Below are 57,671 nucleotides of genomic sequence, written 5' to 3'. Positions count from 1 at the left end.
CCGACACCGAGACCGTCGACGCCGTGTCGATCACCGACAACACCGACCAACGAGAGGCCTGACCGATGAAACGAGACATCCACCCCGACTACCATCCCGTCGTCGTCCGCGATGCGTCCACGGGTTCGCAGTTCCTCACCCGATCGACTGCCACGTCCGACGATCACGTCGAGTGGACCGACGGCAACACCTATCCGCGCATCACCGTCGACGTGACCAGCGAATCGCATCCGTTCTACACCGGCGTGGCACGCGTACGCGATGTGGCCGGCCGAGTAGAGAAGTTCAACCGGCGCTACCCGAGGTACGGTCGCTGACGCCGGCTGGAGAGGCGTCCTGTCGAAGCGTCGAAGCGGATCTGGTCACGAGGTGATCAGCGGGCCCACCCCGGACAAGAAGAAGATGAACATCGCCAGCAGGAACCACGCGGCGCCCTGCCAGATCTGCCACCGTCCACCGGAGCGCCAACTTCGATAGGTGCGCCACAACGCGGTCAGCGCACCGATCAGCACCACGATCGGCGCGAGCACGATCAGTGCGGTCTCGGCGGTGCCGTCGGTGGCACCGGCGACCGTCGCCACGATCAGTGCGATCACCAGTGTCGCGACACCGTGCACGATGGCCGAACGCACCTCGTTTCCGCGCGGTGCCGGTCCGGTCCGCCCGAAGTCGTTGGGTGTCGCACGGTTTTCGTCGGTCTTCGACGGTGCGCCCGGTGTCCCCCGCTCGCGGTGTAGTTGCTCATGGTTGGTCATCGCTCACCTCAACTCCACCCTACGCGGTCGATGAAACCTCCTGTGACCGGGACTTTCTGCCCTTTGCTCGAACGGCCGCGCAGGGGCAGGATGACAGAGGAGGACCTTGGTGGACACGAGTGAGGAGTGGACCGAAATGAGCGCGATTCTCGTCGGTGTGGACGGATCGGATGCCTCGGACGCCGCCGTCCGGTGGGCTGCGAAGGCGGCCGTGACCGAAGGCGTGGAACTGAAGCTGGTCGGTGTCTACGACATCAGCACCAGCAACTACGCACCGGGTCTGATCATCCCGCAAGACGTCGTCGACGCGATCCGACAGGACGCCACCGACGCGGTACACGCCGCCGCCGAGCTGGCCAAGCAGACGGCTCCAGAGGTGACCCTGCACACCTCGACCGCCGAAGGTGACGCCGCGCGTGTGCTGCTCGAGCTCGGGAAGGATGCCGGCACCATCGTGCTCGGTACTCGCGGATTGGGCTCGATCAAGGGCTTGTTCCTGGGGTCGGTCAGCGTCAGTGTCGCCGCACACTTCCACGGTCGCGTCGTCGTGGTTGCCGGTGCGGGCGGGGACGGGCCGGTTGTGGTGGGTGTCGACGATTCGCCGGTCAGCGATGTGGCGGTGGCCGAAGCCTTTCGGCAGGCCGCGCTGCGCAACACCAAGCTCGTGGCCGTGCACACCTGGACTCCCCTCGACGTGGACGCCCTGCACGGCTACGGCATCGAGCCCGCCGAGGTCACTCGGATGTCGGGCGAAGCGGTCGAGGCCGTCGCCGAACGCCTCGCCGGCTACTCGGCCGACCATCCCGACGTCGTCGTCGAACGGGTGGTGATTCCGGAGGAACCGGCCAAGGCCGTGCTCGATGCGGCCGGCGATGCGCAACTGATCGTGGTCGGGAGCAGAGGCCGCGGCGGCTTCACCGGGCTGCTGCTGGGCTCGACCAGCCAGAAGATCCTGCACCAGGCCGAGTGCCCGGTGATGGTCGTGCGGGAGTGATCTCACCTCTAGGGCGCCGCATACCGGACGCTCTCGGGTTCGGTGGGTGTCGACCTACCATGGTGGCGTGTCGCTGAAGAAGCTGGAGCTGTCGGTGGGAGAGCTGGCGCAGCGGGCCGGCATCGCGCCGTCGGCGGTGCGCTTCTACGAGGACCAGGGACTGATCTTCAGTCGACGGACCTCGGGAAACCAGCGCCGGTACCATCGTGCGATGCTGCGCCGCGTCGCCTTCATCCGTGCCTCGCAGACCGCCGGCATCCCGTTGGCCGTGATCGCCGATGTGCTCGGCGAACTCGGTGACCACGAGTCGCCGCCGAAGTCGATGTGGGAGGCCGCCTCCAAACGATGGATCGACGACATCAACAACCGCATCGCCCTGCTGGAGAACATGCGCGACATGATCGGCTCCTGCGTGGGATGCGGTTGTCTGTCGCTGGGGGAGTGCCATCTGCTCAACCCCGGCGACGAGATGAACAAACTCGGTCCCGGACCGCGGCGGCTGATACGTGACTGAGTGGTCCTGAGCGCCGACGATGATCGATGCCGCCGGGCATCGTGACGTCGCGGGTCGATAGTGTCGTGATCATCATGGCCCCAGATATCGACACGACAAGACCGGCATCGTGAGACAGATCCCCCGCGGAATCTGGGTTCTGCTGGCCGCCAACGTCGTCATCGCACTCGGATACGGCCTCATCGCGCCGGCACTGCCGGCATTCGCGCGCAGCTTCAACGTCAGCTTCACCGCGGCATCGGCGGTCGTCTCCGCATTCGCGGTCATGCGGTTGCTGTTCGCCCCCACCACCGGTCGCCTCGTCACCGTCTTCGGCGAGCGTCGGATCTATCTCATCGGACTGCTCATCGTCGCGGGTAGCACGTTCGCATGTGCTTTTGCGCAGGGCTATTGGCAACTGCTGCTGTTCCGCGCGGCCGGCGGGGTCGGTTCCACCATGTTCACGGTGTCGGCAATGGCGCTGCTGATCCGGATGGCGCCCGGCGAGATCCGTGGACGAGTATCAGGGTACTTCTCGGCCGGATTCCTGATCGGAAACATCACCGGTCCGCTGATCGGCAGCGCCCTGGTCAATTTCGGTCTACGGATGCCGTTCGTCGTGTATTCGATCGCCCTGATGATCGCGGCGGCGGTGGTGGCCACCCAGTTGCGTGACCAGGGTGGGCGACCCGACCCGTCGTCGGCTCCGAGCGCCGGCGTCATCGCATTTCGGACCGCACTGCGCAACAGCACCTACCGGGCCGTCCTCGCGTCGAACTTCGCGCAGGGATGGGCGTCGATGGGGGTTCGGGTCGCGGTGGTGCCGTTGTTCATCACCGACGGACTCGACGAGGGAGCCGCGATGGCCGGGGTGGCGCTGGCCGTCTATGCGGTCGGCAACGTCGCCGCCATCGTCGTGGCCGGACGACTGTCGGACACCTTCGGTCGGCGGCCGGTGATGCTGCCCGGCCTCGCCATCGCCACGATCGCCACCGGTGCGCTCGGCCTGTCGCCCAATCTGTTGGTGGCGCTGGGACTCTGTCTTGTCGCCGGCGTCGGCTCCGGCCTGTTCGCACCGACACATCAGGCGGCGCTGGCCGACGTGTTGGGCAATCGGCAGCAGGGCGGGTCGGCATTGGCGGCCTACGGTATGTCCTCGGATCTCGGCGCGGTGAGCGGACCCGTGGTGGCCGGTTTCGTCGCCGACCGCGCCGGATTCGGCCCGGCATTTCTGTTGACCGGTATCGTGACGGCGGTGGCGTTCGTCCTGTGGTCGTTCGCCGGCGAGACCGCCCCCGCGGTGGTGGGCAGCGGCCCACACCTGACCGAGGTGGAACGCGACCCGAACGATCCCTAATCCGGGTGAGATCGCCGGTGACGAACTACCGTTGAGCCATGAGTGCCATGGCAGCCGACTACTCGCTGGGATCGCGGTCCGAGGTCGGCAGGCTGCGTGCGGTGATGCTGCATCGTCCGGGCGACGAACTGCTCCGGCTCACCCCGCGTAACAACGATCAGTTGCTCTTCGACGGACTGCCCTGGGTGGCGCGGGCTCAGGAAGAACACGATGCCTTCGCCGACGTGCTGCGGGCCAACGGCGTCGACGTCCACCTGCTGGGTGACCTGCTGACCGAGACGATCGGACACAGTGGCGCCGCGCGCATTCAGGGCATCAGTTCGGCGGTCAGTCCGCGCCGTCTGGGGACACATCTCGCCGAGGACCTCGCTGCTCACCTACGGGGTCTGCCGGCGGCCGAACTCGCGCATGTGCTGACGGCCGGGATGACCTTCGACGAGTTGCCGGTGACCCCGGCGGCTGCGTCGTCGTCGTTGGTTCGACGGATGCACCACGGCCCCGAATTCGCGATCGAACCGTTGCCGAATCTGTTGTTCACCCGGGACAGCTCGTTCTGGATCGGTCCGCGTTTCGCGATCACCTCGCTGGCACTTCCTGCGCGGGTGCGGGAGACGTCGTTGACCGACATCATCTACGCCCATCATCCGCGGTTCCGGGGCGCGCGCCGCGCCTACGAGTCGCAGGTCGCGCCCGTCGAAGGTGGCGACGTGCTGTTGCTCGCACCAGGAGTGGTGGCGGTTGGGGTGGGGGAGCGAACCACCCCGGCCGGCGCGGAAGCGCTGGCCCGCAGTCTCTTCGACGACGAGTTGGCGCACACCGTGCTGGCGGTCCCGATCGAACAGGCCCGTGCGTTCATGCATCTCGACACGGTGTGCACCATGGTCGATGTCGACGCGGTGGTGATGTATCCGAACATCGCCGAGACGATGTCGGCGTTCACGATCCGATCGGTCGGCGACGTGGTGAGCGTGTCCGGGCCCCGACCCTTCGTGGACGCGGCGGCCGAGGCGATGGGAATCGAGAAGCTGCGGGTCATCGACACCGGGCTCGACCCGGTGACCGCCGAACGCGAACAATGGGATGACGGTAACAACACGCTGGCGCTGAGCCCGGGTGTCGTGGTGTCCTACAACAGGAACGTGGAAACCAACCGCCGCCTGCGGGATTCGGGGATCCAGGTGTTCGAGATCGAGGGCCGTGAGCTCGGGTCGGGCCGCGGTGGACCGCGGTGTATGTCGTGTCCGCTGGCCCGCGACGAGCTGGGCGGGACCTGACGATGGATCTGGGTGAGAGTCTCACGATCGATCCCGACGGTGGCCCGCCGTTCGAACAGGTGCGCAGCGGCATCATCGAACTCATCCGGCGCGGCGACCTCCTGGTGGGGCAACGCATCCCGACCGTCCGTCGGTTGGCGGCCGATCTCGATCTGGCGCCCAACACGGTGGCCAAGAGCTACCGCGAACTGGAGTCCGCCGGGGTCATCGAGACCCGTGGTCGGCACGGTTCGTTCATCAAGGCCGGACAGGACACCGCCCGCGACCGGGCCCAACAGGCGACCGTGGACCATGTCGCAGCCTTGCGGCAACTGGGTATCGACGACGACGCCATCGTGGCCCTGGTGCGTCAGGTCGTCAACGGGTGACCCAGTGGCCCCGTCGGTAAACAGCACCACTCAGCCCCAGCTGGGCAACCAGATCTGCTGTTGCCACTGCGCCGGCGAGATGGGACTGGCCGTGAGGATCGGCCACAGCCAGATGAAGTTGACCACCACCAGTGCCACGTAGACGGCGACGACGAGCACCGCCAGGGTGCGGCGTTCGGGGCGCCATCGGGCCGTTCGTCCTGCGGTGCGGAGCAGGTCGCCGCAGGCCAGTGCCAGCCCCATCGCCAGGAATGGTGCCATCACCGTTGCGTAGAAGAAGTACATCTGGCGGTCGAGGTCGGCGAACCACGGCAGTAGTCCGGCCAGGTAGCCGGTGAGTACCGCCGCATATCGCCAGTCGCGGCGCACGATCCATGACCACAACCCCCACAGCACCATCGGCAGGGCCAACCACCACATCGCGGGCGACCCGATCAGCATCTGCGCGCGGACGCACTCGCCTGCCCCGCACTGGTCGGGGCCGTTCTCGATGGCGTACAGCATCGGCCGCAAACTCATCGGCCAGGTCCACGGCTTGGATTCCCACGGGTGGTGGTTTCCCGCCGAGTTGGTGAGGCCGGCGTGGAACTGCAGGATGCCCGATTCGTAGAACCAGAACGAGCGCCACGCGCCCGGTACCCAGGAGAACGAGCCGCCGACCCCGATCTGATTGCCCACCTCGTATCGGTAGACCGCGGTCTCACTGTTGAACCAGGGTATGAAGGTGACAAAGTACAGGACGACGGGCAGCACTGCGAGACTCATCCCGGCCGGGAACAGATCGCGCCGCAGTACCCCGAGCCAGGGGCGTCGTACGTGATAGGCCTTGCGCGCTGCCACGTCGAAACCGACTGCGAGGAGTGCGAAGAACACCACGAAGTACGCGCCCGACCACTTGGTACCGCAGGCCAGGCCGAGCATGACCCCGGCGGTGAAGCGGTACCAGCGAAACCCCAGCCGGGGGCCGAACGCGCTGTCGGTGATCCGGCCCTCAACGTAAACCCGATGCATCCGGGCTCGGACCTGATCACGGTCGGCGATCAGCGCGGTGAACGCCGCCACCAGGAACGCCGCCTGGAAGATGTCGAGCATCCCCATCCGGGACTGGACGAACAGCACGCCGTCGCAGATGGCGAACACCCCGGCGATGGCGCCGACCAGCGTCGAGCGCGTCATACGGCGAACCGTGCAGTAGATCATCACCACGATGGCGATGCCGGCGACAGCCGGGGCGATCCGCCAGCCCACGGGCCCGTAGCCGAACATCGCCTCACCGGCCGCTAGCAACCATTTGCCCACCGGGGGATGGACGACGAGCCCATAGGCCGGGTTGTCCTCGATCCAGTTGCCGCCGGTCAGTACCTGCCAGGCCTGGGGGACATAGTGTTTCTCGTCGAAGACCGGTGTGCCCTGATCGGTCGGCCGGGCCAGCCCCCAGAGTCGGGTGATGGTGGCCACGGCCGCGATCACCACCCCGACCAGCAGACCGCGCCGGCGGTCGGGGGCCCCGAACACCGGGGTCGGGATCGACGGGCCGGGCGCGGTGCCCAGGTCCTCGGCCCGGCCGTGGTCGACAGGTGCGGGGAGGTCGCCGTCGGTCGGTGAGTCTCGGTCGAGGACGGCGGAGTCGGTCACCCGATCGATCGTAGTGGTCCCTCGTAAGCTGACTGATGATGAATGCAGGACGACACCCGGCCGGCGCACCGACACCACACCCATCCGACGACGATGAGGGCTGCCTGTTGTTGGCGGCGACTCCGATGGGGCAGGTCGAGGACGCCTCGCCGCGACTTCGCGCCGCGCTGGCGTCGGCCGACATCGTGGCCGCGGAGGACACCCGCCGGGCCCGGGCGCTGGCCAACGCGCTGGAGGTGTCGATCGGCGGCAAATTGGTGAGCTACTACGACCAGGTGGAGGCCTCCCGCACGCCCGGGCTGGTCGGCGCTGTCTCCGAGGGGGCGACAGTGCTGCTGATCACCGACGCGGGCATGCCCTCGGTGAGCGATCCCGGCTACCGCATCGTCGCCGCATGCGCGCAGGCCGGGCTTCGGGTCACCTGCCTACCGGGGCCGTCGGCGGTGACGACGGCGTTGGCAGTGTCGGCGCTGCCGTCGGAGCGCTTTTGCTTCGACGGTTTCGCGCCCCGACGCCCGGGTGCGCGGCTTGACTGGCTCGCCGGCCTCGCCGACCAGCCTCGCACGACCGTCTTCTTCGACTCACCCCATCGGCTCGCCGACACCCTGGCCGACGCGGTCGACGTGCTGGGACCCGATCGCCGCGCCGCGGTGTGCCGGGAATTGACCAAGACTTACGAGGAGATCCGCCGCGGCACACTGGCCGAACTCGCGCAGTGGGCATCCGACGGCGTGCGCGGGGAGATCACCGTGGTCGTCGAGGGAGCCATCGCGCGGGCGCCCGACGCCACCGAACTGGTCGACGAGGTCGAGCGCCTCGTGGCCGGCGGCATGCGCCTCAAGGATGCGTGTGCGCAGGTGACCCACGCCGGCGGTGCTTCCCGACGTGAGGTGTACCAGGCGGTGCTGGAGCGGCGTCGGCAGGAGCCCGATCGATGACGGCGCCCTGGTCGGGTTGGTCGGTCGCGACGTGCAGGGTGACCCCGGGTGCGAGTCGGTAAGGCCGGCTGGTGATGAGGGCTCCAACCGCACGGCGCAACCGGGACATCTCGGCGCGCACCGTCACCGTGTGGCCGGTGTCGCCGAATATCAGTCGGCTCAGTCGGGCCGAAGTGAGACCCGAATCAGCGGCCTCGGCCAGCAGGAGCAGGATCTGCGCGTGACGTCGGGTCAACACCGTGCGCCACTCGTCGCCGTCACCTTCGACGGTCAGCGACGGTTCCCCACGCAGGTCGAGTGAGGCCACGATCGGGTTCGCCGGACCGACGCGGCGCAACAGCCACCCGGTGCCGACCGGCTGGGCGATGCAGCTCCCGATGCCGGGGACGAATTGCGGCACGTCCTCCGACGGTGCCGCGACGGCCGCAGGGGAACTGCAGCCCCGGCTGTCGGCGACCCATCCATCGCGATCGACCAGCAGAGCGGGCCCGCGGATTCCGGCGAGGCTCGCTCCGGCGCTCCGGCGCAGTTCCGCGAGCGAACGGGCGTGGGCGGCGGCGATCTCGTGTTCACCCAGCGCAGCGAGACTGGTGGCGAAGGCGGTGGAGGACGGCTGAACTGCGGTCGCCGGCCCGGCCAAGCCGACGATGCCGGTCAAGACCCCGGTCCGGGGGTCGTGGACAGGGGCCGCGGCACAGTACAGCGACTGCAGCGCGTGGTTGTAGTGTTCGGTGCCGACCACCCGGATCGAGCGGTGTTCGGTCATCACCAACGAGACGGCGGTGGTGGCGGTGGACTGCTCGTCCCACCGGCTGCCCTCCACCAACTCCAGGGTGTCGGCGACGTCGAGCCAGCGTTGGGTTCCGCCGCGCCACAGCAACACTCCATCGGCGTCGAACACCCCCATCATCAGTTCGGAGTCGTCGGCGCTGTCGGCAAAGATCTGCTGCAGCCGTTCGACCCCGACAGCCAACGGATTGGCCGCCTGTCGGATCTCGACGTCGGAAGTCTCGAGATGGACCGGAGCATGCTGATCTGCCCGCGCGCCGGCCGCACTGACACGCCGCCAGGACGCTGCCACTCCGGTACGTTCGGTCGGCACCGGCAATTCGGCAGTGACCTCTATCGCTGATTCATCACCCCGACCGCGAGCCGACCCCGTACCTCCCGTACCGGGAAGTATGGAACCTCGCATTCTCACATGCTATCGCAGGGAGTTCGCTCGGCCGGATCGGCCACCGACCTCGCCGACGATGCTGGCAGCCTTGTCGAGGCACTCCTGCCATTCGTGGTGCGGGTCGGAATCGATGGTGATGCCACCGCCGACACCGAGAGCGGCCGATCCGTCGGGGGTCACCGTGACGGTCCGGATGGCGACATTGAGATCGAGCGCGTGGCCCGGCCCGGCCATTCCGACTGCGCCGCAATACACGCCACGCGCCTGTTGCTCCCAGTCGGCGATCAACTCCATTGCGCGCAACTTGGGCGTACCGGTGACCGACGCCGGTGGGAAGGTAGCCCGCAGCAACTCGGTGTTGCCCACCCCGGGATCGACCAGCGCCTCCACCCGCGAGACCAGATGCCACACCCCGGGCGCGGCGACCACCGACAGCAGATCGGCGACACGCACCGATCCGGTACGCGCGAGCCGGCCCAGGTCGTTGCGGACGAGGTCGACGATCATGACGTTCTCGGCGACGTCCTTGGCTGAGTCGGCCAGTGAGCTCGGGTCGGCAGAGGCTGCCCGAGTGCCCTTGATGGGTGCCGACGAGACGAGGTTGCCGGTCCGGCGCAGGAACGACTCGGGTGAAAAGCTTGCCACCGTCCCCCACGTTCCCTGCAGGAAAGCGGCTTTCGCGGGAAGAGTGGCGGCCGTGATGTCGCCGAAGAACTCGAGTGGTTCGCCGGTGAGGACGCCGGTGAAGTGGGTGCACACGCAGGCCTGGTAGACCTCACCGGCGCGGATCGCCTCGAGACAGGCATCGATGGCGGCCAGATGGGGTTCGCGTGCCGGTGGTTGCCACCGCGCCGACCAGGCCGCGGTGGCATTTTCTGGGTCGGCATTGGTCGGGCCGGAGTCCAGCGCGTTCGCGATCCACGACGCGCACGCCGCTCCGTCGACGTGCTGGTGGGTCCAGCGGCCCCCGCGCAACACCAGGATCTCGTCGGTCATCCCACCCACGGCCGGTGGCAGCGGCGACTCGGTGGCGCGTACCGGAAAGCCGAGATAGCCGAGCCAGAAACGGTCCGGGTCATCGGGCGGGGCGAATCCCGGTCGCAGTCGGATCGACGGTGCGATGACCGCGTCGGCATCCCACCAGTCGCCGACGAGCGCGGCCGGTGGTGGCATTCCGGCCGCGGCCGTATGTGCGTGCAGCGCACGCAGAACATCGAGCGCCGGGGTCGTCACGCCTCGTGACGCGGGAAGATCGGCGCCGGCTTGGGCAGAGCGGTACCGGCGACGAGATGGTCGTCGACCGCGCTGAACTGTCGTCCGTCGGCAGCAACCGCGAGCAGATCGAGCATGCGACCGGTGGAGGCGGGCATCACCGGCTGGGCCAGCAGGGCCACCACGCGAACCACCTCGGCGCAGACGTAGAGCACGGTCGCCGTGCGCTCGAGGTCGGTCTTCGCGAGCTTCCACGGCTCGTTGGCGGAGATGTAGCGGTTGGTCTCGGCCAGTACCGACCACAGCGCCTCGATGCCGAGGTGGATGGCCTGTGCGTCGAAGTGATCGCGGACCCGGGGGAGGAGTTGCGCGACCCGGTCCAGCAGCGCCGCATCCTCGTCGGTGCGGGGACCGGCCGCAGGCACTGCACCGTCGAAGTACTTGCCGATCATCGACAGCGTGCGTTGGGCGAGATTGCCGAACTCGTTGGCGAGATCGGCGTTGATCCGACTGATGATGGCCTCGGTGGAGTACGAACCGTCCTGCCCGTAGGAGAACTCACGCAGGAAGAAGTACCGGACCGGATCGAGGCCGAACTCGTCGATCAGCACATCCGGGTCGACGACGTTGCCGACCGACTTGCTCATCTTCTCCCCGCGATTGAACAGGAAGCCGTGGGCGAACACCCGTCGGGGCAGATCGATACCTGCGCTCATCAGGAATGCCGGCCAGTAGACGCAATGGAACCGGATGATGTCCTTGCCGATGACGTGCAGATCGGCGGGCCAGTACCGGTCGAATGCGGCCTCGTCGTCGGGGAATCCGACACCGGTCAGATAGTTGGTGAGCGCATCGACCCACACATACATCACGTGCTCGGGATGACCGGGGACCGGAACACCCCAGTCGAAAGTGGTGCGGGAGATGGACAGATCGGTGAGACCGCCCTTGATGAAACTCACGATCTCGTTGCGGCGGGCCTCGGGCCCGAGGAATTCCGGGTTGGTCGCGAACAGGTCGAGCAACTTGTCCTGATATGCCGAGAGCCGGAAGAAATAGGTCTGTTCCTCGGTCCAGGTCAGGACGTGCCCATTGTCGGTGGCGACCCGGCTGCCGTCCGTGGCGATCGTCGTGTCCGCGTCGCTGTAGAACAGTTCGTCGCGGACGTCGTACCAGCCCGAGTACGTGTCGAGATAGATGTCGCCCGCGTCGGTCATCCGCTGCCAGATGGCTTCCGATGCGCGTTTGTGGTCGGCGTCGCTGGTCCGGATGAAGCGGTCGAAGCTCGACCCGAGCCGCACCTGCAGGGCCTGGAACCGGTCTGAGTTGCGGTCGGCGAGCTCCGCGGTGGCGATGCCTTCGGCTGCCGCTGTCTGCTGCATCTTCTGGCCGTGCACGTCGGTGCCGGTGAGGAAGCGGACGTCATAGCCGTCGAGACGCTTGAATCGGGCGAGGGCGTCGGCCGAGATGTACTCGTAGGCGTGGCCGATGTGCGGGACGCCGTTCGGATAGGCGATGGCCGTGGTGATGTAGTACGGCCGGCCGGCGCCATATGAGGCGTGATCAGCGGATTCGGTGCGGGTCGAGTCGGTCATGGTGTCGCCAAGGATACTTGGTGGCCTGTCTCGCGCATCGCCCGTACCGCCATCGACGGATCCCGGTCGTCGCCTGCTCACTCGTTGCGACGGTACGGCTCGCAGCCCGGTGGGGCCTTCGGTGCGTCACGCTTGCGAAGTTCGGGTATCTCCTTGGTGACCGGATGTGCCTCGTGCAGGGAGAATTTCTCGCCGTGATGGGCGAGGTCGATCGAGGGGCCTGACAGCAGCCGATAGGTGGCACTGTCGCGATCCATCGCGACGACGATCTTCGAGTCGCCGACCGCCATCCGGAACGACAGGTAGGTGAGACGACTCGGCAACCGCGGCGCGAAGGTGATCTGGCCGCCGAAGTCACGCATCCCGCCGAACCCCGCAACGCAGTCGGTCCACGCGCCGGCCAGCGCTGCGATGTGCAACCCGCTCGATACGTTGTTGTGCAGATCGTGCAGGTCGGTGAACACCGACTCGCACATCAGGTCGTAGGACAGGTCGAGGTAGCCGACTTCGGCGGCGACCACCGCCTCACAGCACGCCGACAACGACGAGTCCCGCACGGTCAACGGATAGTAATAGTCGAAGTTGCGCAGCTTCTGTTCCGGGGTGAACGCCGCCCCGAACATGTACATGGCGAACACCAGGTCGGCCTGCTTGACAACCTGTTTGCGGTAGAGGTCGTAGTACGGGTAGTTCAACAGCAGCGGGTAACGCCCCACCGACGACTCGAAATCCCATGCGCCGAGCAGTGTGAATGATTCGCACTGTTGATGGACGCCGAGGGCGTCGTCGAACGGGATCGACATGTCGTCGGCACAGGACTCCCAGTGGGCGGCCTCGGCGTCGGTCACCCCGTATTCGCGCGCCAGGTCGGGTCGTCGGTGCACAGCGGCCACCGCATCCCGAAGATTCTGCTGCGCAGCCAGATTGGTGAACACATTGTTGTTGACCACCGCGGTGTACTCATCCGGGCCGGTCACGCCGTCGATACGAAACTTGCCGTTCACGTCGTGGTGTCCCAGACCCGCGAACAGCCGGGCGGTCTCCACGAGCAGTTCGACGCCGCACTCGGTCTCGAACTGCTCGTCGTCGGTGGCGCGCAGATACCGGGCCGTCGCGTTGGCGATGTCGGCGCTCACGTGCACGCCTGCCGTGCCCGCCGGCCAGTACCCCGAGCACTCGTCGCCGTTGATTGATCGCCATGGGAACATGGCACCACGTTGTCCCAGTTCGGCCGCGCGACTCTTGGCCTTGTCCATTGTGGAGTGCCGCCAACGCAGCTCCTCGCCGGCCGCGGCGGGCACCGTGTAGGTGAGCATCGGCAAAATGAAACTCTCGGTGTCCCAGAAGGTGTGGCCGTCGTAGCCGGGACCGGTCAGGCCCTTCGCCGGGATCGAACGGGACTGGCCGCGCGCACCGGCCTGCAGCACGTGGAACAGCGCGAAACGCACCGCCTGCTGCAGTTCGGGATCGCCGTCGAGTTCCACGTCGGCGTCGCGCCAGAAGTCCTCCAGATACTCGATCTGGTCGGCTTTGAGTGCCTCCCAACCGGTTTCCATCGCCATCGCCAGGGCGGCGTCGACCTGCGCGCGCAGGGCCGGTACCGACCTGCGCGCCGACCAGCCGTAACCCATGTACTTGGTCAGCGACAGCTTGGTGCCCTGCGGGACGTTCGCCGCCACGGTCAGGCGGGCCAGGTCGTCGTCTGCGCGGATGAAGGCGTCGGCGCGGTCGGGGAACTCGATCTCGTGATCCATTCCGGCCGCGATGTGCAGACCCGACTGCTTGGTGTGGTGAACCAGCATGCCCCAGTAGTTGCGGCACGCCGAGAGGTCGGACACCAGCGGGGCCTCGAGCGCGGCCGCGAGCCGGGGATCGTTGCCCGGCGCCGGCACCGGCTCGTTGGCGAGCAGGTCCGACTGCAGCACCAGCTTCATGTCCTCGTCGATCGGCTCCACCTCATAGTGGATGGCAGCGATGGTGCGCTTGGTGAAGGAGACGAGCCGTTCGGAGCGGATGCGGACCGTGCGGCCGGTCGGCGAGGTCCACAGGGTGTGCCTGCGCAGTGTGCCCGTGCGGAAATCCAGCGTTCGTTCGTGTTCGACGGTGCGGCCGTAGCGCAGATCCATCGGCTCGTCCTCCACGAGCAACCGGATGATCTTGCCATCGGTCACGTTCACCACGGTCTGCCCGGATTCCGGGTAGCCGTAGCCGCTTTCGGCATAGGGCAGTCCGCGCAGCTCGTAGAAACCGTTCAGATAGGTCCCCGGGTGGTCGATCGGCTCGCCCTCTTCGAACGTGCCTCGTAAACCGATGTGGCCGTTGGACAGTGCGAACAGCGTCTCGGTGCGACCCAGCATGTCGACGTCGACGCCACGCCAGCGCAGCTGCCACGGGTGGACGTCGAACCCGTGTTCCATGGCGCCCGGGCTCACGCGGAGACCAACTCGTCGAGATCGGTCACGACCCGGTCGGCACCTGCCGTGCGCATCGCTGCGGCTTGTCCGCCGCCGACCCGGTCGATCGCGACGACATAGCCGAACTTTCCGGCCACGGCCGCCTGCACACCGGAGATCGCATCCTCGAACACCACGGCCTCATCGGGGGTCACCCCCATGAGTTCGGCGCCGAGCAGGAAGGAATCGGGCGCCGGCTTACCGCGCAGTCCGCGCGACACGATGTCGAGGCCGTCCACCCTCACCTCCACGAACTTCGTCAGGTCGGCCGCATCCAACACAGCTGCTCCGTTCTTCGACGACGTCACCACGGCGATCCGCAGGCCGGCGGTCCGGGCTGCTTCGAGGTATCGCACCGACCCAGGGTAGGGATCGACACCGTTGGTCTCCAGGGTCGACACGAACATCGCGTTCTTGCCGTTCCCGATCGCGGCGACGGTGTCGTCATCGACGTCGTCGATCCCGCGCGACCGCAGGAATGCGCGCACACCGTCGTCGCGCGGTCGGCCGTCGACGTGGTCGAGGTAGTCCTGCTCGGTGAACGGTTCGAAGTTCTCGGGATCCCGTTCGGAGAGGAAGGCATCGAACGCCTGCTTCCATGCGTCGCGATGTAGGACGGCTGTGGACGTCAGCACACCGTCGAGATCGAACAGTGCGACCGAGGTGCTTTCTGGCAAACCCAACACCCCACGAACGCTACCTGTCCGAGCGGGTGCTGGCGCGCTGTGCGCGGGTATTCGGACTCAGCGCACGTGCGGCCGTGACTCAGGCGGAGGAGGCGGCGGTGTCGGAATCGATGTCGTCCCAGAAACCGATCGACTCCAACCGCTGCACCAATCGGTCGCGCGCGGCGGCGAATTGGGTGTGGATCTCCTCGCGAATCGCTCGGGTGTCGCCCGATCGCAAGTAGTCGATCAGGCGGCGATGACTGGCGACCGCCTCGTGCCCCCACTCGGTATCGCGGGCGTAGAGGTCGTAGGGGTTGTATTTGCTGGCCGAGAACACGAACCACGCGAGTTTCTTGCTGTTGGCGGCTAGGTTCACCTGACGATGGAATGCGTACTCCCGATTGAGTACCTGCGCGTCGTCACCGGTGTCCACCGCCAGCTCCAGCTGATCGACGATGGTCTGCATCTCGGCCAGATGCACCCCGAGTTCAGAGTTGTCGACGGCGTGGCAGGCCAACCGTGCGGAGAGTTCGGCCTGGATCCAGAAGATGTCGATGATGTCGCCGCGATTGAGCGGCTCGACGATGAATCCGCGATGTGGCGACGATCGGACCAGGCCCTCGCCGCGCAGGGTCACCAGCGCCTCGCGCACCGGCGTGACACTGCAGCCGAGCGTGGACGCGGTGTCATCGAGGCGGATGTACTCGCCGGGACGGAGGCTGCCGGTCATGATCCGGTTGCGCAGATGATCGGCCACCTCGTCGGTGAGCTGGGTGCGGCGTAGCGACACGCGACTCATGCCGTCTGCTGCCCGTCGCGGGAATCGTGATCCACGAACTTCTCTTTCACTCGTGATGCCGCCGTCGTGCATCGCCGTTGCGCCCGTCGTCGCCCGTCGACCACGGGTCCATCGACAACGGTACTTTTTCCGGCGCCCGAATGGGTGATCGAGTTCGGTGGGTCGTCGAGATCTGCTGGATCGATCGAGGACTGCCGGACATAGCGCCCTCTGCAGGGCCGCCCGGTGTCAGACCACCGACCAATCGTGTTTGATGCGAAGGCGCAGGTCGCGCATCAGCAGGCGGTTCCCGCCGAACCGGATCGGCTTCGGCAACGCGCGGTTGGCGGTGGAAACCGTCGCGAAGAGTCGGTTGAAACGTCGTTGGTCTCGCGCGCTCCACTCGAGTCCGAGTTGCTCGCGGAACAGCGGCGGAAGGGTCCCGATGGTCAGGAAGCGCAGCAGCGGGGCGAATGGGACCCGAAGCGCCGGACTGATCATCCGCAGCTCGATGAGATCGTTGAGGAACCGTTTCGTCGTCTCGTCGATGGCGACGCGACCGCTGGCGACGTTCCAGTAGTGATCGAATTCGGTTCGGGTGGCCGGCCACATGTCGTCGGGCACCTGCAGCGTGGTCCCCAGAGTCTTGGCCGATTGGTAGAACTCCTCGGCGTCGGCCGGGCTCATGATCCCGTGCAGCAGTTGATGGGTGTCCTCGATCCCGACGAACAGGCATGCCGCGACCCACATCTGGAGTTCGCGATCGAATGCGTTGTATGCCACCGGGCTCTTCTCGTCCGAGCGGACGTGTCGATGGGCGGCATTGACCGCGTCCCGGAAGGCCGCCTTCTCCTCGTCGTCGCCGAGGATCGCCACCGACAGGTACTGCGCGGTGGTGCGCGCCCGTTTCCACGGATGTTTCATCAGCGAACCGGACTCGACCTTGCTCTCCATCACGCCGTAGGCGACCTCGGGCCACCCGAGCTGCATGACCACATTGGCCGCTGCGCCGGCGAAGGCCCAGAAGTCGACCGCCTCCTGAATTCGTGCAGGCTTGCGACCGGTGGTCACCCGTTGCCTACGCGCGGGGATCGTGATCCGCGTCTGTGCGTTCGTCAACTCCGGTGTGGTGTCCGCCATGGACGCCAGATATCGCCCCGCCATGATGTGGCCCCCTGTTCTGCATACCGCACAGTCACCCCGACCGTGACTGTGATCTATGTCGCGCACCTGGCAGGTTATCCCACCAGGTTTCATATATGAAACCTGAAACCGCGAAACCGGCCATCGGCGCTGGATAAAGAACTGGATGTGCGATGGCCGGATCGTGAGGATGGAGCGATGACGACTCGTCGCTTCGCTCAGGTGGATGTCTTCTCGACCGTGCCCGTCCGCGGCAACCCGGTCGCGGTCGTACTCGATGCCGAGGGGATGACCGACGAGCAGATGGCCTCGTTCGCGCGCTGGACCAACCTCTCGGAGACGACGTTTGTGCTGCCGCCGAGCGATCCCGCCGCCGACTATCGTCTGCGCATCTTCACCCCATCCGGTGAACTTCCGTTCGCCGGGCATCCCACCCTCGGCTCGGCCCACGCGTGGCTGGAGGCCGGCGGCGTGCCGAGTGGTGACCGCATCGTGCAGGAATGCGGCGTCGGGCTGGTGTCCATCCGGTCGGAGCAGGGTCGACTGGCGTTCGTCGCCCCGCCCCGCATCCGCTCCGGACCCGTCGACGAGGCGACGGTGCGGTCGGTGGCTGATGCGCTCGGCCTCGACCCCGACGAGGTGATCGCGGCCGAATGGGTCTCCAACGGCCCCGATTTCCTGGCATTGCTGTTGCCGTCCGGGGGCCGGGTGCTGGAGGTCAGACCCGACATGGCCGCGCTCGGCACACACGACGTGGGCCTGATCGGCCCGTACTCGGGCGGTCTGCCCGACGAACCCGAGGTGCTGTTCGAGGTCCGCGCGTTCGTTCCCGGTAGCGGCATTCCCGAGGACCCGGTGACCGGGAGTCTGAACGCGGGCCTGGCCGTCTGGTTGCGCCAGGCAGGCCGTGCGCCCGCCGGCTACGTCACCGCTCAGGGCACCGCGCTGGACCGGGCAGGGCGCGTTCACGTCTCCGACGACGGTACCGACATCTGGGTGGGCGGTGCGACCACCACGGTCATCGCTGGCACAGTGGTGCTGTGAGCGAGACAGCCGAGATCGCCGACGCGGAAGCCGCCGGAGTCGCCGCTACCGAGAGCAACAAGGCCGCACGCAAACGTCGTCGGCGGGAACCACCGCCGGACCCGGTGCCGCTGCCGGGGCTGGTGGACGCACACACCCACCTGGCCGCATGCGGCGGCCGCGACCCGGAATCGGTGCGCGCGATCCTCGATCACGCCGAACAGGTCGGCGTCGGGCAGGTGATCACGGTCGCCGACGACATGATCGATGCGCGGTGGGCCGTCGAGGCCGCTGCATGGGACCACCGGGCGTTTGCCGCGGTGGCCCTGCACCCGACGCATGCCGGCGAACTCGACGACGACGCGAAGGCCGAACTCGAGCGGATGCTGGCGGACCCGAGGGTCGTCGCAGTGGGGGAGACCGGCCTGGACCACTATTGGCCGAGTCGGTCCGACGACTGTGCTGCGCCCGATGTACAGGCCGAGGCGTTCCGGTGGCACATCGACCTCGCCAAGCGCACCGGCAAGCCGTTGATGATCCACAACCGCGAGGCCGACGCCGATCTGCTCGACATCCTCGCCGCGGAGGGGGCGCCAGAGACCGTGATCATGCACTGCTTCTCCGGTGACCGAAACGTTGCACAGGAATGCGTCGATCGCGGTTACGTCCTGAGTTTCGCCGGCACTGTGAGTTTCGCCAACGCCGCCGAACTGCGTGTGGCCGCCGAAATCGTGCCCGATGAGCAGGTCCTGGTAGAGACCGATGCGCCGTTTCTGACGCCGCATCCCTATCGTGGCCAGCCAAATCAGTCCTATTGCCTGCCGTATACGGCCCGCGCGCTGGCCGAGGTCCGGGGTGTCGACGATGCGGCGATGGCGCGAATCCTGGGCGCCAACGCACGACGCGTCTACCGACTGCCTTTGCAGTAATCACGCCTGTTCGTTATCGTATTGTGATCCCGCTGCCTGGGGGCAGCGATTCCGGCCAGAGAGGGCTGTGCCGTCCGGGGGTTTCGGGGTCGCTGATGAGCGCAGTGCGGACGCAATTGTCCCCGACCAGGATGTTCCGCCTTGTCTCTCCTCGCCCACATCAACAACTCGAAGTCCACCCGTGCGCGGGTCGCTGTCGGCGCCGTGCTGACCACCCTCACCGCGGGCGGCGTCATGGGTGTCGCAATGCACAAGGACGTCGAGCTCAACGTCGACGGTCAGGTCCGCAACGTCTCGACCATGTCGATGTCGGTCGACTCGGTGCTGCGGTCGCAGGGTTTCGACCCGGAGTCCGGTGACCACGTCTCCCCGCCGCTCGACGCCGGGGTCGGTGACGGACAGACCATCACCTTCAACCGGCTCAAGGAAGTGGCCCTCGACGTCGACGGGCAACGGCAGATGGTCGAGACGACCGCCGCCGACCTGGATGACCTGCTCACCGAGCAGGGGCTCACCGACACCGCCACCGACACGAACTTCCCGAGCGGCAACGCGTTGCCGGTCGACGGCGCGGTCGTCGACGTCACCACTCCCAAGCCGGTTCGGCTGACCGACGGCGTGACGAGCTTCCGTCCGGTCGTCGCGGCCAAGACCGTCGGTGAACTCCTCGCCGAGACCGGCAAACCATTGTCCGGTGACGACGAGGTGGAACCCGCCGCCGACACTCCGGTCACCGAGAACATGAAGATCACGGTGACCCGTATCCGCACCGCGGATTCGACCGTCACCGAGGATGTGGCCCCGCCGGAGATCGAGAAGGAGGACCCCAACCTGGTCCGCGATCGCAAGGTCGTCGTCAACCCGGGCAAACCGGGTGAGGCCAAGGTCACCTATTCGGTCACCACGGTCAACGGCAAGGTCGTCAAGCGCGAGAAGCTCGACTCCGAAATGCTCACCGAACCACTGGCCGCCACCGTCCGCATCGGCACCAAGCCCGGCGCACCGTTCGTCCCTTCGGGTTCGGTCTGGGATGCGCTGGCGCAGTGTGAAGCCACCGGCAACTGGGCGATCAACACCGGCAACGGGTTCTACGGCGGCGTGCAGTTCGACCAGAACACCTGGGAACGGTGGGGTGGCACCGAGTACGCCCCGCGTGCCGACCTCGCATCCCGCGAGGAGCAGATCGCCATCGCCAAGAAGACCCAGGCAGCCCAGGGGTGGGGCGCATGGCCGTCCTGCTCATCGAAGCTGGGACTGCGCTGAGCGACTCACCACGCCTCCTCGGGCCCGCCCAGATCCGCACACTGGCCGCGGAGATCGGGGTGCGCCCCACCAAGACGTTGGGGCAGAACTTCGTCCATGACGCCAACACGGTGCGGCGCATCGTCGCCGAGTCCGGTGTCGGCGTCGACGACACCGTTCTCGAGGTCGGGCCCGGCCTCGGGTCGCTGACCCTGGCGTTGCTCGGCGCGGCCGGGCGCGTGGTCGCCGTCGAGATCGACCCCGTCCTCGCCGCCCGGCTCCCCGCCACCATCGAGGAGTTCGCACCGGTGCAGGCGGATCGCTTCACCGTCGTCACCGCGGACGCCATGACCGTGGGGCAGGCCGATCTCCCCGTCGCCCCGACCGCGCTCGTCGCGAACCTGCCCTACAACGTCGCCGTTCCGGTGCTCCTGCACCTGATGGCCGACTTCCCGACCATCGCAACTGCTCTGGTGATGGTGCAGGCAGAAGTAGCCGACCGGCTGGCCGCCGGGCCCGGTGGCCGGGTCTACGGGGTGCCGAGCGTGAAGGCCCGCTACTTCGGTACCGTCCGCCGCGCCGGCGCCGTCGGACGCAACGTCTTCTGGCCTGAGCCGAAGGTCGAATCCGGCCTGGTCCGGATCGATCGCACCCAAGCCCACCCCGACGACCCGGGAGTGCGGCGCAGCGTGTTCACGGTGATCGACGCGGCGTTCGCGCAGCGCCGCAAGACGATGCGCTCGGCGCTGGCCGGCTGGGCCGGCGGCGCGGTGGAGGCAGAACGACGACTCCGGGCCGCCGGCATCGATCCCGGCATCCGTGGTGAACGCCTCGACATCGACGACTTCGTCCGGCTGGCGGCCGTCGACGCCTCCTGATCGCCGCGTCGGCGTCCGCAACCCGCGATGCCCTCTCGATTACCCTGATTACCTGTGTCTCGAGCGTCGTTGTCGGTGGTGTCCGATGCGGTCACCGTGCGGGTGCCGGCCAAGGTCAATCTGCACCTCGGCGTGGGTCCGCTACGCGATGACGGATTCCACGATCTGGTCACGGTGTATCAGGCGCTGTCGCTGTACGACGATGTGCGGCTGAGCCCCGCCGGTGAGCTCCGGGTGACCACCCGCGGGGAAGGGGCCGCCGACGTACCCGGCGACAGCACCAATCTCGCGGCCCGTGCGGTGGCCGAGGTGGCGCGGCGCGCCGACCGGAGCCCGCGGGTCGCCATCGACATCGACAAGCGGATACCGGTGGCCGGCGGAATGGCCGGCGGAAGTGCCGACGCCGCCGGCGCCCTGGTCGGGGCCGTGAATCTGTGGGGACTGGACATCGGGCGTGAGGAACTCACCGAGATCGCGGCCGGTCTCGGTAGTGACGTGCCCTTCGCCCTGCACGGTGCGACGGCGTTGGGAACCGGTCGCGGCGAACAATTGATGCCGATCCTCGCCCGCGGTGAATTCCACTGGGTGCTCGCGATCGCACGATCGGGACTGTCCACGCCCGCCGTGTACCGCGAACTCGATCGACTGCGGGACAACCGCGCCGACACCGATGTCGCGGCGCGGCGACCCGATGACCTGATGGCCGCGCTCACCTCGGGCGATCCGCATACCGTGGCACCGCTGCTGCACAACGATCTCCAACCCGCCGCGCTGAGCCTGCAGCCGGTACTGCGGCGCACCTTGCGCGCAGGTATCGATGCGGGCGCGCTCAACGGGATCGTCTCCGGGTCGGGGCCCACCTGCGCCTTCCTGTGCGCCGACGAGACGTCGGCGGTCGACGTCGCCGCGGAACTGTCCGGTGCCGGGGTGGCTCGTGCGGTACGCACCGCCACCGGGCCGGTCCCCGGTGCCCGGATTCTGTCGGCCTGACCAGTCAACTGCCGAAGACGTTGATGGCGTTGCCGTAGGCGCGCAGCGAAGCGACGGATCCGTTGTATCGGTTGAGATCCACCGGAGTGGACACACCGGGTAGTCGACCCGAGCTGGTGAACTGCCAAAAGGTCCATGTCCGCCAACCCCCACGGGGCATCTGCGGTGCCGCGGCGCCGTTGTACGAGGCGATCCACAGCGGGTGGTCGGCGAACTCCCGGGTGGCACCCATCGCGGTGTTCCAGAAGTTCGGGTAGGTGTAGAGGATCGTCTTTCGCCCGGTCAACGGCTCGAGGACAGCGAAGAACTCGCGGACCCAGGCGGCCAGCGCGCGCGGGCCGAGGCCGCCGGAGTGTTCGAGGTCGAGTACCGGCGGAAGGTCCAGAATGCCGTTCTGGCCGAGCACTGTCGCGGCATAGAAGAGTGCCTGTTGTCCGGCCGGCCGGCTCGGATCGGCGTAGTGGTAGGTGCCGCGGATGAGACCTGCAGCGCGAATCGCCAGACTGTCGGGCACGAAATGCGGGTTCACGTACCACGTGGACTCGGTGGCCTTCACCATGGCCATCTGCTGTCCGGAGGCGCGCACCGCGAACCAGTTGATGGCCGCGCCGTCGGGATGCTGATGACTGGACACGTCCGGCCCTACCTGTGGGGCGGCACCGGCCTGCGGCGAATCCGTCATCGCAGCGCAGAGTCCGACGGAGGCCGCGGTCACCGTGGCCACGATCAGTCGCCGGAGGATCACGGCTCCACGCTATTGCATCGATGCAGGATCGCGCAGAATGTTTGTCGACTGGATCTGATGCCCGGGCGGTGTCGCCGGTCACCGAGGGTCCGTTGCTAGGGTCATCCGAGTGGCACCCGCAAATCCCGTCGCGCTGATCAACGCGGACCGAATCAGCAAGAGCTACGGCATCAAGCCGTTGTTGGACTCGGTGTCCCTCGGCGTTCACGAAGGCCAGCGGATCGGGGTCGTCGGACTCAACGGTGGTGGCAAGACCACGTTGCTGGAGATCCTCGGTGGAATCACCGAACCGGACAGTGGGCGGGTCTCACGCGCCGGCGACATCCGCGTCGCCACGGTGACCCAGCGAGGTGAGCTGCCGGCCGGCGCGACCGTGTCCGACGTGGTGGTCGGCGGACCGCAGGTCGCAGTCCACGAGTGGGCGGGCGATCCCCGGATCCGGGGCATTCTCGCGGGCATCGGCGTCGATGAGCTGCTCGATTCCAAGGTCGACGAACTGTCCGGCGGGCAACGCCGTCGGGTGGGACTGGCAGCCGCGCTGATCTCGGAGGCCGACCTGTTGATCCTCGACGAGCCGACCAACCATCTCGATGTCGAGGGCGTGCAGTGGCTCGCCGAGCACCTCGTGGCGCGCCGCAGTGCCCTCGTCGTGGTCACCCACGATCGGTGGTTCCTCGACACCGTCGCCACCCGGACCTGGGAAGTGCACTCGGGTGGCGTCGACGAGTACGAGGGTGGCTACAACGATTGGATCTTCGCGCGCGCCGAACGATCCCGGCTCGCCGACGCCGCCGAAGAGCGTCGCCGCAACCTCGCCCGCAAGGAACTGGCCTGGCTTCGACGTGGACCGCCCGCGCGTACATCCAAGCCGCGCTACCGGATCGAGGCCGCCGAACGGCTCATCGCCGACGTCCCGCCGCCGCGGGACAGCGTGACGCTGTCGGCGTTCGCCAAGCGCCGGCTCGGACGAGTGGTGGTGGAGCTGGAGGACGCCCGGATCGCCACACCCGCCGGTGAGACGTTGGTGGACGATCTGACCTGGCGGCTGGCGCCCGGCGAGCGCATCGGCCTGGTCGGGGTCAACGGTTCGGGTAAGACGACCCTGCTGCGCGCCTTGGCCGGAGAGGTCGACGTGGCCCCCGGGCGCCGCGTCGAGGGCACCACGGTGACGATCGGATGGCTGCGCCAGGAGCTCGACGACCTCGACGAGGACCAGCGGGTGCTCGACGCGGTGGAGGATGTGGCCACGCGGATCATGGTGGGCGACAAAGAGATGTCGGCATCGCAGCTCGCCGAACGGCTCGGGTTCAGCCCGGCGCGGCAGCGCACACCGGTGGGCGATCTCTCCGGCGGGGAACGTCGACGCCTCCAGATTACGCGGGTGTTGATGGCCGAGCCCAACGTCCTGCTGCTCGACGAGCCCAAAAACGACCTCGACTTCGACACCCTGCAGCAACTCGAGGACCTGCTCGACAGTTGGGCGGGCACCTTGGTCGTCATCAGCCACGATCGCTATCTCATCGAGCGAATCTGCGACAGCACGTGGGCGCTGTTCGGCGACGGCGCGCTTACCAATCTGCCCGGCGGCATCGAACAGTATCTACGGCGTCGTCGCGAGATCGGTTCCACCGCAGCACGCCCCAAGAAGTCGTCCGCGTCGGAGGCGGATTCCGTAGACGTCGGTGCGACGGCATCTGCGGTGACCACGCCGACCGTCAGCGCCGCCGAACACCGCGAGGCACGCAAGACGATGAATCGTCTTGAGCGCCAGATGGATCAGCTCACCAAACGTGAGGAAAAGCTGCACGTCTCGCTGGCCGAGGCGGCCACCGATCCCGAACGCCTTCAGGAGCTCAACTCCGAACTGCGTCAGGTGGTTGCCGACAAGGAAGCTGCCGAGGCCGCGTGGCTCGACGCCGCGGAGAAAGTCGAGTGAGCGCCGGTGGTCAGCGACGGATGGCGCCGTTGACCATCGCTGCAATCGCCACGGCGCCTTGCTGGTTGATGTGATAAGGGTAGGCCAGACTGCCGTTGGACAGTGAGCTCTCATACCAGGGGGCGATCAGATTGCACGGGTCGTGACCGGCCGATCGGCGGTTGGCGTCGATGAATGTCCCGCCGACCGTGGCCGTCGCCCGCCGCAGTGCATCACCGGCGCGGTCGAACACCCGATTCATCCACCGGACGTCGGGATCACTGATCGGCACCAACGGCCAGCAACCGTGACTACCCATGAACCCGCCGATGCCGACGACGATGATCTTGGCGCGGGGCGCCTTGGCGCGGATGGCCCGCAGCGCGGGGCGCACGCGGTTCTCCATCCGCGCGATCCGCCATCGAACCTCGTTCTCGAGGCGCGGATTGTGTCGACACCGACGATCGTTGAGCGGTGTCGTGTTGCAGTGGACCAGGATCGCACCCCAGCGCATGTCGTTACCACCGATGCTGACCGTGATGACCTGTGCATCACGCGGTACCAGGTGTGCTTGGGGTGGCTTGGTTCCACGGTTGGTGCGTTGGGTGGTGCGGTAGAGATCCGGCGCCTGCGCGCCGGCACACGAGGTGTCGATGAACCGGCGCGGTAACGTCATCACCGCGACTATCGCCGGATAGTTGAACGCCGAGCGTTTGCAGCCCAGGAAGTAGTCGGGGGTAGGGGAGAAGAAGCCGCCGGACGCGCGGGAATCGCCCATCGCGACGTAGGTGCCACCCGTGTAGCGAGCCGGTGTCGCATCCGCCGCCGGAGCCACCACGGTGCTCAGACCGGTCAGCAGCACGACCGCCAACAGCATCGACGTCAGCACGAGGCGGGCTCGCCGCCTCCCGGCCGGGATGGTGGGCAAGTGACGAGAAACCATGTGTGGTGCAACCCCCTGAATGTTCTTTGGGATTGTAGGGGACATCACTTCGTTCGCGCGGCCGTAATCCGGATCCGCCGCGGGGTCACACGGTTCGCAACGCGTCGCACCGGTGGGCGAATCGCGTGATCATCGCGGCCGTCTCGGCGGGCTGGATCAACGGGAACAGGTGGCTGGCCCGCGGAACCACGTGCACCTGCGCCAGCGGTGAGACAGAGGCGAAGCGCCGCTCATGGATGCGGAACTGGTCCCAGCCGCCGTTGAGAAACTCGATCGGACCCGGATACTGTGCGACCTCGCTCAGCGCATCGAGATCGGCCAGGGCGTCGACGACATCGCGAATGGAGTGCAGCGCAAGGCCGCCGGCCTCCATGTCACGGGCGACCTGACCACCCACGGCCATCCGGGTCAGGGCCTTGCTGATCGCCGCCGCCTGCCGGGGCAGGACGCTCGTCGCGGCGCCGAAGGCGCGGAAGGGGGAGGCGAGCAGACGGCTGGGCTGCGCGGTCGCGCACATCACCACCAGTCCGGCCACCGCATCGGGGTGGCGGCCGGCCGTGGCCATCGCGACGTAGCCGCCGAGCGACATACCGGCGACCACCGCAGGTCTGCCGAGTGAATCGATGGCGTCGAGCACCGCCTGCACCGCGCCGTCGATGTCGAATCGTTCGTCGGCTCGCGTTCCGTGCCCGGGGAGATCGGGGGTGGCCACCGGGCGGTCGGTGATACCGGCCGCGATGCGGTGGAGGGCCGAGCCGCTGACTCGGAGTCCGTGGACACAGACCACGGGAGTAGGTGAGACTTCCTGCGCTGCGCTCATCGGAGGCCAGTATGCCGTGGGCGTCACGGCTTGTCGCGGCCGGCGGGCCGCTCGACGCTCCGGTCGATGCCGATCCGGTCCAGGAACCCGTGGTCATGCGACACCACCAGCAGCGCACCTTGCCACTGCCGCAGGGCCGCGACGAGCTCTTCGGTGGTGTCGACGTCGAGGTTGTTGGTGGGCTCGTCGAGTATCAGCAGTGCGGGGACGGGATCGGCCAGCAGCGACATCGCCATGGCCACCCGTAGCCGCTCACCGCCGGACAACTCACCGAGAGCTCGGTCGGCACGCTTGCCGCGGAACAAGAATCGGGCGAGATGCGCGCGGATCGTCTGTTCGTCGACCTGCGGGTGCGTGACGGCAATCGCGTCGGCGATGCCCTGCCGGGGGTCGGCGAAGGTGATCTGCTGCGGCACATACGCATACGGAGCCAGTATGCGTCCATCGGTGATCAACTCGGCGATCAACGTGGTCTTTCCCGAGCCATTGGCGCCCACCAGCGCGACCCGCTCCGGTCCGTCGATCGTCAGCTGGTCGTCGTCGACGATGCGGGCCCGGGTCGCCACCTGCGCCACGGGCATCACGATGCGGGCGGTGCGGTCGTCGCGCACCCCGTCGCGTGCGGTGTCGAGTCGCTCCGATGCGGCGGATACATCGTCGCGGTGGGCGTTTCGCAGCTTTCCCGCCGACACCTGTGCGGCGTCCCGGCGCAGGTGGGCGACGATCTTCGGTACCCGCTTCTCCCGTTCGGCCGTGGCGGCCGTTCGGGCCCGCCGGTCGAGCTTGATCTGCGCCTCCTTCAGTTCACGGCGCTGTTTGCGCAGGTCGGAGGCTGCGTTGGTGACTGCGGCCTCGGCTGCCTGTTGCTCGGCGTCGAGGGTCTCTCGATACAGCGAGTAGGGGCCGCCGAACACGCGTACCGAGCCCCGATACAACTCCAGTGTCGAATCGGTCCGTTCGAGTAGCTCGAGGTCATGGCTGACCGCCATGACCGTGCCCCCGAATCGGTCCAACGCGTCGAAGAGGCGGGCGCGCGACGGTGTGTCCAGGTTGTTCGTCGGTTCGTCGAGCAGCAAGATCGACGGGCGTCGGATGAGCTCGGCGACGATCGCGAGCAACGTCGCCTCTCCTCCCGACAACGAACGGACCGTGCGATCGGTGTCGGTGGGCAGCCCCAGCGCGTCCAGGCTCGCTGCGACCCGTTCCTCGATGTCCCAGTCATCGCCGACGACCGCGAAGTCGTGTTCGTCGATAGAACCGCTCTCGATGCGTCGCAGCGCGTCTCGGATGGCGTCGACGCCGAGCACCGCGGCGATGGTGCGTTCGGGTGCATCGTGGGGATGCTGCGTCACCACACCGACGTCTCCGGCCACGGTGACGCTGCCGGTGCGCGGCACGAGGTCGCCGGCGATCAATCGCAGCAGGGTGGACTTCCCGGCGCCATTGGCTCCGACGAGTGAGCAGACCCCGGTGGGGACGTGCATCGTCAGATGGTCGAAAACGACGGTGCCGTCGGGCCACGCGAACGAGACGTCGGACAGGGTGACGGCCGGCGACGGTTGATGGGTGGATGCGGTCATGGAGAGCTCCCTGAGGTGGTGAACGGTAGCCGGCGTGGCGTGATGAGCACGCGGGCGAGTCGGGCCGACCTCAGCGGTTCATGACCGGTGAACACTCCTCGTTGTCGGTGGTGGCGTGATGCCGATGACCTCACGATAGCGCCGCAGGTCCGGAAGACGCCAACTCTTTTCTGCCGACCGAGACGCTAACGTGGCCGATATGTCGTTCATCCGCACATCGATCGTCAACCGGGTCGGTGAGATCGTTCTCGACCGGCCTGCCGCCCTCAACGCGCTGGATCAGACCATGATCGACGACATGTACCGAGTGTTGTCGGACTGGGGAGACGACGACGGCATCGACACGGTCCTGGTCACCTCGGCGAGCGAACGCGCTTTCTGCGCCGGCGGCGACATCCGCGCGATCCGCGACCATGCGCTGGCGGGACAGGCAGACGCGGTGAGCCACTACTTCGCGAGTGAGTACCGGCTCGATCAGCTCGTGGCCGAGTATCCCAAGCCGTATGTGAGTGTGATCGACGGCGCGGCGATGGGGGGTGGACTCGGCATCAGTGTGCACGGAGAGGTACGCGTGGTGACCGAGAGGGCGGTACTCGCCATGCCGGAGACCGCGATCGGGTTCGTCCCCGATGTCGGTTCCACCTACTTCCTGCCCCGGCTACCGGACGGAGTGGGCATGTGGCTCGGGCTGACCGGCTCACGGATCGGTGGCGCCGATGCCGTCGAGGTCGGTATGGCAACGCATTTCGTCGATTCGGCAGAGATCGACGACGTCACCGAGGAAATCCGCACCGGGGTGCCGCTGATCGATGTCCTCGGTGGTCGGCGGCATCGTCCGGCCGCGGAGTTGCCGCTGGCCAAGATCAAGGAGTACTTCGTCGACGACAACGTCACCGGCATCGTCGGCGGTTTGCGGGGTGCCCTCGGCGACCCGTGGGCCGAGCGGATGGTCGACATGATCGAACAGGCGTCACCGACGAGTCTCTGGGTGACCGCGGCAATGCTCACCGCCGGTGCGCATTCGGTGCTCGACGAATGCCTGGAGCGCGAATTGCATGCCGCCGAGCAGATCACCGCGACCGCCGACTTCGCCGAAGGTGTGCGCGCCGTCCTCGTGGACAAGGATCGTCGGCCCCGATTCGATCCGGCATCCATCGATGACGTCGATCCGGAATCGGTGGCGCGCATCGTGGGAGCGGCCTGAGCCGCTCGGTCACGGCGTCGTCTCGAACCACCCCGAGAGTGTCACACTGGCGTCGCTGACGGTGGTTTCGGTTTCGGAGTCCTCGTCGATGTCCTCGTTGGGTGCGAACGGGTTGCTGTGCGATCGTGTGGCCGCCGAGCAGGTGAAGGTGCCGGCGGCCCGCTCCGACGACATCGCGGTGACCGTCAGCGGACATGTCGCGGAGTGATAGTACGTGCCCCCCACCGTGACGCCGACCGACGAATCGATGGGGGCGTCGAGCGGGCCCACCCGCGGACGAACGCCGCCGATCGGTGGCAGGACGCCACCGGTGAGGTCACCCACCAGTAGTTCCAGCTGTGCACCGTCGTCACCCGGTCCGGTGAACACGAACAACAGGCTGTCCGGCGGCACCGACGGATCGGCGTTACCCCACTTGGTGAATCCGTAGCAGGCCGATCCGGCCGCACCGTCGGCACCTGTGCCGGCGATGGCTACGTGCATACTGCCGGAACGGAACTCGAGATCATGGCCGGCTCGGTCGATTCGTCCCCCGGCCGGTCGTTCGCGGCATTCGGCGGCGTCGACCGGGGCAACCGCGGCCGTGGCCGGTCTCGAACTCGATGGGCCGTCCGGGTCGTGATCGCCGGACCCGCATCCGGTGAGCGGACCGAGCGTGACCGCCGCGGCCGCAAGCGCGATCACCGGTGTCGAAACCCGTCGTGCGGGCTCAGTCCGCAGCGGCGACAAGGGGTTCGAGCATCAGGTCGGGATGTTCCTTCTGGATGAACTGCAGTCGCCACTTGTCGCTGAACAGAGCCAGGAGCGCTCCGTCGGTGCGAGTGAACACCTCAACTCCGCGTTGGCGGCCGAGATCGGCGGCGCTGTCGGCGTCGGTACGCCGGGCCAATGAGTAGCCGAGCGGTTCGATGGTGGTGTCGACGTTGAACTCGGATTTCATCCGGGCCGTGACCACCTCGAACTGCATCGGCCCGACGGCGGCGAGGACGGGCGAGGCGTCGCCGCGCAGTTCGTTGCGCAAGACCTGAACCACGCCTTCGCTGTCCATCTGCTCCATCGCCTTGCGGAACTGCTTGTACTTGTCGGCGGTGTTGACGCGGATCGCCGAGAAGTGCTCGGGCGCAAACGACGGGATCGGTGGGTACTGCACCTTCGAATCGATGTACAACGTGTCGCCGGGTGCCAACGCCATCGCGTTCACCAGGCCCACGACGTCACCCGGGTAGGCTCGGTCGACGGTGGAGCGGTCCCGACCGAATACCGCCTGGGCGTACTTGGTGGCGAAGGGTTTTCCGGTCTGTGCGTGTGTCACCACCATGCCGCGCTCGAATTCGCCGGACACGATCCGCATGTAGGCCAGGCGATCTCGATGACTGGTGTCCATTCCCGCCTGCACCTTGAAGACCACGGCGCTGAACGGGTCGGTGACCGACCGAACCGATCCGTCGATATCGGCGCGACCGGCCGGGGGTGGTGCGAGTTCGACCAGCGTCTCGAGCAGTTGTCGCACACCGAAATTGAGCATGGCCGACGCAAAGATCATCGGCGACGTCTGGCCGGCCAGGAACATCTCCTGATCGTGGTCCTGGCCCATCTCGCCGAGCAATTCACTCTCCTCGAGCGCTGCCGTCCACTCGTCGCCCTCGCGTGCGGCAGCCGCGTCGCCGTCGAGGATCTCCTCCGGGGCCACCTTCGCCCCACCGGCGGTACGGGTGAAACGGATGTACTCGCCGCTGCGGCGGTCGAGGAGTCCTCGGAAGTCGCCGGCGATGCCGACCGGGAAGTAGAGCGGTGTGGGGATGAGGCCGATGCGTTCGGTGATCTCGTCGATGAGTTCGAGCGGCGTCTGGCCGGGCCGGTCCCATTTGTTGATCACGGTGATCACCGGGATGCCGCGATGGCGACAGACCTGGAACAGCTTGAGGGTCTGCGGTTCGAGGCCCTTGGCGGCGTCGATCAGCATGACCGCGGCGTCGACGGCTGTCAGCACCCGGTAGGTGTCCTCGGAGAAATCGGCGTGACCGGGGGTATCCACGAGGTTGATGACGTTCGGGACGTCGTCGGTGGAGTGCTCGGAGGCGTAGTTGAACTGCAGCGCGGTGGAACTCACCGAGATTCCGCGCGCCTTCTCCATTTCCATCCAGTCCGATACCGTCGACTTGCGGCCGGCCTTGCCGTGGATGGCGCCGGCCTCGCTGATCATGCGCGCGTGCAGCGCCAGCGCCTCGGTCATCGTCGACTTACCGGCGTCGGGATGACTGATGATGGCGAAGGTGCGACGCCGCTTCACCTCGTGGGACACGGTGGCAGCATCTGAACTCACCCGACGAGGCTACCGCCCGGCGCGCTCACCGGGCAAAATCGCGCGCCGGGTCCGAACATGGTTCGGTTCTCGCACGTCCACCGTGGTCGCGCGCACGACGCTGCGCGCGCGAACAAGTGGTGGACGCGCGAGGAAGGTGGTGGCTATTCGAACGGGACCGGCGGCATCTTGACGACCTGTGCGGCGTAGCTGAGGCCGGCGCCATAGCCGAGCAGCAGCGCGGTGTCGCCGGGCTTGGCGGCACCGGTGGACAGCAGTTCTTCCATGGCCAACGGGATCGACGCGGCCGAGGTGTTGCCGGTGTGCTCGATGTCGTTGGCGACCGGAACCCCCTCGCGCAGGTGCAGCGTCTTGGCAAGCAGGTCGTTGATGCGCGTGTTGGCCTGGTGGGGGACAAAGACGTCGACGTCTTCGGAGCCGATCTTGGCGGCCTCGAGCGCGCGCTGCGCGACCTTGCCCATCTCGAAAGCGGCCCAGCGGAACACCGCAGTTCCCTGCAGCCGCACGTACGGCCGCTGGGTGCGGTCGCTGTCGAGGAAGGTCACCCAGTCGATGTCCTGGCGGATCGCGTCGAACTGCGAGCCGTCGCTGCCCCAGACGACCGGCCCGAGCTGCTGGTCCTCGGTCGGCCCGACCACCACGGCGCCGGCACCGTCGCCGAAGATGAAGCAGTTGCTGCGGTCGGTCATGTCGAGCGTCACCGACAGCTGCTCGGCGCCGATCACCAGGACGTGGGTCGCGCTTCCGCCGCGCACCATGTCCGACGCCAACGCCATCGCGTAGCCGAAGCCCGCACAGCCCACGGTCACGTCGAATGCGGGAACGCCGTTGGCGCCCAGTTCGGTGGCGACCCTGGTCGCTCCGGCCGGCGTCAGCAGCAGGTGGGTGTTGGTGGCGAGGATGACCGCGTCGATGTCGGAACCGGACAGCAAGGCGTTGGCGATCGCTGTGCGGCCGGCGTGGACGGCCATTTCGGTGACGTCCTCGTCGCGGCGGGCGAAGCGGCGGGTCTTGATGCCGGTCCGGGTGTAGATCCACTCGTCCGACGAGTCGATGTGTTCACAGATCTCGTCGTTGGTGACGACCCGTTCGGGCCGATAGGCACCGATGCCGAGCATCCCGATGTTGTTGATCCCGGTGGTGTCCGCGATGACAGCCATGCGTGTCCCTTTCCCTATGCGACCCGACATAGACGGTCTCACATTGCGGCCCTACTGGGAAGTAGCCCGTTCGTCGTTGCCGGCGTGTACACGGTGTTGCGGGGGACACGGCCGTGTGCTGGACGGGGAGCGGGCGGGTTTCGTGATCTCGATACGCCGCGGGCTCGCTGCGCTCGCTCGCGTCTACTCGATCACCGGGTGGCGGCGAGTCCTCCGTATCGAAACCCTTGGGTTGAGTAGGTGACGAGCGTAGCGAGGAGCCGTATCGAAACCCACCCCACACCTCAGCGCAAGCTCGTCTCCGTCGGCGCCGGCGGAAGCGTCACGACCGCGCCGGCGTAACTCAGTCCGGCACCGAACCCGAGGAGCAGGGCGATCTGGCCGCCGGTGGCCTTGCCGGTCGCGAGCATCTCTTCCATCGCCAGCGGGATCGAGGCGGCCGACGTGTTGCCGGTGTTCTCGATGTCGTTAGCCATGGGGATCTCGTCGGCCAGACCAAGGTTTTTCTTCATCAGCTCGTTGATCCGGGCATTGGCCTGATGTGGCACGAAGACCTCGATGTCCTCGATGCCGACGCCGGAGGTCTCCAGCACGGTCGTCAGGGCCTTGGGCAGGGTGATGGCGGCCCAGCGGAAAACACGTGGCCCCTGCATGGTCACCACCATCCGCCCGACCGGGTCGGTGGCGGGGTCCTTGTGCTGGAACTCCTGTGCACGGTCCATGTACTCGGGGATGTCGTAGTTCTGACCGATGGCCTCCGCATTCTCACCGTCGCTACCCCAGACCGTGGGCGAGATTCCGTTGAGTTCACTTGGCCCGACGACGACGGCGCCGGCCCCGTCGCCGAAGATGAAGGCGGTGTTGCGGTCGGTGGGTTCCATCACCACCGACATGGTCTCCACCCCGACCACCAGGACATACTCTGCGGAGCCTGCGCGCACGGTGTCGGCGGCGATGCCCAGGCCGTAGCCGAAGCCGCCGCAGCCGGCCGCGACATCGTAGGCGGGAATGCCGTTGAGCCCGATGTCGAACGCCACGATCGGGCCGCCGTGCGGGATCTTCGTCTTCCAGCTGTTGGTGGCCAGGATGAGGGCGCCGATCTTCTCCTTGGGCACCCCGGAGTTGCGGATCGCCCGCTCGGCGGCGGCCGCCGCCATCGAGCGCGCCGACTCATCGCCGCTGATCCATCGACGGTTGCGGATACCGCTGCGCTCAAAGATCCACTCGTCGTTCGAGTCGAGTACTTCGCAGACCTCGTCGTTGGAGACCAGCCGGCGCGGCCGGTAGGCGCCGATGCCCAGCATCGCTACGTTCTGGTGGCCGGTGTTTGCCGCAATGCCCACGCTGACTCCGTTCGTCGTTGATCGGACGCTGCGATTGTAGGCATGTCTTTACCGGGAAGTAACCACGCCGCCGGCCAGCGGCAGATCTGTGTTCGGGAGGGTGTGCGGCATGCGCGACCTGTTACAGCGGCCAGAACACCGGTATCAGCAGGACCGCGATGACCAGCCAGCACGCCATCACGATCACGCCGAGTCGCCAGTAATCGCCGAACCGGTATCCGCCGGGATTCATCACGATCATGTTCGCCGGAGTGGCGATCGGTGTCAGCACCGCCGCGGCGGCCGCGGTACACACCAGCATCAGGATCGGCCGGGGATCGACACCGATGTCGGCTGCTGCGGCCAGCGCGATCGGGATCACGATCAAAGTCGTGGCGGCGTTGCTGATGAACTGCCCGAGAATGGCGGTGAGCAGGAACAACACGATCAGCAACAGGTAGGCGCTGCGGTCGGCCACCAGGTCCACAATCGGCTGGGCGATCAGTTCTGCTCCGCCGCTGTCGGTGATCGCAGACGACATCGGGATGAGTGCCGCGATGAGCACCACCGTCGGCCATGACACTGCGCGATACGCCTGTTCGGAGGTGATGACCTTGCTGACGACCATGGCCAGCGCGGCGAGCAGCCCGGCCACCACCGGAGGTACCGCACCGCTGGCGAGCAGGGCGATCATCGCCACCAGGATCACGCCCGCACGTGGCGCGCTGTGGCCGAGAGCGACGGTCTGGCGGCGTAGCTGCTCGGAGGAGCCGACGACCAACACCTGCTGGTTGTCGGCGAGGGCATCGATGGCACGCCACGGGCCGTGCACCAACATGGTGTCGCCCTCGACGAGTTCCACCGACCGCGGGCCGACGTCCTTGTTGCGCCGGCGGATCGACATGACCAGCAGGCCGTCCTCGGAACGCACCATTCCGGGGCACACCTTGCTGCCGATCCACTCCGAACGTGGCGGAATGACCACCTCGCTCACGCCGGCATCGCGATCGATCAGTCGTCCGGACCGGGCATGCCGTCCGGCCACGTCCTCGACGGTCAACTCGCAACTGCGCGCGAAGTCGTCGACTGCCTGCCCGGATCCGGACACCACCAGGACATCGCCGTTCTGGAGCCGATGCCCGGATTCGACGAGACCGGCGCCGAGACCGCCCTGCGCGGCGATCGGCAGCACGTCGCGGGTGTCCGACGCCACGGCATCGCGTACCGGCGTGCCGACGCAGCTCGACTCGGCCCCGACATGCAGACGGTAGACGCGTTCACCGAGTCCGTAATGGTCCACCACGGTGCCGAGATAGTTGCTGAAGTCGGCGGGCAGCGCCGTGGAGCGGCGGTCCGGAAGCAGCCGACCGCCGAAGATCGCGATCACCGCGAACGTGACTATGACCAGGGGAATGCCGATGAGGCCGAATTCGAAGTAGGAGAATCCGTTGCCGGTGGCGGTGCGGGCCGCGTCGTTGACGATGACGTTCACCGGACTGCCGCTGAGGGTGAGCATCGACCCGGCGCTGCACGCATAGGCCAGTGGGATCAGCACTTTCGACGGCAGCATGAATGCGTGCCGTGCCACGGCGACGGTCACCGGCACCAATGCGGCGGCGGCACCATTGATGGTGATGAGCGCGGACAATATCGCCGACAGAATGGTGATCGCTCCGAGCACCCGCACCCGGCCGGTACCGGCCGCCCGGGTCAGTAGTCGTCCGGCCCACGCGGTGATGCCGGAGGCCTCGAGTCCTTCGCTCACCACGAACAACGCCGCGATGAACACGATCACGTTGTCGCCAAGGCCGGTGGTGAGACCGGCCAGGTCGATCAGTCCGCAGAAGTAGAGAGCCAGCGCCGAGGCGATGGCGACCACGCCGACGGGCAGCCGATTCCAGACGAACAGCACGATGGTGACGGCGAGGATCACCAGGCTCAGCGTGGCGTCGGACACCGTCTCATCGTTGCATCACGGTCGCCTGTCCGCAGTCGATGTCACGCAGGACCGGGGACACTCACCACGCGTGGACGGTGTTCTGTGCGGCTTCGAGCCCGTGTGAGACCAGGAGTTCGGCGGCGTCGATGCCGCGGCCGATCAGCAACTCCACTTCCGTGCGCGCTGCCGAGGGAAACGGCTTCAGCACGAAGTCGGCCGGGTCTTGACGTCCGGGGGGCCGCCCGATGCCGAGGCGAATTCGGAGGTAGTCGCGTGAACCGATGGCCTGACTGATCGAGCGCAGACCGTTGTGCCCGCCCTCGCCACCGCCCTGCTTGAGACGTAGCTGCCCGAAGTCGATGTCGAGTTCGTCGTGCAGCACGATCAAGTCGGCGGCCGGTACGGAGTAGAACTTCGCGAGTGGGCCGATCTGACGGCCGCACTCGTTCATGTAGTTGCGTGGTTTCGCAACGAGCGCCTGATGGCCGGCGAGGGTGATCGGGGCGAGTTGCGCGCCCGACTTCTTGTGCAGTTTCCACCGCTCGCCGGCCGAGGCGACGAGGCCATCGGCGACCATCGCGCCGATGTTGTGCCTCGTCTTCTCGTACTTCGGACCGGGATTACCCAGCCCGACAATGAATTTCATTCTCGACGGACGCCGGTGACTACTCGGCCGACTCTTCGGCGGCCTCATCGGTACCGGGGGTCTCGGCACCGGCCTCTTCGGCCTCTTCTTCCAGCGCCGAGGCCGACGGGGCCTCGTTGATGGCGACGACGAGGGTGTCGGGATCGCTGATCAGCGTGACGCCCTCGGGCAGGGCCAGATCCGAGGCGTGCACGGCGTTGCCGGCCTCGACACCCTCGACGTCGACGGTGATCTGCTCCGGGATCGAGAGCGCGTCGGCCTCGATCTCGATGGTGCTGGCGTCCTGGGTGACCAGGGTGCCCGGCGCTGCCTCACCCTCGACGACGACGTAGACCTCGACGGTGACCTTCTCGCCGCGGCGGATGACGAGCAGGTCCGCATGCTCGATGTAGTTGCGGATCGGGTGGACGTCGACCTGCTTGGTCAGTGCGAGCTGGCTGGAGCCCTCGATGTCGAGGTCGACGACCGCATTGACGCCGTTGGCGCGCAGGATGGCGGCGAACTCGAGCGCCGGCAGGCTGAGGTGCTGCGGGTCGGTGCCGTGGCCGTACAGTACGGCGGGAACCTTACCCTCGCGGCGTGCGCGACGAGCCGCGCCCTTGCCCTTTTCGGTACGGGTGGTGACAGTCAGTTTGGAGGCCTGAGTCGCCATTGTTCTTCTCCTCATTCGGTCGGTTCGGGGTGAACCGTGGTTGTTCGGGTCGGTCGCGGCGAGCGACGACGACCCCGAACCAACATGCAGGAGTCATATGACCTGCGGAGAAGATTCGCGGTGGTCGCGCCGATAACGGTGGATGCCCACCCTCGCCGTGACAACGACGGCAAGGATAGCCGATGGTCAGGGCGAATGTCACATGCGCGCTGGTCGGGACGGTCTGCTGGTCGCGGGGTGCCCCCGACCCCCTTAGCGCGCGGCGGTTTATCTCTCGCGCGGCTGTCGTGCTCCCGCGCGCGAACCTTCACGCGCGGGAGGCAAATCGGCGCGCGGGAAGGGCGGTAGGACGTGAGGCGCTGGTCGAGCAGCCGACGAGCCCGCGAGGAGGCGCATCGAGGTCACCCATTTGGCGGTCCACGGTGCGTCCGCCGAAATCGATGGAACCGATCGCGGGTACGGTGCGTCCAAGTCTGTGAGCGAGTGAGAATCGGGCAGATCGAGTTGGGGGAACAAGCGGGGGCATGGGGGAAACGTTCAGAGCCGAGCCTGCGGAGATTGCTGGTTTCGGGAATTTCGTCGGGGAGAACGTCGCGGATTACGAGCGCATCATGGGACTGCTGCGTGAGGCCGGTACCACCAACGACTTCTCCGGTCTGATGTCTGCGCTGACCGATCCGGTGGTCACGCTGCAACTGGCCACCCAGAGTCGATGGGTGGACATGGGGGAGACTTTAGGATCGATCGCCTCTGGACTGGCTAAATCAGCGTGGATCTTCCACGGGGCCGAGGCGGAGAATGCGGAGATCTTCCGCCAACATGTCCGGTCGGTGGAACGTGGGCCCGGAGAGAACGGGTTCGACATCGACGTCGACCCGGCGAACAGTCGGCGAAAGATCGTGGTGGACCCCTACCCGGGTGCCGTGAACACAGGATCGCCGACGCCGATCGACGTCTCCGCTCCGCCCCACTCCGAGCCCGACATTCGTGGCCTGATCGAGGAGACATCGGGATGGCTCGCTGAGATCGACGCCACGGTCGAGCAATATGGGCATTGGAGTCCTATCCGGCAAGCGATAAAACCAATTTCGGGCAATTGGGAGGAGCTTCGCCGTATCGGCGAGGTGTACAGCAAGGCGGGCACCGCTGTCGGGACGATCGGCAACGACGTCGCCGCCCAGACCGCGAGGATCGATGGGTCGTGGGATGGCAAGGCAGCCCACGCATTCGCCGACTACTCCCGCAATGCCACGGACTACATGGAATGGGAGGCGGCGCTGGGGCGCATGCTTCGCGAGGGTTTCGAGAAAGCGGCCGCGGAGTTCGAGAACGCAGTCGGGGCCGCGCTGCGAGTGATCATCAACGAATTCGAGAAAGTGATCACAGTCAGGGGCACCTCGGGAGTCGTCAAGGCACTCGCCAAATCCATCCCATTGCTCGGCACCGCCGCGCAGCTGGGTGATCTGGCAAAGGCGCTCATCGCCATCGGTCAAGAAGTCCTTCCACTGATCGAGGAAGTCCGCCGGGGTGTTGAGGCGTTCCAAGAGTTCATCGAGTTCGCACAGGACCCGGTAGGTTTCGCAAAGGAAAAGGGGCAGGATGCGGTGAACGAGAAGCTGGCCCCTTACAAGGAGGAACTGGAACGAGGGCGTCACAGAGTGCAGGTGCTCCGTGATGTCGACACACTGATGGGTGTCGACGACCTGCGCGACAGACCTCAGGCGCCATACGAGCCCGAGACCGGGGGCGACGCAAGGGAAGGCATTGCATGAGACTTCGGCGGTATATGATTCTCGGCTTCATTGGGCTATCGCTTGTCGCCTGCTCGTCAGGTGCCGAGACGAGCTCGGGCGCTTCACAATCGAACAGCGTCACCGCGATCGATGGGCCAGATGTGCACGTGGCTGGCAAATGCGCCGTCCTAGACGGGTCAGATCTGGCCGAACTCTTGGGCAATATTCCGCTGACGAGCGCAGATGTCACTGAGCAGGGGTGCACGTGGGTCGTCGGCAACGACGAAGGGGTCGCGCGCTACGAAATCCGGCCCGGGTTAGCTGAAGCAGATGATGCCGATGACCGAGCGCTGAGATTTGCCGGCGGGGTTCTGTACTTCAACGCAGCGTTGTCTGACCACATCGACTGTGTCGCTGATGTTGCCGTGGACGGTTCGTCGGAGTACATCCAATTGGAAATCACACCGGCCGAGACTGTGACTTCCGAGTTGGCGCCGGATGACGGTGCGGTCTGCAGCCACGCGCTCCCACAGGTGGAGAAGATCGTCGAAGGTTTGGGGTGGACGTAATGACCTCGTCTCTGCCACCGGAGATGGAAGCCGCCAAGCGGAAATTGTTCGATTCCCTGGACCGGCTACACACCGCTGCTGCCCGTGCACACGCCCATGCCGACCGCCTCGAACTTGAGCGACGCGAGCGTGAACGATCCGAACGCGGGGCGCACGAGCGTGAGCAGCGCGAGGCGCAACGGCGAGCAGCGCTCGCCCAGTCCCAACTCGAGGACGAGGCCGAACAGGCCTACCGCAACGCGCGCCGGGGAGGCTGGCTTTCCTCCGAGTGAGGTATGGCTCCGCGGAACCTATCCGCAACCCGCCGTCACAGGCATACTGACCCCATGACATCGCAGACACCGATCGACATCGTCACGACCTTCCTCGACGACCTCGCGCGCTCCGACACGGCCGCGGCTCTGGAGAACGTCGACGAGAACATCGCCTACACCAACGTCTCGCTGCCGACCGTGCACGGCAAGCGGAAGGTGGCCGGCATTTTCTCCGGGATGGACAGGTATTCATGGGCCGGCTTCAACTACCGGATGGTCAACGTCACGGCCGACGGTCCGGTGGTGCTCACCGAACGCGTCGATGAACTCCGGTTCGGACCGGTCGTCATGCAGTTCTGGGTCTGCGGTCGCTTTGAGGTTCGCGAGGGGCGGATCACCGTGTGGCGGGACTACTTCGACTACTACGACATGACCAAGGCGCTCGTACGGGGACTGCTCGGCGCCGTGATCCCGCCCCTGCGCAAACCGCTGCCGCCGAAAGTCGTTGCCGTATAGGGCAGTCGTCAGAGAATCTCGTCGATCGTCTCCAGCGGTCGCCCCAACCGGGTTCCCTTGTCGGTCACCACGAACGGGCGCTCGACGAGAACCGGATGCGCCACCATGGCGTCGAGAACCGCGTCCTCGGAGGCATCAGCCAGTCCGAGTTCCTTGTACAGCGACTCACGCTTGCGTGCGGCTTGATGAGCCGTGATGCCCGCGTCGGCGAACATCGTCGACAACTGTTCGCGAGTGTAGGGCTGATCGAGGTACTTGACGATGGTCGGCTCGACGCCCGCCTCCCGCAACTTCTCCAGCGCCTTGCGGGAGGTCGTGCACTTCGGGTTGTGATAGATCGTCGCGTCCACGAGGCACACCATACCTGGTGCGGCGCCAGCCAAGTCGTGAGTGTGTGACCTAGGCGCTGCCGTTGAACAAACTCGTCACCGAACCGTTCTCGAAGACCTCGCGGATCGTCTGGGCGAGCAGTGGCGCGATCGACAACACCGTCAGGTTCTCGAACTGCTTGTCCTCGCCGATCGGCAGGGTGTCGGTGGCGATGACCTCTTTGGCGCCGCAATTCGCGAGTCGTTCGGCGGCCGGGTCGGAAAACACACCATGGGTGGTGGCGATGATGACGTCGCCCGCACCGGCATCCTTGAGGACCTTGACGGCGCCGGCGATGGTGCCGCCGGTGTCGATCATGTCGTCGATCAGCACGCAGGTGCGGCCCTCGACCTCACCGACCACCCGGTTGGACTTCACCTGGTTGGGCACCAGCGGATCACGGGTCTTGTGGATGAAGGCCAGCGGCGCCCCGTTGAGGGAGTCGGCCCACTTCTCCGCCACCCGCACACGACCGGAGTCGGGCGAGACGACGGTGACGTTGTCGGTGCCGTAGTTGTCCCGGACGTACTCGGCGAGCTGGCCCTGTGCGTGCATGTGATCGACGGGGCCGTCGAAGAAGCCCTGAATCTGGTCGGTATGCAGATCGACGGTGATGATGCGGTCGGCGCCCGCGGCCTTGAGTAGATCGGCGATCAGGCGCGCGGAGATCGGCTCACGACCGCGATGTTTCTTGTCCTGACGCGCGTACGGATAGAAGGGGAGGATCACACTGATGCGCTTGGCCGATCCACGCTTGAGCGTGTCGATCATGATCAGCGCCTCCATCACCCACTGGTTCAACGGGTACGGGCAGCTCTGCAGGACGAATGCGTCGGAACCGCGGACGGATTCCTCGAACCGGACGAAGATCTCACCGTTGGCGAAGTCGCGCGCGGTCTGCGGGGTCACCTTGATGCCGAGCTCGTCGGCGACGGCCTGAGCGAGGTCGGGATGCGCGCGGCCAGAGAACAGCATCAAGTTCTTCTGGTTGTCCGTGGTCCAGGTCATGAAAACTCTTCTGCTAGAGGTGTGCTGCGGTCAGGCACCGGGCTGGTGACCCGCCGGGCGGTCGGTCTGTTGGGCATCGAGTGCAGCGCGCGCCGACTCGGTGTCCGGGCGCTTACGCACCACCCAGTTCTCGATATTGCGTTGTTGTCCTGCCGACACCGCGAGCGCGCCGGGCGGGACATCGTCCCGCAAGACCGTACCCGCTCCCGTGTAGGCGCCGTCCCCGACCTGCACGGGTGCGACAAACATGTTGTCAGACCCGGTACGACAATGGGACCCGATCACCGTACGGTGTTTCGCCACGCCGTCATAATTCACGAACACGCTGGACGCGCCGATGTTGGATTGCTCACCGATCGTCGCGTCGCCGACGTAGGTGAGGTGCGGGATCTTGGAGCCGGCGCCGATGTCGGCTTTCTTCGTTTCCACGAAAGTGCCGATCTTGCCGCCCACTCCGAGGCGGGTGCCGGGGCGCAGATAAGCGAACGGTCCGACGGTGGCGTTGGCGCCGATCTCGGACTCACTGCCGTGTGTGCGGATCACCGAGGCGCCGGACCCGACGGTGACGTCGCGCAGGGTGGAGTCGGGGCCGACATGCGCGTCGTCGGCGATGGCGGTGGCACCGTGCAGCTGGGTGCCCGGTTCGATCCGGACATCGGTACCGATGCTCACTTCCACATCGATCCATGTGGTGGCCGGATCCACCACGGTCACCCCGGCGAGCTGATGGCGGCGGATGATGCGCCGATTGAACTCGGCGGCGAGGTCGGCGAGCTGCGCGCGGTCGTTGCAGCCGGCGACGAGCATCGGGTCCTCGACGGTGAACGCGCGGACCGTGTGCTCACCGGCGCGGGCGATCTCGATGACATCGGTCAGGTAGAACTCGCCCTGCACGTTGTCGGTCGACAGTTCGGCGAGAGCTGACCGCAACAATGCCGCGTCGAAGGCGTAGATCCCGGCATTCACCTCGGTGATTGCGCGCTGCTCGGCGCTGGCATCCTTGTGCTCCACGATCGCCTGCACGAGGGAATCGTTGGTCCGGATGATGCGGCCGTACCCGGTCGGGTCGTCGGCGATGAAACTCGTCAGGGTCACCCCGGCGCCACCATCGGCGGTGTGGGTGGCGACGAGCGCGCGCAGGGTCGCCGCGTCGAGCAGTGGCACATCGGCGGCGGTGACGACGACGGTCCCCGCGAAATCGTCGGGCAGCCCGGCGAGACCCGCCCGCGCCGCGTCGCCGGTGCCGAGTGGCTGCTCTTGCACGGCAACCGAGACAGTGCAGGCCAGATGTGCGCCGATCTCGGTGACCGCTGCGGTCACCCGTTCGCGTTCGTGCCCGACGACAGCGATCAGATCCGACGGATCGATCCCGGCGGCGCCATGCAGCGCGTGCCCGACCAGTGTCCGTCCGGCCAGGCTGTGCAGGATTTTCGGGGTCTTCGACTTCATCCGCGTGCCTGCGCCGGCGGCGAGGACGATGACAGCGGTCGAGGGGGTGGACGTCTCCGTCATGTGGCCCGATAGTACGCAGTCGCCGTACCGCCGAGGCCCGGACCCGCCACGCGATACCGAGCGATTGATCGGGCCTGATAGAAACAGTGAGGCGACAGACCGCCCCAGACCAACGGAGGTACACCCATGAGCACTCAGAAAGTCGCGATCGTCACCGGAGCCGCGCGGGGCATCGGCGCGGGCGTCGCCAAGCGTCTGGCGACCGACGGGCTCGCCGTCGCCGTTCTCGACCTGAACGCGGACTCTTGCGCCGATGTCGTCAAGGCCATCACCGACGCCGGCGGCAAGGCCATCGCGGTCGGCGCCGACGTGTCGAACGAAGAGTCGGTAGCCGCGGCCGTCGCGAAGGTCGCCGAGGAACTGGGCCCGCCGACGGTGCTGATCAACAACGCAGGCATCATCCGCGACAACATGCTGTTCAAGATGACCGTCGACGATTGGGATGCGGTCATGGGTGTGCACCTGCGCGGTGCGTTCAACATGAGCAAGGCCTGCCAGAAGCACATGGTCGACGCCGGCTGGGGTCGCATCGTCAACCTGTCGAGCACCTCGGCGCTGGGCAACCGCGGCCAGGCCAATTACTCGGCCGCCAAGGCGGGCATGCAGGGCTTCACCAAGACCCTCGCGATCGAGCTGGGCAAATTCGGCGTCACCGCCAACGCGATCGCCCCCGGCTTCATCGCCACCGAGATGACCGCCGCGACCGCCGAGCGCATGAAGGTGTCGTTCGACGATTTCAAGGCCGCCGCCGCGAAGGAGATCCCGGTGAACCGCGTGGGCGCACCGGAGGACATCGCGCACCTCGCCTCGTTCTTCGTCAGCGAAGGCGCCGGCTTCATCTCCGGCCAGGTGGTCTACGCCGCGGGCGGTCCGAAGGGCTGATCTCGTTTCGGCCGCACCTGCGGGTTCCGGCTTGCGGTGGACACCGCGGCCAGACCCTGCAGGTGCGGCCAGAAGCGTGGGCGGTGCCTGTGGCACAATCGTCTGCGCGTAATCCCCCATGGTGTAATCGGCAACACTTCTGATTTTGGTTCAGGCATTCCAGGTTCGAGTCCTGGTGGGGGAGCACTGACTTTCGTCGCATCCATAATTTCTCGAGGCGGACGGTCCACAGCGGAATCCGACATTTGTCGGGATACTGAGACCTCCGACAGCACCAGCGCCGTCGCCGGCCCCGGCGATCGCCCGCGCCCGAGGAACAGGGGAATGCGTGACAGAGGTTATCGCCGTCTATCTCGTCGTCACCTTCGGTCTGGGCGGCCTCGCCATGGCGCTGCGGCTGCCTCCGTTGGTCGGCTTCCTGGCCGCCGGATTCGTGCTCAACGCGATGAACGTCGAGGATCTGCCCCAGCTGGACGTGCTGGCGGATCTGGGTGTCACCCTGCTGCTCTTCGCGATCGGACTCAAACTCGACGTCCGGATCCTGCTCCGGCGCGAGGTGTGGTTGACGACGTCGGTGCACATGGTGATCAGCGTGGTGCTCGGCAGCATCGCGATGTGGGTGGCGGCCGTGGCAGGGATGGCGATGCTGGCCGGTCAGAGTGTGCAGACGATCGCCCTTCTCGCCTTCGCGCTGTCGTTCTCCAGCACGGTGTTCGTGGTCAAGATCCTCGAGGAACGTGGCGAATCACATTCGCTGTACGGCCGCATCGCCATCGGCATCCTGGTGATGCAGGACATCGTGGCGGTGGTATTCCTGACCGTGAGTGGCGGGCACCCGCCGAGTCCGTGGGCGCTGACCCTGATCGCGTTGTGGCCGTTGACCCAGGTGTTGCGCAAGATCTGGGGGCGCCTCGGGCACGGCGAGATGCAGTCGCTGTTCGGCATCGTGATGGCGTTGGTCCCGGGCTACGCGTGGTTCACCGCCGTCGGGCTCAAGGGCGACCTCGGCGCACTCATCGTCGGCGTTCTGCTGGCCTCGCATCCCGCCTCATCGGAGTTGGCGCGGTCGCTGTTCCATCTCAAGGAACTGCTGCTCGTCGCCTTCTTCGTGTCGATCGGTCTGACGGGTCTGCCGGATCTGCCCACCATCGGTGTCGCACTGCTGATGGTGTTGCTGCTGCCGTTCAAGGCGGCCTGGTACGTGGCGTTGCTGTCGATGCTCAAGCTTCGCTATCGCACCGCAATCCTCGCCGGGCTCGGCTTGATGAACTACTCGGAGTTCGGCCTGATCGTGGTGTCCGTCGGGGTGACCACCGGGCTGCTCGCCGAGGCCTGGCTGGTGGAGATGTCGATCGCGGTGGCCCTGAGTTTTGTGGTATCGGCGCTGGTCAACGGGCGCGGCCACCTGATGGTGGAGAAGATCGCCACTCGCCTGCCCGCCCAGGACGAACGCACCCTGCACCCGGAGGAGCGTCCCGGCGACGCCGGCGATGCCGAGGTCGTGGTGATCGGGATGGGACGCGTCGGCTTCGCCGCATATCAGCGGCTGACCGACCATTACGGCCTACGGGTGGTGGGTGTCGACTACGACGGGCCACGAATCGGGAGACTCGCCGACGCAGGCCTGCGGGTCATCGAGGGAGACGCCACCGACCTGGACTTCTGGCACCAATTGCGGCATTCGGATTCGGTGCGCATCGCCGTGCTGGCGATGCCGCGTCACGGCGCCAACGTGACTGCGCTCGAATGCCTGCGCGAGTCGGGATTCAGCGGCCGGGTTGCCGCGGTGGCCCGCTACGACGATGAGGTGCAGTGGGCCAAGGACCACGGCGTCGGCATCGCCTTCAACGTCTATGCGGGCGCCGGCCTGGAGCTGGCCGATCAGGTCGCCGGCGATGGCGATCGCGGCGACGAACCGCCGGACCCGCCGACGACGGAGAGACGCTCCGGCGAGAACTCGTGATCCGCCGGCGCGCCACGATCGTCACGCCGTAACCCGACTTCGGCGCTGTACCACCGGATCCGGGTACGGCACCGCGTCGACGAGAGCCTTGGTGTACGGGTCGGTCGGGACGGTGAGTACAGTTCGCGCATCGCCGGTCTCGACCACCCGGCCACCGCGCAACACCACCACTCGATCGGCCACCCGTTCGACCACGGCGAGGTCGTGGCTGATGAAGACGGCCGCGAACCCGAACTCCTCCTGTAGGTCGGCAAAGAGGTCGAGCACCCGCGCCTGCACCGACACGTCGAGTGCGCTGGTCGGTTCGTCGGCGATCAGCAGTTCCGGGTCGGCCGAGAGTGCACGGGCCAGCGCCACCCGCTGGCGTTGACCGCCGGACAGTTCGTGCGGCAGACGGTCGGCGAACGGGCGGGGGAGTGCCACCGCGGACAGGAGTTCGGCGACCCGCGTGTCGCGCTGGGCGCGCGTGCCGATGTCCTGGATCTCGAGTGGTTCGCGAATGGACTCCGCGACGGTGAATCGCGGATCGAGGGACGCGCTCGGGTCCTGCGGTACGAAGGCGAGCTTGCGGCGTAACTCGCGCAGCCGCGTTCGGGACAATGTTGCGATGTCCTCGCCGTCGATCAGGATACGGCCGGCGCGGGCGGGAACGAGACCGCCCATGGCACGTCCGAGTGTGGTCTTGCCCGAGCCGGATTCACCCACCACGCCCACCACCTCGCCGCGACCGATGCTCAACGACACCGCATCGAGCGCGGTGCGCGGTGGCGAACCGAGACGACCGGGATGGGTGACCGTGACGTTCTCGACGGTGAGGACCGGCTGCTCTGTGACATCGGTGATCGTCGGCGCGCAGGTGTCGGATATCGGGTCGTCGTCGAGACCGTCGGGCAGTCTCGGCACGGCGGCAAGCAGTTGTCGGGTGTAGGGCTGCGTGGGGCGTGCGAAGATCTCGTGCACGTCGCCGGTCTCGACGACCTCACCGAGCTGCACCACCACGACGCGGTCGGCGATGTCGGCGACGACGCCGAGGTTGTGGGTGATCAACAGGATTCCGGCGCGGGTACGGTCGCGCAGCCGACGTAGGAGTCCCAGGATCTCTTGCTGCACCGACACGTCGAGCGCCGTCGTCGGTTCGTCGGCCAGCAGCAACACCGGATCATTCGCCAACGCGAGCGCGATCACCACGCGTTGCTTCTGCCCACCGGACAGCTGGTGGGGATACTGGTCGACCCGAACCTCCGGTTCGTCGATCTCGACCAGCGTCAGCAGCTCGACTGCTCGTCGGCGTGCCTGCGTCCGTGTCACCCGCCGGTGTGCGCGGAGGGCCTGTCGCAGCTGCCATCCCACTGTCTGCGACGGGTTGAGGGCGGTCTGCGGTTCTTGGAAGACCATCGCGACACGATTGCCACGCAACGCTCGCAACTGTGGTTCCGTTGCGTCGAGTACCTCGATCCCGTCCACCTTCACCGACCCTGACGCGTGCGCGGCGGCCGGCAGCAAGCCGATGGCCGCTTGTGCGGTGATCGTCTTGCCGGAGCCGGATTCGCCGACCAGTGCGAGGATCTCGCCGCGATCGACCGACAGGCTGATACCCGATACGGCCGGTCGGGGGTAGTCGAAGCGGACGCGCAGGTCGTCGACGGTGAGCGCGGGCGGGGTCAGGTCGGCGGTCATCGGCGAATCCTCCGGTCATGTGAAATCGATTGGGCGATCAAGTAGAAGCCCAGCACGAGGATCGAGACGACGATCAGCGGTCCGAGCGAGAACCATGGGTTGGTTTCCAGGTATCCGTTGCCCCCGGCCAGAATCGACCCCAGCGACGGGGCCGGGGCGACCACGCCCACACCGAGATAACTGAGCGCGCCCTCGATGAAGACTGCAAGCGACAGCGACAGGGCGAACTGCACCGACAACGCCTCCAGTGAGTGGGGGAGAACGTGGCGCAGCAGGATGCGTGACGTGGTCGCACCGCTCACCCGGGCCGCCTCCACGTAGGGGAGTTCCCGCACGCGCAGTACCGAGGTGCGGGTGAGACGGCCGAAGATCGGGATCTCGGCGAGCGCGATCACGACCCCTACCGTCACGGCTCCCGGCCCGAGTACCGCGGTCATGGTGATCCCCAGGATGAGCGCGGGAAACGCGAGGATCACGTCGAACACGCGCTGGGCGATCACGTCGGTGACGGGGTGGGCGACGGTGAGCAGACCCGCGATCACACCCAGCGCGGCACCGATCGGGACCGCGAGGAAGATGATCAGCAGGTCGGTACGGATCCCGTAGAGGACCCGGGTCGCGATGTCGCGGTTGACGTCATCGGTACCGAACCAGTGATCGAGGCCGGGCTGCAGCAGGTAGGCGCCGTCGATCTGCTGCGTGGGCCCGTATGGGGTGAACAGCGGACCGAGCGTCCCCACCAGGATCACGGTGAGCACGAGGATGCTGCCGACCAGTCCGGTGCCGTGCAATAGGCTGCGCCACAGCGGTGTTCGAGGATGTCGCGCCTCGCGGTCGCCGGGACTCTCCGGGAGCAGGCCGGGAACCAGATCGGGATCGGGCTGGGTCGAGGTCGTCGGCGACGTGTCGGTGGTGGACACACTGCTGGGATGGGTGGTCATCGGTCACCTGCCAGTCGGATTCGGGGGTCGAGCCAGGCGTGGACGATGTCGGCGAGGAGCTGGATGATCACGAACACCGCGACCGACAAGAGGATCAGGACCTGGACGAGGGGATAGTCACGGGCGAAGATGCCCTCCTCGGTGAGCAGCCCCAGCCCGGGCCACCCGAAGATGGATTCGACCAGCACGGCGCCCCCAAGAAGTGCGCCGACGGTGATGCCGAGGGCGGTCAACGTGGGTGGCAGCGCGTTTCGCAGCGCGTGCTTGAGCACGATGTCGGTCCGGGACGCGCCCAGCGCCCGCGCGGTGAGCACGTATGGCTGCTGCAGCTCGGTGCGCAGCGATTCGGTCAGGAACCGCGCGAGCATCGCGCCCGCGGGTAGCCCGAGGGTGAGCGCGGGCAGGATGAGGTACTGCGCGCTGATCTGTAGAGAGTCGGTGAATCCGTTCGGCGGTATGCCGCCGGCCGGCAGCAGACGCAACCGCACGCCGAAAACGAGGATGAGCACGGTGCCGACCACAAACGTGGGCAATGCGATCGCGGCCGCGTTGACGACGGTGAGTATCGCGTTGACATAGCGGTTCTCGAACAGCACTGCGGTCAGCCCGAGGGCCAGCGCGAGGACGATCGCGATGACCAGTGCCGCACCGGTGAGGATGAGTGTGTTGGTGAGTCCGAACCCGATGAGGTCGGTGATGCTGCCGCCGACCTGGTAACTCGTGCCGAGGTCGAGGGTGAGGATGTCACCGAGCCAGGACAGGTATTGGGTGATGAATGCCTGGTCGAGACCCAGGTCGTGCCGGATCGCCGCCAGTTGGGCGGGCGATGCATCCGGACCGGCCAGTGCTGCCTCGGGCCCACCGGGGATCAGTCGGAGGACGGCGAAGATCAGAATCGAGGCGACCGCGAGCACGACGAGGGCCGTGGGAACGCGGCGCAGAAGGTATCCGGTCATTGGTTACTGCTTTCCTGGCGAAGTGAGATAGGTTCCGGCGAAGTGCAATTGGTTGCGACGGTCCCAGTCGACATCGCCGACCGACGGTGCGGTGGCCACCTGGCGCAGCACCACGCCGATCTCTATGAGAAACAGATCACGCAGCCAGGCTTCGTCGAGTTCGCGGTAAGCGGCGAGCGCTTCCGGAGAGGAACTGTCGCGGACCGTCCATGCCTCCTCCGCAGCCGCGGAATACTCCGGGTTCGAGTAGTTCGACGAGTTCTTCGCCGCGTTGAACGGATAGGCGGACACGGCGAGAGTTGACGGGGTGAACTGGGCGAAGGCGTGCTGTAGCAGCCAGAGTCCGTCGAACTTGCCACCGATCAGCTTCGACGCCTGCTGGGTCTGGTCGTTGGGCACCAAGCGCACCTCGATGCCGACAGCGGCGAGATTCGACTGGACGATCTCGGCAATCACCCTGTCGTTGCCCTGGGTCGAATAGTCCAGTGTCAAGGGAGGTATGGAGCCGACCTGGCTCACCAGCGCACGGGCCTTTTGGAGATCGCGGGTGTAGGTGGTGTTCGCGTTCGCGCGATACGCCGGTGACCACTTCGGCCACGGCAGATTGACGGTGTATCCGCTGCCGCGGAAGACGTCGTTGATGATGCGTGGACGGTCGATGGCGTACGCGATCGCCTGGCGTACGCGGACATCGGCGAGCGCCGGGTTGGTGACGTTGATCCCCACGTATTCCTGCGACTCGGCGCCGGTCAGGGTGATCCCGGTGAAGCCATACCGCTGGGTCACCAGTTGCTGATCGTGATAACTCAGGCCGTCGGCGACGTCGATCTGCCCGGTGCGTAGGCGGGTGAACAGTGACTGGTTATCGCGGACGACGACGAAAGTTACCGAATCCAGAGCCGGTGACCCGCCCCAGTAGTGCTCATTGCGGACGAGTCGGACAGTGGAATTCGGTTGCCACGACTCGAAACGGAACGGCCCGGTGCCGTTGAATGCGGTGCCGGCCTTCAATGCGGGCAGGGTGTTCTGGTCGATGATGGGCGCTGAGTCGAGCAGATCGAAGATATTGCTCAACGGGTGTGCGAAGCGCAGGATCACTCGGTGGGGATCAGACGTGTCGAACTCGTCGATGGCGGCGGCGGTGCGCTTGAACTGTGGCGTCCACGGTCCACCCAGATATGCCTTGATCGAGTTCTCCACATCCGACGACACGAACGGACGGCCGTCGTGGAAGGTGGCGTCGGTTCGGAGATCGAGCGTGAGGGAGCGGCCGTCGGGCGCGAGTTGCCAGGCGGTCGCCAACGACGGTTCGACGGTCAGTGAGTCACGGGCGTACCGGATGAGGGTGTCGAAGGCATTGGCCACCACCTGACCGTTCATCGACCCGGTCCCGATCTGCAGGAACGCCTTCGGCGAGAGGTCGCCGAGCACGCCGACCCGCAGGTCGCCGCCGCGGGGTGTGGGGTCTCCGGGTGCGGCGGTCGCGGTCGAGTGCTGCTGCTGCGAAACCGCGGACTCGCATCCTACAGCGGCCAGCGCGAGCAAGATGGCGACGATGACCGCAGCGGCGCGGGCACCTCGGTGTCGGGGCATGGTGATCACATCTCTGTCGGGTCGAGGTGATCGGTGATGGCCGACCACACGGGATCCGTACACTCATCGGAATCGAAAACGTGTGCACGGGCGAGGAATCGACATCCAGTATGGGGATCGAACGGGTGGTCCGCGTCGTTGAATTTCGCTCGGATCGAACCCTTGACAGGCGGTTGACCTTGGCCGAACGTGCTCGGTGTTCGGGCGCGAGGCTCGATGTGATGTGCAGGGAGACAAGCGATGGCACAAGCGGACAAAACTGATCTGCCGGCGGGCGCGCGTGGTTACGACGGCTTCGACGGGGTGATCGGCCGCACGAGTTCGGTGTCGCGGCCATGGTGGCCGGAGGAACCGACGGCCCCGGCCGGTGCTCCGAACATCGTGGTGATCCTCGTCGACGACATGGGCTATTCCGACATCTCGCCGTTCGGCGCGGAGATCGACACACCCAACATCGACCGGCTGGCGCGCAACGGGTTCCGGTTGTCCAATTACCACACCACCCCGGTGTGCTCACCGGCGCGCGCGGCGCTGCTGACCGGGCTGAACCCGCATCGGGCGGGTTATGGCAGTGTGGCGAACTCCGATCCCGGGTTTCCGGGGCTACGACTCGAACTCGCCGACGATGTGCTGACATTGCCGGAGATCCTGCGTGCCGGTGGATATGCCACGTATGCGGTGGGGAAGTGGCATCTGGTGCGAGATGCGAACATGGGCCCGGGACGCGACCGCAGCTCGTGGCCGGTGCAGCGCGGTTTCGACAGCTACTACGGTTCACTGGAGGGACTCAACTCGTTCTTCTACCCGAACCAGCTGATCGCCGACAACACCGTCGTCGACGTCGCCGAGTACCCCGATGACTACTACGTCACCGATGACCTGACCGACCGTGCGATCTCCCAGATCACCGCGTTGCGCGCGCAGGACCCGACGAAGCCGTTCTTCCTGTACTTCGCGCACATCGCGATGCACGGACCGCACCAGGTGAAGGAGGCCGATCTCGCGAAGTATCGCGGTCGCTACGGCCAGGGCTGGGATGAGGTCCGGCGGCAACGGTTGCAGCGACAGATCGAGAACGGGCTGTTCGACCCGGACACCCCGATGGCGGAACGCAACACCGAGCCCGGGTTCGACGCACCGCTGTGGGATGACCTCGAACCCACAGAGCAGGAGCGATTCCAGCGCTACCAGGAGGTGTACGCAGCGATGGTCGACAGCGTCGACCAGAGCGTCGGACGAGTGGTCGACACCCTTGAGCAACTCGGTGAGCTCGACAACACGATCATCGTCTTCACCTCGGACAACGGCGGCACCGCCGAGGGTGGACCGGTTGGGACGCGTTCGTACTTCAGCCAATTCGTGCACGGTCCGGTGCCACCCGACTGGGAACGCGACGTGCCGCACGACCAGGATCTGATCGGTTCGGCCGCACTCGGGGTGCACTACCCACGCGGCTGGGGGCAGGCGTCCAATACCCCGTTCCGCTTCTACAAGGGGCAGACCTTCGCCGGCGGCGTGCGGGTTCCATTCGTCGTGTCCTGGCCGAACGGACTGCCCCGGGCGGCCGACGACACCGGTGTACGTCGTCAGTTCTCCTACGTCACCGATCTCGTGCCCACCCTGCTCGAACTCGCCGGGGTCGACACACCGGACCACCGCCACGGGCGGCCCGCTCAGGAGCGCGACGGTGTCAGCATCGCCGACGTCCTGCGTGACCGTGATGCCCAGTCACCGCACACCGAGCAGTACGCGGAGTTCGGTGGGCACCGCGGCTACTACCGGGACGGCTGGAAACTGGTGTCACTACACCGGGACCCGGCCTCCGTCGACGATCCGGCGTGGGAACTGTACGACGTGACCACGGACCCGGCCGAAACCACCGATCTCGCCGCCCGACATCCCGACAAGGTTGCCGAGCTGGCCGCCGCGTGGGATGCCGCGGCCTGGCGCAACACGGTGTTCCCGCTGTACGACCGTCCCGCAGATCAGCTACGTCGACGGCCCGCGGAGGCGCGGTTGAGCGATCCGATCCGGATTCTCGCCGGCACACCGACGTTGGAGCGCTACCGGTCGAGCCGCCTGATCGCCTACCGCGACTTCGTGGTGGAGGCGGAACTTGAGGGCTGGACCGCCGACGACGAGGGGGTGATCGTCGCGCACGGCGACCAGCAGGGCGGCTATCTGCTGTACGTGGAATCGGCAGCCGTGCACCTGGTGTACAACGCCTATGGCCGCGTCCGGCGGGAGTCGGGTCGGCTGCCGGACGGCGCGACCGCGTTGTGTCTGCGCGCCTCCGCGACACCGTCGGTGCGCTGGAACCTCACGGTCGAGGCGGTGTGTGACGGCGAGGCGTCGACGATTGTGAAGCTCGACGACCAGGTCCAGCTGGTCGGTATGGCGCCCTGGACAGGCATCTCGGTGGGACTCGACGCACGCGGTCCGGTCGACCCCGAACTGCGCCAGCGCCGTGGCGTATTCCGATTCGGTCCGGCGCTGCGGGCCGTCACGTATCGCCCGGGCCCCACGCGGGTGGGTGTGAATGTGCGGCGGGGTCTCGACGAGGCGGCCGAACGGTCGGCGGACTGATCGGCGTTGCGATCAGCATGATTGTTACCTCGCCTTGTCGGTGTCATCGGTGCTGAGATGAAAAACGTTGAAACAAAAGAATTCACGAGAGGTTTCTAGGAATGACGCTGGCTCAGATCGACGACCGCACGGAACGTGAGCGCGCGGCGCAGCAGGTGTACGCCGACGGGGGCATCACCGTCGAGAAGCTGGGAGAGCACATCGGTGCCCGGATCGGGCAGGTCCGGCTCGGTGCTGATCTCCCGACCGAGCAGGTCGAGGCGATCCGGCTCGCCCTGGCAGTCAACAAGACCGTTGTGTTCGAGGGGCAACATCACCTCGACGACGCGGGGCAGTACGCGTTCGCCGGCCTGCTCGGCGAGCAGACCGCGCCCCACCCGACCGTTACATCGCGGGGGACGCAGCTGCTGACGATCGAGGGTGCAGCCAACAGCTGGCATTCCGATGTCACCTTCGTCGACCGCATCCCCAAGGCGTCGATTCTGCGGGCGGTTACCCTGCCGTCCTACGGCGGCGCGACCACTTGGGCCTCGACGGTCGCCGCCTACGAACAGTTACCGAAACCGCTGCGGGCGTTGGCCGAAGAGCTCTGGGCCACGCATACCAATCTGTACGACTACGTCAATCAGTCCGAGCCGTCGGGCGGCGTCGACATCAGCCGAAAGTCCGAGCACTACAAGGAGTTCACCAGCGCGGAGTACCAGACGCTGCATCCGGTGGTACGGGTACACCCGGAGACCGGTGAGCGCAGCCTGCTGCTCGGTCACTTCGCCAAGGAGTTCCGAGGACTCAAGTCCGCCGAGTTCGGTGAGTTGTATCAGCTTCTGCAGAGTCGCATCACGAAGCTGGAGAACACCTTCCGTTGGAACTGGCGACTCGGCGATGTGGTGATCTGGGACAACCGGGCGACCCAGCACTATGGCATCTCCGACTACGGCAATCAGCAGCGCGAGCTACACCGGATCACCCTCGCCGGTGACGTTCCGGTTGACGTTCGAGGGCAACGGAGCCAGGTGCTGCAGGGCGACGCCTCGCACTACTCCAGCGTCGAGAAGTCAGCTCGACTTCCCCTTTTCGCAGCCTGAATCATCACGAGGCCCCGGCCCTGAGCATCAACTGCTCAGGGCCGGGGCCTTTTGTGGCCTCCGTGCCGTAGTTGAAGAAATGGAGGGGCGCAGCGAGTACGTGCGAACCCACATGCTGTCCCCCGGGGCTGAGTAACGACCACGTTTGCGAGGGAGCATCCCCTGGTCCCTGAGGAGCGTCCGAGCTTGCGAGGCCGCGTCACGAAGGGTACACCCACGCAACCACTCTTACGCAGGACAAGGTGTCACACCCCGCCGCTATCCTGTACCCAACAGCTCACCGAGCAAGTCCATCCACAGCCCACCCCGCAGTGCACCAAAGTTGTCAGACCCTCCCGATAGTCTGATAGCAGTTCGATTCCCCACCAACCCATCCCGACCTCAGAGAACCAAAGGCGAGACGCCAACCATCGCGAGGAGCGCAGTCAGGAACGAGCGCAGTCCCCTGATCCCTGAGGAGCGCCCGAGCGCGCGAGGCCGCGTCACGAAGGGTCCACCCACGCAACCACACTCAGCCACGAAAAGTTGTCACACCCCGCCGCTATCCTGAACCCAACACCTCACCGATCGAGTCCATCCACACCGCACCCGTAGCGCACCAAAGTTGTCAGACCCGCTCGATAGTCTGATAGCAGTTCGATTCCCCGCCAACCCATCCCGACCTCAGAGACCGTCTTCGCCGGAAAGGAGCGTTTCGTGTTCACCTTCACCGACCGTGCCGCCGACGACGCTCTGCTGGCCTCCAGCAGTCTCGGCGAGTTGGCGCAGTACGGTCGCGATTTGTTGCGGCTGAGTAATCAAGCCCAAGCCCTGGCGATGCAGATCGCCCGTCAGATCGGGCAATCCACCTACAACGAGCGTCTCGCCGGATACAACGATTTCGTTCCGAACCGAGTCCGCAACGCCGCCGACAAAGCCGCGAAAGGCGAAATCTCACTGCAGTTGGGTATTTCTCGACGTCAAGCCGGCGAATGGGTCGGTCTCGATGAACTGCTCGACGAGCACCCCAAGATCCGTGATGCCTTCCGCTCCGGAGATTTGAGGCCCCACCGGCTGGGTGTGGCCATCCGCGGCGCCGCCACCGGCCCCACCGGCGACCTGCGGGAGCGACTCGGCGAACTCGCCGACAACGCCTACACCGACGAACCCGACAGCAAGGATGTCGAGGAGGAACTCACCCTCGACCTCGACGACCCCGCAGCCGACCTCGATCCCGGCACCGATGGTGAGCGCACCGACGGCGACGGCTCCGACGGCGACGGCACTGATGATGGCGGCTCCGATGATGCTGCGTCCGAGACCGACCCTGCCGCCACCGACGATCCCGCCGCCGACGATGCCGACGAGGATGAGCCGTGGGATTTCGACGATGTGGTGCTCGATCTGGCCAGCCGACCCACCACCGACACCGCCCTGCGAGATGATCTCGACGCCATCATCATCAGCCTCGACCCCGATCGAGCCGCCGAGACCCGCGACGACATCACCGACCTGTTCGGGGATGTGACGATCGGTGCCGAAGCGTTCGGGCACATGACCGTCGATGCCTGCATCCCCGCCGAACACGGCGTACACCTGCGCGACCGCATCAGCGCCTTGATCAGCCGCCGGGTGTGCCGCCGCGATGGGCGCAGCATCAAAGCCCAACGCGTCACCGCGTTCGCCGAAATCATCAAAGCACCCGGCGCAAAACTACGCTGCCACTGCGGCGACGACACCTGCCCCGCCACACCAACCCGCACCAACAACCCAGCACCCGCCACCACCCCGAGTCCGGTCACCGGCGGTGTCCGTGACTCGTCGGTCGACACCACCACGGCGGACAACACCGCTGCATCCGGCCAGACCACCGTCGAACCCGTGCTGGGTGGGCCTGATGCGGCCGAAGAACAGCCGATCACCCTCGCCGACATTGACGATCACATTGACATCGACCGCGACAACGACAACGACAACGAGAACGGTGAAATTGGCCAATCCGGTACCGGAATCGATGCCGATGACACCGCTGAGGATGCGCCCTCCCCGGGATCGCGACGAGATTTCATCACCGCACCACCCGCTGAACATGATCCCGCCGACACCGACACCGACACCGACACCGACACCGATACAGAGACCGATTCCGACCTCATCGTGCCCGGCCTGACCCTGCTGCGCGACCCGACCGGTCTCGACCCGACCCGCCTGATGGGCTACGGCGCCATCGATCCCGCCCACGCCGCACGAATCGCACCACACGCCACCACCATCACCGCCCGACCGAGTGAAACCCGCGCCGCCAGCGGGTTGATCATCTTCGGCAACCGCGCACCGGCCCCACCGATCGACCCGACCGGGCACGGTGGTTTCGCCACCCCACCACCGGGGGCGCTGACCTATAAGCCGTCGGCGGCCCTCCGCGCGGAGATCATCCAACTGGACCGACGCTGCCGCTACCCGTACTGCGGCAGACCGTCCGAGGAGTGCGAACTCGACCACCTGCTCAAGTTCTGCCATGCCGACCCGGTGGCCGGTGGCTGGACCGTGGCGTTCAATCTCGCACCGCTGTGCCGGCCCGACCACGACCGTAAGCATGACGGGCCGTGGATACCGACCATGCACACCGACCGCACCATCTCCTGGCGCAACGCGCGCACCGGACAGGTCATCGTCACCTACCCGCGGTGACTCGTCGGCGATCCTGCGGTCGGAACTACTGACGAGCCGTCGGAGTGGCGGGCGGTCGCCGGAACAGTCCCTACGCGTCGAGAACCAAACAGAAGGTGCCCTTGCTCTCCGCGGAGAGCAAGGGCACCGTGTCATTTGCCACCGTGAAGGGACCACCCTGGGCTGATTGTTTGCCATGGGGATGGGACCACCTGGATTGCCAGTTA

General features: G+C 66.6%; 51 protein-coding genes and 1 tRNA gene (1 of these 52 running past the window's edge). 25 read left to right on the top strand and 27 right to left on the bottom strand.

The features are described from left to right. A protein-coding gene (gene mrf / locus VX037_RS02240; RefSeq protein WP_442903633.1) for a ribosome hibernation factor-recruiting GTPase MRF crosses the window boundary here: on the top strand, nt 1-62 show its final stretch. It extends 1,246 nt beyond the left edge of the window; the window shows 62 of its 1,308 coding nt (coding positions 1,247-1,308); its start codon lies off the left edge, out of view; its stop codon occupies nt 60-62. Nucleotides 63-65: 3 nt separating this feature from the next. Then, nucleotides 66-317, top strand: coding sequence for a type B 50S ribosomal protein L31 (locus VX037_RS02235; RefSeq protein WP_287015545.1), 252 nt, complete (start codon nt 66-68; stop codon nt 315-317). A 45-nt stretch (nt 318-362) separates the two neighbouring features. Here VX037_RS02235 and VX037_RS02230 read toward each other — a convergent pair whose 3' ends face one another. Then, nucleotides 363-755 (bottom strand): hypothetical protein, encoded by a 393-nt coding sequence (locus tag VX037_RS02230; RefSeq protein WP_287015544.1) that lies wholly within the window; start codon nt 753-755, stop codon nt 363-365. 136 nt (nt 756-891) lie between these two features. Between VX037_RS02230 and VX037_RS02225 the strand changes: the two genes are divergently transcribed. The 5 genes from VX037_RS02225 to VX037_RS02205 all read left to right on the top strand — a co-directional run bounded on the left by VX037_RS02225 (nt 892) and on the right by VX037_RS02205 (nt 5,241). Then, on the top strand, nt 892-1,749 hold the full coding sequence (locus VX037_RS02225) for a universal stress protein (protein ID WP_287015580.1): 858 nt from the start codon (nt 892-894) through the stop codon (nt 1,747-1,749). Nucleotides 1,750-1,816: 67 nt separating this feature from the next. After that, the gene (soxR, locus tag VX037_RS02220; RefSeq protein ID WP_266059742.1) at nt 1,817-2,263 is read left to right on the top strand and encodes a redox-sensitive transcriptional activator SoxR; all 447 of its coding nucleotides are present in this window, start codon (nt 1,817-1,819) and stop codon (nt 2,261-2,263) included. Between the two features lie 109 nt (nt 2,264-2,372). Beyond that, nucleotides 2,373-3,599, top strand: a complete 1,227-nt coding sequence (locus VX037_RS02215) for an MFS transporter (protein WP_266059741.1) — start codon at nt 2,373-2,375, stop codon at nt 3,597-3,599. A gap of 38 nt (nt 3,600-3,637) precedes the next feature. Beyond that, nucleotides 3,638-4,873 (top strand): arginine deiminase, encoded by a 1,236-nt coding sequence (locus tag VX037_RS02210; RefSeq protein ID WP_328713060.1) that lies wholly within the window; start codon nt 3,638-3,640, stop codon nt 4,871-4,873. Nucleotides 4,874-4,875: 2 nt separating this feature from the next. Further along, on the top strand, nt 4,876-5,241 hold the full coding sequence (locus VX037_RS02205; protein ID WP_235725305.1) for a GntR family transcriptional regulator: 366 nt from the start codon (nt 4,876-4,878) through the stop codon (nt 5,239-5,241). A 30-nt stretch (nt 5,242-5,271) separates the two neighbouring features. Here VX037_RS02205 and VX037_RS02200 read toward each other — a convergent pair whose 3' ends face one another. Next, nucleotides 5,272-6,876: a dolichyl-phosphate-mannose--protein mannosyltransferase gene (locus tag VX037_RS02200; protein ID WP_372475275.1), complete on the bottom strand. Its 1,605-nt coding sequence runs from the start codon at nt 6,874-6,876 to the stop codon at nt 5,272-5,274. 38 nt (nt 6,877-6,914) lie between these two features. Between VX037_RS02200 and rsmI the strand changes: the two genes are divergently transcribed. Continuing rightward, a complete protein-coding gene (rsmI, locus tag VX037_RS02195) occupies nt 6,915-7,814 on the top strand; it encodes a 16S rRNA (cytidine(1402)-2'-O)-methyltransferase (protein ID WP_287015542.1) in 900 nt (299 codons plus the stop codon). Here the strand turns inward: rsmI and VX037_RS02190 are convergent. The 7 genes from VX037_RS02190 to VX037_RS02160 form a co-directional block, all read right to left on the bottom strand. Continuing rightward, entirely contained in the window at nt 7,714-8,895 is a 1,182-nt protein-coding gene (locus VX037_RS02190; protein WP_287015541.1) for a helix-turn-helix domain-containing protein, read from the bottom strand. The two genes, rsmI and VX037_RS02190, sit on opposite strands and share 101 nt — an antisense overlap. Nucleotides 8,896-9,018: 123 nt before the next feature. Further along, a complete protein-coding gene (locus VX037_RS02185; protein ID WP_328713059.1) occupies nt 9,019-10,224 on the bottom strand; it encodes an aminodeoxychorismate synthase component I in 1,206 nt (401 codons plus the stop codon). Then, entirely contained in the window at nt 10,221-11,798 is a 1,578-nt protein-coding gene (gene metG / locus VX037_RS02180) for a methionine--tRNA ligase (RefSeq protein WP_287015540.1), read from the bottom strand. The genes VX037_RS02185 and metG overlap by 4 nt, the downstream gene beginning before the upstream one ends. Before the next feature lie 77 nt (nt 11,799-11,875). Next, nucleotides 11,876-14,215 carry a glycoside hydrolase family 65 protein gene (locus VX037_RS02175; protein ID WP_235725361.1) on the bottom strand — a complete coding sequence of 780 codons (2,340 nt, stop codon included), beginning with the start codon at nt 14,213-14,215 and terminating at the stop codon, nt 11,876-11,878. Nucleotides 14,216-14,226: 11 nt separating this feature from the next. Beyond that, nucleotides 14,227-14,937 carry an HAD family hydrolase gene (locus tag VX037_RS02170; RefSeq protein WP_235725309.1) on the bottom strand — a complete coding sequence of 237 codons (711 nt, stop codon included), beginning with the start codon at nt 14,935-14,937 and terminating at the stop codon, nt 14,227-14,229. 79 nt (nt 14,938-15,016) lie between these two features. Further along, a complete protein-coding gene (locus VX037_RS02165) occupies nt 15,017-15,718 on the bottom strand; it encodes a GntR family transcriptional regulator (protein WP_235725310.1) in 702 nt (233 codons plus the stop codon). 228 nt (nt 15,719-15,946) lie between these two features. After that, nucleotides 15,947-16,861 carry an oxygenase MpaB family protein gene (locus VX037_RS02160; protein ID WP_328713058.1) on the bottom strand — a complete coding sequence of 305 codons (915 nt, stop codon included), beginning with the start codon at nt 16,859-16,861 and terminating at the stop codon, nt 15,947-15,949. A 177-nt stretch (nt 16,862-17,038) separates the two neighbouring features. Here VX037_RS02160 and VX037_RS02155 point away from each other — a divergent pair, with 177 nt between their 5' ends. From VX037_RS02155 to VX037_RS02135, 5 genes are all read left to right on the top strand, one after another. Further along, the gene (locus VX037_RS02155) at nt 17,039-17,884 is read left to right on the top strand and encodes a PhzF family phenazine biosynthesis protein (protein WP_235725312.1); all 846 of its coding nucleotides are present in this window, start codon (nt 17,039-17,041) and stop codon (nt 17,882-17,884) included. Next, on the top strand, nt 17,881-18,792 hold the full coding sequence (locus VX037_RS02150; RefSeq protein ID WP_287015538.1) for a TatD family hydrolase: 912 nt from the start codon (nt 17,881-17,883) through the stop codon (nt 18,790-18,792). Before VX037_RS02155 ends, VX037_RS02150 begins: the two co-directional genes overlap by 4 nt. A 141-nt stretch (nt 18,793-18,933) precedes the next feature. Beyond that, nucleotides 18,934-20,055: a resuscitation-promoting factor gene (locus VX037_RS02145; RefSeq protein ID WP_235725314.1), complete on the top strand. Its 1,122-nt coding sequence runs from the start codon at nt 18,934-18,936 to the stop codon at nt 20,053-20,055. Further along, entirely contained in the window at nt 20,019-20,912 is an 894-nt protein-coding gene (rsmA, locus tag VX037_RS02140) for a 16S rRNA (adenine(1518)-N(6)/adenine(1519)-N(6))-dimethyltransferase RsmA (protein WP_287015537.1), read from the top strand. The genes VX037_RS02145 and rsmA overlap by 37 nt, the downstream gene beginning before the upstream one ends. A gap of 54 nt (nt 20,913-20,966) precedes the next feature. Continuing rightward, on the top strand, nt 20,967-21,902 hold the full coding sequence (locus tag VX037_RS02135; RefSeq protein ID WP_287015536.1) for a 4-(cytidine 5'-diphospho)-2-C-methyl-D-erythritol kinase: 936 nt from the start codon (nt 20,967-20,969) through the stop codon (nt 21,900-21,902). A 4-nt stretch (nt 21,903-21,906) separates the two neighbouring features. On the opposite strand, the gene VX037_RS02130 is transcribed toward VX037_RS02135, so the two are convergent. Beyond that, a complete protein-coding gene (locus VX037_RS02130) occupies nt 21,907-22,647 on the bottom strand; it encodes a glycoside hydrolase family 25 protein (RefSeq protein WP_372512275.1) in 741 nt (246 codons plus the stop codon). Between the two features lie 109 nt (nt 22,648-22,756). On the opposite strand from VX037_RS02130, the gene VX037_RS02125 reads away from it, so the two are divergent. Beyond that, nucleotides 22,757-24,583, top strand: a complete 1,827-nt coding sequence (locus VX037_RS02125; protein WP_328713057.1) for an ABC-F family ATP-binding cassette domain-containing protein — start codon at nt 22,757-22,759, stop codon at nt 24,581-24,583. A gap of 10 nt (nt 24,584-24,593) precedes the next feature. On the opposite strand, the gene VX037_RS02120 is transcribed toward VX037_RS02125, so the two are convergent. From VX037_RS02120 to VX037_RS02110, 3 genes are all read right to left on the bottom strand, one after another. Next, entirely contained in the window at nt 24,594-25,439 is an 846-nt protein-coding gene (locus tag VX037_RS02120) for an SGNH/GDSL hydrolase family protein (RefSeq protein ID WP_287015578.1), read from the bottom strand. 151 nt (nt 25,440-25,590) lie between these two features. Next, complete coding sequence (locus tag VX037_RS02115; RefSeq protein WP_235725318.1) at nt 25,591-26,325, bottom strand: alpha/beta fold hydrolase; 735 nt, start codon at nt 26,323-26,325, stop codon at nt 25,591-25,593. 23 nt (nt 26,326-26,348) lie between these two features. Continuing rightward, entirely contained in the window at nt 26,349-27,905 is a 1,557-nt protein-coding gene (locus tag VX037_RS02110) for an ABC-F family ATP-binding cassette domain-containing protein (RefSeq protein WP_266059720.1), read from the bottom strand. A gap of 199 nt (nt 27,906-28,104) precedes the next feature. Here VX037_RS02110 and VX037_RS02105 point away from each other — a divergent pair, with 199 nt between their 5' ends. Further along, nucleotides 28,105-29,109 (top strand): enoyl-CoA hydratase/isomerase family protein, encoded by a 1,005-nt coding sequence (locus VX037_RS02105; RefSeq protein WP_266059719.1) that lies wholly within the window; start codon nt 28,105-28,107, stop codon nt 29,107-29,109. A gap of 9 nt (nt 29,110-29,118) precedes the next feature. Here the strand turns inward: VX037_RS02105 and VX037_RS02100 are convergent, their stop codons facing one another. The 7 genes from VX037_RS02100 to VX037_RS02070 form a co-directional block, all read right to left on the bottom strand. Then, nucleotides 29,119-29,793, bottom strand: a complete 675-nt coding sequence (locus VX037_RS02100) for a hypothetical protein (RefSeq protein ID WP_235725321.1) — start codon at nt 29,791-29,793, stop codon at nt 29,119-29,121. Nucleotides 29,794-29,818: 25 nt separating this feature from the next. Then, complete coding sequence (locus VX037_RS02095; RefSeq protein WP_235725322.1) at nt 29,819-31,432, bottom strand: peptide chain release factor 3; 1,614 nt, start codon at nt 31,430-31,432, stop codon at nt 29,819-29,821. A 143-nt stretch (nt 31,433-31,575) separates the two neighbouring features. Beyond that, nucleotides 31,576-32,592, bottom strand: coding sequence for a beta-ketoacyl-ACP synthase III (locus VX037_RS02090; RefSeq protein WP_235725323.1), 1,017 nt, complete (start codon nt 32,590-32,592; stop codon nt 31,576-31,578). Between the two features lie 284 nt (nt 32,593-32,876). Next, a complete protein-coding gene (locus tag VX037_RS02085; protein WP_328713238.1) occupies nt 32,877-33,896 on the bottom strand; it encodes a beta-ketoacyl-ACP synthase 3 in 1,020 nt (339 codons plus the stop codon). 160 nt (nt 33,897-34,056) lie between these two features. Further along, the gene (locus VX037_RS02080; protein WP_266059716.1) at nt 34,057-35,871 is read right to left on the bottom strand and encodes an SLC13 family permease; all 1,815 of its coding nucleotides are present in this window, start codon (nt 35,869-35,871) and stop codon (nt 34,057-34,059) included. 61 nt (nt 35,872-35,932) lie between these two features. Next, entirely contained in the window at nt 35,933-36,499 is a 567-nt protein-coding gene (gene pth / locus VX037_RS02075) for an aminoacyl-tRNA hydrolase (RefSeq protein WP_266059715.1), read from the bottom strand. 19 nt (nt 36,500-36,518) lie between these two features. Next, nucleotides 36,519-37,151, bottom strand: a complete 633-nt coding sequence (locus VX037_RS02070; protein ID WP_235725326.1) for a 50S ribosomal protein L25/general stress protein Ctc — start codon at nt 37,149-37,151, stop codon at nt 36,519-36,521. Between the two features lie 524 nt (nt 37,152-37,675). Here VX037_RS02070 and VX037_RS02065 point away from each other — a divergent pair. From VX037_RS02065 to VX037_RS02050, 4 genes are read left to right on the top strand one after another with little or no spacing between them, the layout of a single operon-like run. After that, entirely contained in the window at nt 37,676-38,923 is a 1,248-nt protein-coding gene (locus tag VX037_RS02065; protein WP_266059713.1) for a WXG100 family type VII secretion target, read from the top strand. A 14-nt stretch (nt 38,924-38,937) separates the two neighbouring features. Continuing rightward, nucleotides 38,938-39,453, top strand: a complete 516-nt coding sequence (locus VX037_RS02060; RefSeq protein WP_266059711.1) for a hypothetical protein — start codon at nt 38,938-38,940, stop codon at nt 39,451-39,453. Then, on the top strand, nt 39,453-39,725 hold the full coding sequence (locus VX037_RS02055) for a hypothetical protein (protein WP_266059710.1): 273 nt from the start codon (nt 39,453-39,455) through the stop codon (nt 39,723-39,725). Before VX037_RS02060 ends, VX037_RS02055 begins: the two co-directional genes overlap by 1 nt. 54 nt (nt 39,726-39,779) lie before the next feature. Then, a complete protein-coding gene (locus VX037_RS02050; protein WP_266059709.1) occupies nt 39,780-40,223 on the top strand; it encodes a limonene-1,2-epoxide hydrolase family protein in 444 nt (147 codons plus the stop codon). Nucleotides 40,224-40,231: 8 nt separating this feature from the next. On the opposite strand, the gene arsC is transcribed toward VX037_RS02050, so the two are convergent. From arsC to glmU, 3 genes are read right to left on the bottom strand one after another with little or no spacing between them, the layout of a single operon-like run. Then, the gene (gene arsC, locus VX037_RS02045) at nt 40,232-40,573 is read right to left on the bottom strand and encodes an arsenate reductase (glutaredoxin) (RefSeq protein WP_266059707.1); all 342 of its coding nucleotides are present in this window, start codon (nt 40,571-40,573) and stop codon (nt 40,232-40,234) included. A 49-nt stretch (nt 40,574-40,622) separates the two neighbouring features. Further along, on the bottom strand, nt 40,623-41,600 hold the full coding sequence (locus VX037_RS02040; protein WP_266059705.1) for a ribose-phosphate diphosphokinase: 978 nt from the start codon (nt 41,598-41,600) through the stop codon (nt 40,623-40,625). 30 nt (nt 41,601-41,630) lie between these two features. After that, a complete protein-coding gene (glmU, locus tag VX037_RS02035) occupies nt 41,631-43,112 on the bottom strand; it encodes a bifunctional UDP-N-acetylglucosamine diphosphorylase/glucosamine-1-phosphate N-acetyltransferase GlmU (protein ID WP_266059704.1) in 1,482 nt (493 codons plus the stop codon). A 126-nt stretch (nt 43,113-43,238) separates the two neighbouring features. On the opposite strand from glmU, the gene VX037_RS02030 reads away from it, so the two are divergent. From VX037_RS02030 to VX037_RS02020, 3 genes are all read left to right on the top strand, one after another. Continuing rightward, nucleotides 43,239-43,994 carry an SDR family oxidoreductase gene (locus tag VX037_RS02030; RefSeq protein WP_266059703.1) on the top strand — a complete coding sequence of 252 codons (756 nt, stop codon included), beginning with the start codon at nt 43,239-43,241 and terminating at the stop codon, nt 43,992-43,994. Nucleotides 43,995-44,106: 112 nt separating this feature from the next. Next, nucleotides 44,107-44,178 (top strand) — tRNA-Gln (locus VX037_RS02025). Between the two features lie 144 nt (nt 44,179-44,322). Then, entirely contained in the window at nt 44,323-45,957 is a 1,635-nt protein-coding gene (locus VX037_RS02020; RefSeq protein ID WP_266059702.1) for a cation:proton antiporter family protein, read from the top strand. Nucleotides 45,958-45,978: 21 nt separating this feature from the next. Here the strand turns inward: VX037_RS02020 and VX037_RS02015 are convergent, their stop codons facing one another. The 4 genes from VX037_RS02015 to VX037_RS02000 are packed head-to-tail and all read right to left on the bottom strand — an operon-like array spanning nt 45,979 to nt 51,124. Beyond that, nucleotides 45,979-47,634 (bottom strand): dipeptide ABC transporter ATP-binding protein, encoded by a 1,656-nt coding sequence (locus tag VX037_RS02015; protein ID WP_266059700.1) that lies wholly within the window; start codon nt 47,632-47,634, stop codon nt 45,979-45,981. Beyond that, complete coding sequence (locus tag VX037_RS02010) at nt 47,631-48,575, bottom strand: ABC transporter permease (protein ID WP_235725336.1); 945 nt, start codon at nt 48,573-48,575, stop codon at nt 47,631-47,633. Before VX037_RS02010 ends, VX037_RS02015 begins: the two co-directional genes overlap by 4 nt. After that, nucleotides 48,572-49,531 (bottom strand): ABC transporter permease, encoded by a 960-nt coding sequence (locus VX037_RS02005; RefSeq protein WP_287015532.1) that lies wholly within the window; start codon nt 49,529-49,531, stop codon nt 48,572-48,574. The genes VX037_RS02010 and VX037_RS02005 overlap by 4 nt, the downstream gene beginning before the upstream one ends. Before the next feature lie 3 nt (nt 49,532-49,534). Beyond that, nucleotides 49,535-51,124: an ABC transporter substrate-binding protein gene (locus VX037_RS02000; RefSeq protein WP_328713056.1), complete on the bottom strand. Its 1,590-nt coding sequence runs from the start codon at nt 51,122-51,124 to the stop codon at nt 49,535-49,537. Nucleotides 51,125-51,364: 240 nt separating this feature from the next. Between VX037_RS02000 and VX037_RS01995 the strand changes: the two genes are divergently transcribed. From VX037_RS01995 to VX037_RS01985, 3 genes are all read left to right on the top strand, one after another. After that, nucleotides 51,365-53,710 carry an arylsulfatase gene (locus VX037_RS01995; protein ID WP_328713054.1) on the top strand — a complete coding sequence of 782 codons (2,346 nt, stop codon included), beginning with the start codon at nt 51,365-51,367 and terminating at the stop codon, nt 53,708-53,710. Between the two features lie 101 nt (nt 53,711-53,811). Continuing rightward, nucleotides 53,812-54,795, top strand: a complete 984-nt coding sequence (locus VX037_RS01990) for a TauD/TfdA dioxygenase family protein (RefSeq protein ID WP_266059696.1) — start codon at nt 53,812-53,814, stop codon at nt 54,793-54,795. A gap of 696 nt (nt 54,796-55,491) precedes the next feature. Beyond that, the gene (locus VX037_RS01985) at nt 55,492-57,465 is read left to right on the top strand and encodes an HNH endonuclease signature motif containing protein (RefSeq protein WP_266059695.1); all 1,974 of its coding nucleotides are present in this window, start codon (nt 55,492-55,494) and stop codon (nt 57,463-57,465) included. The last annotated feature ends 206 nt before the right edge of the window (nt 57,466-57,671 follow it).

Source organism: Gordonia sp. Z-3, from assembly GCF_036233855.1.
Lineage (GTDB): Bacteria > Actinomycetota > Actinomycetes > Mycobacteriales > Mycobacteriaceae > Gordonia > Gordonia tangerina.
Note: the sequence above shows the minus strand (reverse complement) of the source record. Positions and strands in the feature narration are given on the sequence as shown.

Excerpts from the sequence above, each read along its gene's own strand:
- VX037_RS02005 (WP_287015532.1), bottom strand. The coding sequence starts at position 49,531 with ATGACCGGATACCTTCTGCGCCGCGTTCCCACGGCCCTCGTCGTGCTC.
- VX037_RS02060 (WP_266059711.1), top strand. The coding sequence starts at position 38,938 with ATGATTCTCGGCTTCATTGGGCTATCGCTTGTCGCCTGCTCGTCAGGT.
- metG (WP_287015540.1), bottom strand. The coding sequence starts at position 11,798 with ATGACCGACTCGACCCGCACCGAATCCGCTGATCACGCCTCATATGGC.
- glmU (WP_266059704.1), bottom strand. The coding sequence starts at position 43,112 with ATGACGGAGACGTCCACCCCCTCGACCGCTGTCATCGTCCTCGCCGCC.
- VX037_RS02175 (WP_235725361.1), bottom strand. The coding sequence starts at position 14,215 with ATGGAACACGGGTTCGACGTCCACCCGTGGCAGCTGCGCTGGCGTGGC.
- pth (WP_266059715.1), bottom strand. The coding sequence starts at position 36,499 with ATGAAATTCATTGTCGGGCTGGGTAATCCCGGTCCGAAGTACGAGAAG.
- VX037_RS02120 (WP_287015578.1), bottom strand. The coding sequence starts at position 25,439 with ATGCTGTTGGCGGTCGTGCTGCTGACCGGTCTGAGCACCGTGGTGGCT.
- VX037_RS02010 (WP_235725336.1), bottom strand. The coding sequence starts at position 48,575 with ATGACCACCCATCCCAGCAGTGTGTCCACCACCGACACGTCGCCGACG.
- VX037_RS02155 (WP_235725312.1), top strand. The coding sequence starts at position 17,039 with ATGACGACTCGTCGCTTCGCTCAGGTGGATGTCTTCTCGACCGTGCCC.
- VX037_RS02070 (WP_235725326.1), bottom strand. The coding sequence starts at position 37,151 with ATGGCGACTCAGGCCTCCAAACTGACTGTCACCACCCGTACCGAAAAG.
- VX037_RS01995 (WP_328713054.1), top strand. The coding sequence starts at position 51,365 with ATGGCACAAGCGGACAAAACTGATCTGCCGGCGGGCGCGCGTGGTTAC.
- VX037_RS02085 (WP_328713238.1), bottom strand. The coding sequence starts at position 33,896 with ATGCTGGGCATCGGCGCCTACCGGCCGCGCCGGCTGGTCTCCAACGAC.
- VX037_RS02015 (WP_266059700.1), bottom strand. The coding sequence starts at position 47,634 with ATGACCGCCGACCTGACCCCGCCCGCGCTCACCGTCGACGACCTGCGC.
- VX037_RS02230 (WP_287015544.1), bottom strand. The coding sequence starts at position 755 with ATGACCAACCATGAGCAACTACACCGCGAGCGGGGGACACCGGGCGCA.
- VX037_RS02030 (WP_266059703.1), top strand. The coding sequence starts at position 43,239 with ATGAGCACTCAGAAAGTCGCGATCGTCACCGGAGCCGCGCGGGGCATC.
- rsmA (WP_287015537.1), top strand. The coding sequence starts at position 20,019 with ATGGCCGTCCTGCTCATCGAAGCTGGGACTGCGCTGAGCGACTCACCA.
- VX037_RS02040 (WP_266059705.1), bottom strand. The coding sequence starts at position 41,600 with ATGACCTGGACCACGGACAACCAGAAGAACTTGATGCTGTTCTCTGGC.
- VX037_RS02160 (WP_328713058.1), bottom strand. The coding sequence starts at position 16,861 with ATGGCGGGGCGATATCTGGCGTCCATGGCGGACACCACACCGGAGTTG.
- VX037_RS02235 (WP_287015545.1), top strand. The coding sequence starts at position 66 with ATGAAACGAGACATCCACCCCGACTACCATCCCGTCGTCGTCCGCGAT.
- VX037_RS02090 (WP_235725323.1), bottom strand. The coding sequence starts at position 32,592 with ATGGCTGTCATCGCGGACACCACCGGGATCAACAACATCGGGATGCTC.
- VX037_RS02105 (WP_266059719.1), top strand. The coding sequence starts at position 28,105 with ATGTCGTTCATCCGCACATCGATCGTCAACCGGGTCGGTGAGATCGTT.
- rsmI (WP_287015542.1), top strand. The coding sequence starts at position 6,915 with ATGAATGCAGGACGACACCCGGCCGGCGCACCGACACCACACCCATCC.
- VX037_RS02225 (WP_287015580.1), top strand. The coding sequence starts at position 892 with ATGAGCGCGATTCTCGTCGGTGTGGACGGATCGGATGCCTCGGACGCC.
- VX037_RS02065 (WP_266059713.1), top strand. The coding sequence starts at position 37,676 with ATGGGGGAAACGTTCAGAGCCGAGCCTGCGGAGATTGCTGGTTTCGGG.
- VX037_RS02115 (WP_235725318.1), bottom strand. The coding sequence starts at position 26,325 with ATGAGCGCAGCGCAGGAAGTCTCACCTACTCCCGTGGTCTGTGTCCAC.
- VX037_RS02110 (WP_266059720.1), bottom strand. The coding sequence starts at position 27,905 with ATGACCGCATCCACCCATCAACCGTCGCCGGCCGTCACCCTGTCCGAC.
- VX037_RS02205 (WP_235725305.1), top strand. The coding sequence starts at position 4,876 with ATGGATCTGGGTGAGAGTCTCACGATCGATCCCGACGGTGGCCCGCCG.
- VX037_RS02000 (WP_328713056.1), bottom strand. The coding sequence starts at position 51,124 with ATGCCCCGACACCGAGGTGCCCGCGCCGCTGCGGTCATCGTCGCCATC.
- VX037_RS02210 (WP_328713060.1), top strand. The coding sequence starts at position 3,638 with ATGAGTGCCATGGCAGCCGACTACTCGCTGGGATCGCGGTCCGAGGTC.
- VX037_RS02055 (WP_266059710.1), top strand. The coding sequence starts at position 39,453 with ATGACCTCGTCTCTGCCACCGGAGATGGAAGCCGCCAAGCGGAAATTG.
- VX037_RS01990 (WP_266059696.1), top strand. The coding sequence starts at position 53,812 with ATGACGCTGGCTCAGATCGACGACCGCACGGAACGTGAGCGCGCGGCG.
- VX037_RS02050 (WP_266059709.1), top strand. The coding sequence starts at position 39,780 with ATGACATCGCAGACACCGATCGACATCGTCACGACCTTCCTCGACGAC.
- VX037_RS02165 (WP_235725310.1), bottom strand. The coding sequence starts at position 15,718 with ATGAGTCGCGTGTCGCTACGCCGCACCCAGCTCACCGACGAGGTGGCC.